The following is a 57,005-nucleotide window of genomic DNA, read 5'->3' on the forward strand; positions in this document are numbered from 1 at the left end:
CCAAGTCCGAAAAGAATTGCGATGCGCCGGTCTGGTGGCTTGAGCGGCGTGCCCAGAACCCGATCCCATCTCGAACTCGGCCGTTAAACACGCCAGCGCCCATGGTACTGTGTCTCAAGGCACGGGAGAGTCGGTCGCCGCCAGACCCGCACATCGCAAATCACACCATTCCCTCACACACGATCACCGCTACGGCCCCGGAGCCCGCCCCATACAGGCGCACGCCAGCCCGGACCAGCCGCACAACCTTGGCGCGGGGTGGAGCAGCCCGGTAGCTCGTCAGGCTCATAACCTGAAGGTCACAGGTTCAAATCCTGTCCCCGCAACCAAACCTTTTCGATTACTCGACCCGTCCAAAACCCCGGTCCGCTCGCGCGGACCGGGTTTTTGCGTTTGAAGCTGCGCCGCTCTGCAGACCGATCGTCAACGCTTCATCGTTCGGGACGAGAGACCCTGATCGCCTCAGCCGATGGCGACCGGCAGCAGCAGGGTCAAGGTGGTTCCCCGCTCCGGCTCGGATTCGAGTTCCAGGTCGCCGGACCAGCCGAGCACGATGCTTCGGACGATGGCGAGCCCGAGGCCGGTGCCCTGGCCGCTCGCTTTGGTGGTGAAATACGGGTCGAGGGCGCGCGCCGCGACGGCAGCGGACATGCCCTGCCCGTTATCGGTCACCCGCAGCCGCATCCGCGGCGGCTGTCCGCCGCCCCGCCAGTCGCCGCCGATCCGATCGACCTCGACCCGGATATGCGTCGCCCCCGCCTGCACGGCGTTCTGCAACAGGTTCAGCAGGATCTGGGTCAGCTCGCCCTGGCGGGCCAGGACCTCGCTGTCCCGGTCCCGGATCGCCACCTCGAACGGCTCGCGCAGCATCGGCCGGATGAAGGTGCAAGCGGTGGCGACGGCAGCCCCGAAGGCCAGGCGCTGGGGCGCGATCGTCTCGCGCCGGACATAGCCGAGGATGCCCTGGATCACCGAGACCGCCTGGATCGCGCAGCCCTCGATGACTTCGAGGTCCGCCCGCTCGGGGGGCCTCTGCTCGGCGAGATCGGCGACCATGATCTCGGTCATGCCGCGCACCGGCTGGAGCAGGTTGTTGAGCTCGTGCGCCACCGAGCCGACGAACTGGCCCAGCGTCTCTAAGCGCTGCCGGTCCCGCTCGGTCCGGTCGCGCTCCTCCTGCCGATGCTGCTCGAGCAGGTCGATCTTGGTCCGATAGGCCACCGCCGCCGAGACCATCAGGGCGCTCAGGCAGGCCGACATGCGCCGGATGATCTCCGGCTCGTTGATCGGCACGCCCTGATCGGTCAGCGCCAGCGCCGCGCCCTCATGCAGCCCGGCGATCTCGTCGAGGGAGATGTCGTCGGTGATCGCCAAGCGGCCGAGTTCCTCGATATCGAGGAGGGGGGCCTCGGCCGCCGTGGCGACGTAGCGCGCCATGCCGGCGGTGTAGCGCTGCAGAAGGCTGTTCATGCGGCGTCACGCGCGAAACGCGACGCAGAGGACGCCGCAATCGTCGCTCTGGCGTCCGTGGCTGGCCATCAGGTTCGCGGCGAGGCGCTCGGGATCGCTGCGCGCCGCCTGCGGGTCCGCCTCCAGATCCACCGGCCGGAGGCCGTCGGTCCAGAGGACCAGGATGTCGGCGGGGGTGAACGGCACGACGAGGGGCTTGAGCGGGCGCAAACCCGCCCCGACGATCCCCGGCATGCCGTCGAAGCGCAAGGTTCGCGTCGAGAACAGCGCCCCCTGGATGTTGCCGACCGCCGCCGTCGTGATCGTCCGCGCGTCGGGATCGATCCGCACGAGCGCCGCCGCGGCACCGCGGGTGTGGCGCATGGCCCTGTCGGCAATGACGAGCCGGTCCGTCGGCTCGAGTCCCGCCTGGCCCTCGACCAGGGCGAGCAGGATGCGGGCGGCGTGGTGGGCGTCCGGCCCGTGGCCGAGGCCGTCGACGATGCAGGCGAAGGTGGCATCCCCCTCCTGCCACCAGGCGACCATGTCGCCGCACACGGTCTCGCCGGGATAGGTCCGGGTCGCCGCCGCGATCCGGGGAATCGGGGTCTCCGAGGCCAAGCTCACGGCCGCCGCACCAGGCAGACGATGCGCGTCCCTTCCCCGACCCGGGAGGTGATCGCGAAGGTGTCGACCAAGCGGCGCGTCCCCGGGAGACCGCAGCCCAGGCCGCCGCGGGTCGAGAAGCCGTCCTCCATGGCCAGCGCGATGTCCGGGATCCCCGGGCCGTCATCCTCGGCCACGAGCTCGATCACCGCCGTCTCGGCCGCATCCTGTGCGGTCAGGCGGATCTGGCCGCCGCGCGCGGTGTGGAGGACGAGGTTCATGGCGAGTTCGGAGACCGCGGTCGCCAGGCCGTAGGCCCGCACGGTGCCGAAGCCGTGGCGCAGGGCGAGCCGGCGCGCCTCCTGGCGCACCTCGGCGACGTCGATCTCGGTCGTCACCGTCACGGCGACCACATCCGGCTGCACCACGTCCGCCTTCGGCCTCATCGACGCCTCGTCATGCCGGTCCGAACCAGGGTGCGGCCGGGACGTGTCTCGATCGTGAGATCGTCCATCAGCTTGCGCACGGCGGTGAGGCCGAGGCCGAGGCTTTGCCGAGTGGAGTATCCGCGGGTCAGCGCCTCGGGGACGTCGGGGATCCCCGGGCCGGAATCCTCGACCTCGATCACGACGCTGCGCTCAAGGGCCGTAAGGCGGGTCAGGACGCGGCACTCGCCGCCGCCGGCATAGGTCAGGGCGTTGCGGGTGAGCTCGGAGACGACCGTGGCCAGGCGGGTCTGATCGACGGTGGTGAACCCGAGCGCCGCGGCGGCGGTGCGGCTCGCCTGCCGAGCCCGGAGGATATCGTCCTGGACCAGGATCTCGACGACGGCGCGCATCCCGGTGCCGGAATTCTCCGGGTCCGGTTCGGGGCGGTCAGGCGGTCGGGACTTCGTCATGGCGACCTCCACGGGACGCCACCATCCGACCGACCTTGGCCACGCCGCCTTCGAGATCGAAGGCGGTCTCCATGTCGATCATGCCCCGGCCCATCTCCACGAGGGTCAGGGCCACGGCGGGCTGCATGCCCGCCAGGACCGCGACCCCGCCCATGATCGTCACCATCTTGGCCGTCTCCGAGAGGATCCGGGCCATGTACGAGTCGACGACATCGGCCGCCGTGATGTCGATCACGAGCCCGTCGGCCTTTCCGGCCTGGATCAGCGCGAGGGCGTCGATCTGGAGATCCATCACTTGCTGGTCCGTGAGGTCGGCCGGCAGGGAGGTCAGGAGGACGCGGCCGAGCCGGAGGATGGGGACACGCATCAGATCATCGTCTCGGTCGTGCCCTTGGACTGCTGACCGAGCAGCCGGAAGGCCTCGGCCAGGCCGGACCGCAGGCTCCCCCGGGTGATCATGTTCGACAGGTCCACGTCGAGCTTCACGAGGGTCTGGGCCGCGTCCGGGCTGATGCCGGTGACGATCACCTGGGAGCCGAGCAGGCGCGCGGCCTCGACGGTCTTGGTCAGGTGCAGGGCGACGCGGCTGTCGATCAGCGGCACGCCGGTCACGTCGAGGATCGCGATCCGCGCCTCCTCCCGGGACAGTGCCTCGAGCAGCCATTCCATCACCTGACGGGCCCGCTGCGTGTCGATGATCCCGACGAGCGGCATCAAGATGATGTGGCGCCAGATCGGCAGGGCCGGGGTCGCGAGATCCAGCAGCGCCCGGCCCTGGCGCTTGATGATCTCCTCGCGGGTCTCGACGAAGGCCGCGAAGGTGACCAGCGCCAGCCTATCCACCACCGCGTCGAGGGCGGTGCGCATCCTGTAGAGGTCGGTCGCCTTGGCGCTGGTCTCGCGATCGAGCAGCTCGCCCGCGATCGCCTTCAGCGACAGGATGAGCGTGGCGGTCTCCATCGGTGTCAGGCCGTCGCGGGCGCAGGCAGCGCTGGTCGTGGCGGCCTGCTCCTCGACGGACTTGAAGGCCGGGCCGGCGCCGTCGTCGTCATCCGTCAGGAAATAGCCCGTGAGCTTCTCGATCAGCGTGCCCAGCTCGAGCTTGAGCAGCTGGAGCGAGGCCGGCTGCACGCCGGGCACGGTCTCGCGCAGGCGTTCGAGCCACGCCTCCAGCACGTCCGCCCGGCTCTGCAGAAGGATTTGTCCGAGACCGTGCATCAGTTCGATCACTCCGTGGCGGCCGATGGGGCGAGGGCGGCGACGGCGCCCAGGAGTTCCTGCATGCCGACCGGCTTCATGAGCACGCGGTCGGCTCCGACGCGCGCCGCCTCCTCCATCGAGAAGAGCTGGGGCGCCCGCGGCGCGCCCCCGGTAATCGCGATGATGGGCAGGCCGGGCTTGTGCGCCTTGACCCAGCCGATCAGCGTCAGGCCGTCCCGTCCGGGCATCCAGAGGTCGGTGACGAGGATGTCGAACGGCCGGGCGCCCAGGAGTGCCTCCGCCTCGGCGGCGGAACCGCATTCCTGGACCGTGTGCTGACCGCGTTCGAGAAACCGCCGGACCGTCATCCTGACGACCGGCACGTCATCCGTCAGTAGGACCGATGCCATGGATCAATCCTTCTGTTTTCGGAACTGAAATGGCGCATCGATCGACCCAATAGAATGGGCGGATGCAATTCTTAAATGGAAGTATCTCAATAAATTCTAAAACAACTCGATTTCATTATTGTGCTTCACGTTATTTCTTGGCGGTGATGGCCCTTCTGAGAGCGCGATTTCTGCAAATGATCTAGCGTCCGGCCAAGATTTCGTCAAGGGATTCGATAGATCCAGGGCCTGGAGATGTGTCCGGGCTGCGGCGAAGATACCTTCCAGATGTTGCAGGCGCTGCCGGGTGACGTCCTGGAATTGGATCGAACCGATGAGGCGGACGATCGGCTGGGCGATGCGGGCGCTCTCTTCCTGGACCTTCACCAGCGTGTCCCGCTGGTGGGCGACCAGGCGCTCCATGTTCTCCGTGAGGCTGGCGATCGCCGCGGCGATCTTCATGAGCTCGCCGCGCTCGCCTTCGACGCGGTCGTTGACCAGGATGGAGAAGTTTTCCCGGATGGACTCGCGCAGGCTGGCGAGATCCTGGGCGATCCGGGTCGCGGTGCCGGCCGAGGCGTTCGAGAGTTCCTTGACCTCCTTCGCCACCACGGCGAAGCCCGCGCCGGCCTTCTCGGCCCGGGCGGCCTCGATCGTCGCGTTCAGGGCGAGCAGGTTGGTCTGGCGGGCGATAGTCTGCACGCCTTCGGTCGCCCGCGTCAGCTGCGCGGTCGCGAGGTCGAGCTCGTCGAGGCGCTGCTGGCATTCCACCACGTCCTGGTCGCGCCGGATCAGGAAGTCGCCGATCAGCTGACGGTTTTCGGTGAGCTGCTGGTCGGTCTGGTCGACGATCTCGATCACCCGCGCGTTGGAGCCGGACAAGTCGAGAAAGGCCAGCAGCTCGGTCATCGCGGCGTCGACCTCCCGCAGGCTGGTCATGATGTCGTAGGCGGCGGCCTCGGTCTCGGTGGTGACCGAGGCCGTGTCGTTGGCGGCACGCTCGAACAGGCGATCGTAGACCGCGAAATGGTCCGCCAGAGCGGCCTGGATCTCCGCGCGTCCCGTAGCGTCCTGCGCCCCGGATTCCTCTGGCCGATCCGCCGGAAGCGGTGCCGCCTCCGCCGGTGCGCGCTCCTGAGGCGCCGGCGCCTCCAGGTCCATCGCGCGGCGGTTCAGCGTCACAGAGGCCCAAGCCGCGCCCCACGTGGCCGCAAAGCCGAGCCCCGCGATGGCGGCGACGCCCGGCTCAGGACCGAACGCGACCGCGCCGACCGCGGCAAGCGCCAGGGCCGTGAGGACCGCGCAGAGCGGGCCGATCCATCGGATCGCGCGTGGCGGGGGCACCCGGGCCATATCAGGCTCCGGGAACCAGCTGGCGGATCACCTTGAGCAGGGCTTCCGGATCCACCGGCTTGACGATCCAGCCCGTGGCGCCTGCCGACTTCGCCTCGTTGCGCTTGTCCTGCTGGGACTCGGTGGTCAGCATCAGGATCGGGATGAATTGCAGGCCCGGAAGCTTGCGCACCCGGCGGATCAGCTCGATGCCGTTCATCGCGCCCATGTTGAGGTCGGTGATCAGCAGGTTGGGCTTGGTGCCCCCCTGCAGCGTCGTGACGGCTTCCTCGCCGCTCGCCGCCTTGACGACGCCGAGTCCGGCCTTGTTCAGGATGCCCTCGATGCTCATCAGCATCGTGGGCGAATCGTCGACAATCATGATCGTCGTGGCCAAGAGTATCTCCTAGGATGATGTGTCGGCGGCGGGCGCCGCATCGGCCTGCCAGAATGCGGTCAGCTCGTCGGCGAGAAGGCCGTAATCGGCGCTTCCCCGGCTCAGGGGTGCGTAGTCCCGGACGGGTTTGCGGGCGGCGAACGCCTCCGCCAGACGGATGTCGGTTCGGATCCCGGTGAGCACGCGCTCGATCCCGAATTCCCGGGCGATGTCCTGCATGGTCTCGCGGTGGTGATTGGTGTGCACGTTCAGCATCACCGGCAGCAATCCGACGACCTTCAGGCCGCTGTTGACCGTCGTGGCGATGCGGAAGAACAGCCGCGCCAGCTGCCGCACGCCCTCGGCCGACAGGGCGTGGGGGATCATCGGGACCAGGACGCCGTCGGACGCCGCCAGGGCGTTGACCAGGATCATGTCGAGGGAGGGGGGCGTGTCGAGGATCACGAGGTCGAACCGCGCCGCGATGTCCGGGCTGCGCAGGCATCGCTGCAGGGCCGAGACGCTGCGATCCAAAGCCGTGGTGCCGTCGAACAGCTGGTCGGCGGGGATGACCGACACGCCCGCGCAGGCGGTCGGCCGGATGGCCGTCTGCAGGTCGAAATCGGGGCTCGTGAAGACGTGGTGGGCGGTCGGCGCGTCGCGCTCCGGCACGACGCCGAAGCCGAGCCCGGCATGCCCCTGGGTGTCCAGGTCGACCAGCAGCGTGCGCCGGCCGCGGGCGCCGCATTCCGCCGCCAGGTTGACGGAGGTCGTCGACTTGCCGCTGCCGCCCTTGCGGTTGGAGATGGCCAGGATCGTGGTCAAGCGGCCGCTCCGGGCGCCTCTGGGGCAACCTGCCGGGACGCTTCGAGGAACGGCATGACCAGGCCGGCCAGCGCCGGGTCGGCGGGCGGCGCGAGCGCGGCCGGCCGCGCGGCGGCCAGCACCTGCAGGATCGCGGCGTGGAGCCCCTGGCACTTGGTCAGCACGACCTTGTGGGCGCCCGGCTTGCGCAGGGCCTCCAGCAGCGGCAGGGCCTCCTCGACGGTGCAATGGCCTTCGAGATGGACGGTCTTGCGGGCGATCCGGATGCCCATCACAGCAACTCCCTGAGGTCGAGGACCAGGAGGACGCGGCCATCCCCCAGGAGGGTCGTGCCGGCATAGCCGCCGATGCCGGTCAGGACGCCCTCCAGAGGCTTCAGGATCACGTCCATCCCCTCCCGGAAGTTGTCGATGATCAGCCCGACGCGCCGGCCGTTGACGTGGCAGACGAGGACGGCCGCGTCGGCCTCGCCCCGCGGCTGATCGGGCAGGTGCAGCAGGCGCGACAGCCGCAGCAGCGGGATGATCGTCTCGCGCAGCACGAAGGTCTCGGCCTTCTTGATCATCCGGATGCGCTCGCGCGGGACCCGCACGGTCTCGACGATCATGTCCATCGGCACGCCGTAGAGGCTGCCGGCGGCCTCCACGATCATGATCCGGGTGACCGCCATGCTGAGCGGCAGGGCGAGGCGGGTGGTGGTCCCCTCGCCGAGGCGGGAGCTCACCGAGACCTGGCCGCCGAGCTTCTCCACGGTGGTCAGGACCACATCCATCCCGACCCCGCGGCCGGACAGGTCGGAGATCTCCGCCGCAGTCGAGAAGCCGGGGCGGTAGATCAGGTTGATCGCCTCCTGATCGGAGAGGCGGTCCGCCTCCTCCTGGCCGATCACGCCCTTGGCGATGGCGGCGGCGCGGATCCGGACCGGGTCGATGCCCCGGCCATTGTCCTGGACCTCAATGACGACGCTGTCGGCCTCCTGGCGGGCCTTGAGCAGGATGCGCGCCGTCGCCGACTTGCCCGCCGCCCGGCGCTCGTCCGGCGATTCGAGCCCGTGATCGAGGGAGTTGCGGACGATGTGCAGCAGCGGGTCGCCCAGGGCCTCGATGATGGTCTTGTCGGCGGCCGTGTCCTCGCCTTCGAGGGCGAGATCGATCCGCTTGCCGAGCTTGCGCGCGAGGTCGCGCACCAGCCGGGGGAACCGGTCGAAGATCTCCGAGACCGGCAGCATGCGGACCTGCATGATCGCGCCCTGCATCTCCTGGGCGAGCCGATCGATGACCGCGTATTGCTCCTTGATCTCGCGGGACATCTCGCGCGAGGCGTAGGTCTCCTCCGCCCGCTTGGCGAGGAACGGCAGCGCGTTCTTGGAGACGACGAGTTCGCCGATCAGGTTCATCAGCAGGTCGATCTTCGCCTGGTCGACCTTCAGGGATTTTGCGGCGATGCGCCCCTCGGGCTCCTTCGCGCCCGCCACCGGCGCGGCCTCCTCGAAGGCCTGGGGCAGCGCGGCCGGCAGCGCGGGCGCCGCCTCCGTGCGGTGGAGCGGGGTGCCGTCGAGCACGGCCGACAGGGCGCTCAGAACCGGCGCGACCGAGCGGGCCTCCCGGGCCGCCTCGAACGCCGCCTGGATCGCGGTGCGGTCGGCGTCGCGGCCGAGGCTGAGGAGCACGTTCCCCACCACGGTCCCGACCGAGGCGAGGCGATCCGCATCGTAGCCTGCCTGCTCCAGGGCCCGGTGCTGGCTCGCCAGGACCGAGCGGGCGAGCTCCTGGCGCGAGTCGGCGGCCTGTGGTGCGGACTGCGGCGCCGGAGCCGGAGCCGGAGCCGGGGCTGCGGGCGCAGGGGCGGCCGGAACCGGATCGAACCGGCCCGAGCCGGCCGCCGCCACGAGGGCCGCCACGAGACCCGGATCGGGCTCGGCCGCCAACAGGGCGACCTCCAGCCAATCCAGCGCCTGCCGGCGCCAGAGCGTCGGCCCGGCGACACTGCGCAGGGCGGAAACGGCCTGACGCAGTTCGTCATGGCGCCCGGCGGCCAGGAAGGCCGAGGCCGCCTCGCGAAAATCCTCCCAGATCGGCCCGTCGCTGGCCTCGCCCGTGATCCGCACGAAGTCCCGGGGCCGGACGGAGGCAATGGTGATCTGGTCCAGCTCGTAGCGCATCGCCTGCTCGATCTCGGGCCGGGGCGCCGCGGTCAGCAGGGAGAAGTGCAGGTTGCACTGATACGGGTCGAGATCCTCCAGCGGTCCCCAGGGCTCAGCCGCCGCAATGTCGAGGGCCAGCGCCTCCGGCACCTGCTGGATCGCCTGCAGGGGATCGGTGCCGTTGAAGAAGCAGCCCGCCTCCGGCGCGTAGCGGACCAGATGCACGGCCTGGCCGCCGCAGGCGCGCCGGAACGCGTCGAGGCAGGCGGCGGCGGGCAGGCGCGCCAGGAGCGCCGGCGGCAGCGTCGCGACGTCCTCGATCGGCGCCGGATCCGCCCCGAGCGGCGCGGCCTCGTGCGGCCCGTCCGCCGGCTCCCCCCCATCGGGCGCGTCGTCCTGCGCACCCAGCCGCTGGCGCAGCTGCGTGGCCATCCGGTGCGCGACCCCGTCGGCATCCGCCGGCAGCGCCGAGCGCCGCTCCAGCTCGTCGATCCACTGGCCGACCTGGTCGAGGCTGTCGAGCAGCATGTCGACCAGGCTCGAGTCGATCTGGAGCGCGTCGGACCGGACCTCTCCGAGGAGGTCCTCGGCCGCGTGGACGAGCCGGGTCAGGGCCAGCGCGTCGAACAGGCCGGACGAGCCCTTGATCGTGTGGACCGCCCGGAACACCTCGTTGATCGCGGTCTCGTCGGTCGGGTTCCGCTCCAGCTTCAGCAACCCGCTGGCCGAGACCTGCAGCAGCTCACGCGCTTCCGGGATGAACCGGGCCAGCAGGGGATTGGTCATGGCTGCGCACCGGTCAGCAGGCGCGCCGTCTCGACGAGGAGCACGGGATCGGCGGGTTTGACGATGTAGAAATTGGCGCCCACCGCGTAGGCCCGGCTCGCATCCGCGTCCTGGGCCTCGGTGCTGATCGTGACCACGGGAATCGCCTGGAGCGACGGCTCCCGGCGGATGCGGGACACCAGCTCGTAGCCGTCCATCTTGGGCATGTTGATGTCTACGATCATCAGGTCGTAGCCGCCGAGCAGGGCCTTCTCCAGGCCCTCGACGCCGTTGGCGGCCTCCTCGACGGTGAACCCGGCGCGGCCGAGCACGTCTTGGTAGAACATCCGCATCGTGATGCCGTCTTCGACGACAAGTATTCGTTTGCCGGACATGCCCGTATCAATCCTGATCGATCGGTCTTTGATAGACGATCGTGTCGCCGAACTTGCGCGGCAGGAACATCGACGACATGCGGCTCATGCTTTCCGAATGGCCCAGGCAGATGAACCCGCCCGGATTCAGGCATTCGTAGAGCGCTTCGACCGCGGCACGTCGGGACGTATCGTCGAAATAGATCAACAGGTTGCGGCAGAAGATCACGTCCATCGCACGGTAGCGGTGCATGTGGATCGGATCGGACAGGTTGGCGATCGAGAACTCGATGGAGCTGCGCAGCTCCTCGTGGATCTCGAACTGGTCGTCGCCGACCCGGCGGAAATACTTCTTGCGCAGCTCCGGCGACAGCCGTTGCAGGGAGCGGTTGCCGTAGACCCCCTTGCGGGCATCGGCCAGCACCCGGGAATCGATGTCCGATCCGGTGATCTCGATGGCGAACTCGTCCGCCTGTGCCCAGTTTTCGAGGATCTGGATCGCGATCGAGTACGGCTCCTCCCCGGTCGAGCAGGGCATCGACCAGATCCGCAGGGTCCCACCGGGCCGGCGCGTCCGGGTGATCTCGGGCAGGATGCCCCGCACCAGGGCGTCGAACTGGTAATCCTCGCGGAAGAAGTAGGTCTCGTTGACCGTCATCAGGTTGACGAGGTGCTGCAGTTCCTCACCCGAGGCCTGGAAGCGCAGCAGGGTGAAATACGCCTTGAAACTGTCGCTCCCGGTCTTGGCGATCCGCTCCAGAAGGCGCTTCTCGACGAAGTACTCCTTCTTGCCGCTGAACGAGATGCCCGTGCGGCGATAGAAATACTCGTAGAACTTCTCGTACTCGTCCTCGGTGATCTGGATCGCCGGGGCGGCCAGCCCGGGGGCACGGTTGGGCTGCATCACGAGCCTCCGATCCGGCGGATCGCCGCGGCCGCCGCGAAGCGGATGAACGGCACCTCGGGGAAGCGCGCGGCCAGGGCCTGGAGCGGCGCGATGGCGCGCTCGTTGCCGATCTCCGCAAGGCCGTCGACCGCCGCCGCGCAAACATTGATGTGGGCCTCGCGCGCAACGACCTCGGCCAGCCAGTCCGGGGCCTTCGGGTGCGGCAGCAGGCTCAGCATGTTGACCGCCATGATGCGGACATCGCTGTCGGGATCGGCCAGCAGGTCGGCGACATGGGGCTCAACCTCGGCGGGCATCTCCTGAAGCGCCTCGATCGCGGCGTTGCGCAGGGCGCTGTCCTCGCTGCGCAGCAGGGGCAGCAGGCCGGCCACCACCGCGGGCGACTTGAGGCGGATCAGCGTCGTCAGGATCACGGCCCGGACGCTGGCGGCCGGCTCCTGCGCGAGATGCGTGCAGAGCAGCGGCCCGGCCTCCGGGAAGGCGCCGAGCTCCCGGGCGGCCCGGCGCCGCTCGGCACCGTCGGGCGAGGCGAGGGCCGCCGTCAGCGTGGCGAGATCCGCGCGCGGCGGTTCCTCGGCACCCTTCGGCGCGTGGTTCGGTTTCTTAAGAGCCACGGCGGCGTTCCCCGGTTCGAGTCCCGGCTTCCGGGGCGCGGAGCCACCCGATGAGCTGCTCCGCGATCGCGTCGCTCGGCAGGACCGCGCTGGCCCCGCCGCGCTTGATCAGTTCCTGCGGCATCCCGAAGACGATGCTCGTCTCCTCGTCCTGCGCGATGGTCAGGCCGCCGCCGGCGCGCAGCCGGGCCATGGCCTCGGCACCGTCATCGCCCATTCCGGTGAGTTGCACGGCGATCAGCCGGTTGGCCGGGAGCAGGGCGAGCGCGCTCTCGACCATGCGGGTGACGCTCGGATGCCAGATATGCGCGTCGCTCTGCGGCAGCGGCGTCGCGGAATAGCCGATGCCCCGGCGGGTGACGACGAGGTCGGCATCCCCCTTGGCGATGTAGACCGTGCCGGGCTCCACCGGCATCTGCCGGGCGACCTCCACCACCGAGACGGCGCAGAGGTCGTTCAGCCGCCGGGCGAAGACACCGGTGAAGCTGCTCGGCATGTGCTGGGCGATCAGGACCGGCCAGGGAAAATCCTTCGGCAGGCGCGGCAGGATCTCCTCCAGCACCCCGGGACCGCCCGTGGACACGCCGACCAGCACCAGCCCGGGGCGGCAGCCCGCGAACGAGACCTGCGGCGGCGGACCCGACGGGGCGGGGCGCCGGCGCTGGGCGGCCAGGCGTCCGCGCAGGCCGGTGCTGCGCCGGACCCGGGTGGTCGCGGCGCTGCGGACCTTCATCAGCAGCTCGCGGTGGATCCGGTCGATCGACAGGGAGATCGTGCCGCCGGGCTTCTGCACGAAGTCGACCGCCCCGAGGCTCAGCGCCTGCAGGGTCGTCTCGGCGCCTTCCTCGGTCAGCGACGAGACCATCACCACCGGCCGCGGATCCTCGCTCATGATCCGCGACAGGCAGGTGATCCCGTCCATCTCCGGCATGTTGACGTCGAGGGTGATCACGTGCGGATCGAAGCTCTGGAGCGCCTCCAGAACCTCGACGCCGTTACGGGCCGTCTGAACCGTGAAGCCGCCCGCGGACTCGAGGAGCTGCGTGAGGTGCCTGCGCATCAGGGCGGAATCGTCGGCCACGAGGGCGCGGATCATGCGGGGTCTTTCCGGGATGACATGTCGGGGCGAGGGGCGGCGACCCCGCGCTCAGTGGGTCGTGAGCTGGACGGCGGCGGCTTCCTGCGTGTCCAGCAGCTGCATCGTGTCGAGCAGGAGGACCATGCGCTTCTGGCTCTCCAGGTTGGCAACCCGACGGATCAGGCGCTGCTGCGCGTCCGACAGGTTCGGCGCGTCGCCGATCGCCTTGGCCGAGATCCGCATCACCTCGGAGACCGAGTCGACGATGAAGCCGGTCCGGACGCCCCGGACGGTGAAGACCATGATCCGCTGGCGGTCGTTGCGCTCCGCCTCGGCGAGGTTGAAGCGGCGGCGCTGGTCCACCACCGGCAGCACGACGCCGCGCAGGTTGATCACGCCTTCCACGAAGGACGGCGCCTTCGGGATCCGGGTCAGCTCGTCCGGCACCCGGACGATCTCCTGCACGGCCTCGATCGGCACGCCGTATTCCTCGCCCATCAGGCGGAACACCACGAACTGCTCCTCGTCGGCGGCGTCCTGGCGTTCGTCCCCGTCCTGTCGTCCGTCGGCGCTCATGCCCTGGTTCCCCGTGGCGGACAGCTTCCGCAGCTCGTTGGTGTCGAACATCTTCTCGACCGACAGGACGGAGACCAGCCGACGCCCCTCCTGCAGCCGGCAGATCGCCTGGATCTCGTCCATGCCGCCATCCTGCGACAGCAGGGCGGGCATCGCCTCGACCAGGCTGCGGCTGACCCGCAGCACCTCCTTGACGCTGTCCATCACGACGCCGACCGAGACGGTCCCACCCTCGCCGAGCGACACCACCACGACCTTGTTGGTCTCGGTGAATTCCTTGGCCTGGAGGCCGAACATCTCGCGCAAGGAGACGAGCGGCAGCAGGCGGTTGCGCAGGGTGATCACCCCGAGCACGTGGGAGGGCGCATTCGGGACGTGGGTGAGGCGTTCGGGCAGCTGGACGATCTCCTGCACCCGCTCGATCGGGAAGGCGTATTCCTGCCCCGCCACCTCGAAGCTCACGAGCTGGTCCTCGTCGGCCTCGGCCTCGGCCCGGGTGGAGGTATTTGCGTCGGCGACCTGCACCTGGCCGGCGGCCCGGCGGATCTTCGTGGAGAACTGGCTGAACTCGCGGCTCACCAGCTGGGCCGCGTCCAGGATCATCACCATCGACCGGCCGTCGTCGCCCTTGATCATCCCGGTCAGGAGCGCGGTGTCGACGCTGCCCTCGATGGCCGAGGTCGGCTCGATCCGGTCGGGATCGACGGTCACCACGTTGGCCATCCGGTCGACCACGAGGCCGATCGGATTGCCCTGGTCGAGCACCACCACCCGGGTGGCGTCGTCGTTCAGCACCGGCGGGAAGGCGAACACGTCCCGCAGGTTCAGGACCGGCAGGACCGTACCGCGGAGGTTGGCGAGCCCAAGAAGCGAGGCGGGGCTGAACGGCACCCGCACCACCTCGGGGATCCGGATGATCTCCTGCACGTCGGCCAGAGAGACGGCGAACATCTCCGTCTCGACGTGGAAGATCACGAACTGACGGGCCTCGCTGCGGCCGTCCTCCTGGCCGGGCCGTGCGGCGGCCTCCGCCGGATCGGGCGTGAACCCGGAATCCAGCGCCTGCACCGCCTGAGCTGCTGCGTTTGCCATGGTCGGTCTTTCGCTCTCCGGGCGGTTCGGCTCAGGCGGCCTGGAGTTCGTCGGCGAGCGAGGCGATCTCCTCGATCGCGGCGGCGAGTTGCTCGGCGCCCTTGCCCTGCTCGGCGGCGGCGGTCCCGGCCTCGGCGGAAGTCCGGGCCGCCTGCTGGGCCGCGGCGGCGACCTGCTCGATCGCGGTCTGGACCTCCCGGACCATCCGGACGATGCCCTCGGTGCCGGTCAGGATCTCCCGGTTGCCCGACAGCACCTCGGCCATGTCCTTGGTGACGGTATCGAGGTTGCGCGAGATCGCGCCGCTCTTCTCGACTTCGACGACGGCACTCTCGGCGATCTCCTGGAGGTCGCCGCGCACGAACACGATCGTGTCCTGGATGGTCTTGACCGTGTCCTTGATCCGCTCGGCATTCTCGGCCGAATCCCGGGCGAGGTTGCGGATATCGGTCGAGACGACGGCGAAGCCCTTGCCGAACTCGCCGGCCCGCGCCGCCTCCACCGAGCCGTTGACCGCCAGCATGTTGGTCTGGATCGAGACCGTGGTGATGGCGTCGACGATCTTGTCGATGCGCCGGCTGACCTGCTCCAGGGACGCGATCTGGTCGCGGCTCACGCGGCCCGCCTCCACGGATTGCTCGAGGCCCTCGATCATCCCGTCGACCAGGCTCTTGTTCTCGACCAGCAGGTCCGCGATCCCCTGCGCCTTCTCGACGGCGGTGCCCGCCAGGGTCTGGGTCACCTGGGCGCGCCGCTCGATCTGCGCGATCGCGGCCGAGGATTGCTGGGTCGCGGCCGATTGCTGCTGCGCGCCCTTGGTGATCTGGTCGAGGGCGATCGTGACCTGCGCGGCGGCGCGGTTGATCTCCTCGACGGCGCTGGAGAGCTCCTCCGCGGCGGAGGCGACCTCCTCGGCGCTCTTGCCGATATTGGTGCTGTTCTTCAGCTCCTCGGCGAGGCCGGACAGCTCCTGGGCGGCGTCCTCACTCTGCGACAGGGCGGTGGTCTGCTGCTCGACCATCTTGCCGGCCTCCTGGCAGGCCGCGCTCTGCTCCTCGGCCGCGGCCGCGATGATCTCCGCGCCCTTCTGCGCCTCCGTGGCGGCGGTGGCCGATTCGTCGGCGGCCCGGGCGAGCTCGCCGCAGCCGTCGATGATCTCGGCCATGTCGGTGCGCACCCGGTCGAGCTGGGCGGTCACCGTCCGGCCCTTCTCGACCTCGGCCCGGGCCGAGACCGCGGACTGGCTGATCCCGTCGGCCGCGACCTTCACGTCGGCCTGGATCTGCGCCACGAGCTCCTGGATGTCGCGGGCGGACTTTTCGCTGGTCTCGGCCAGGGTGCGCACCTCGTCGGCGACCACGGCGAAGCCCTTGCCGTGCTGGCCGGCCCGGGCCGCCTCGATGGCGGCGTTGAGGGCGAGCAGGTTGGTCTGGTCCGCGATCCGGGCGACCGCCTTCACGATTTCGCCGATGGCGCTGGCCTGCCGGTCGAGCTCTTCGACCAGCTTCACCGACGCCTCCTGGCGCTCCGAGGCCTTGGCGATGGCCGCCACCGAGGCGCCGATCTGCGCCGCGGTCTCGAAGATCAGACCGGACAGGGCCTCGGTCTTGCGCAGGGACGCACCGGCATTCTCCTTGGCGGCCTGGATCAGGGTCGCGCCCTGGTTCACCGCCTTCATGGTCTCCTGCGCGGCGCCGGCGGCCTCCTCGGCGCCGACGCCGATCTGCTCGGAGGCCTTGCGCAGCTCCTCGGCCGCGGCCGCCGCCTCGGCGATCCCGCTGGACAGCTCGGCGGTGGCCGAGGCGATCCGCTCGGCGGCCTTCTGCTGCCGCGCGAAGGTCCGGGCCTTGCGCTTCTCCGCCTCGGCGACGAGGTGCGATCGACCCGTGGCGGCGGACGGTGCGCTGTCCCGCGGAGCGACCGGAGCCGGGATGGAGCGGATGGCGGATTTCTTCGCGAGAGCCATGTGTCGACGCCTTATGCCGGGTTCAGAATGTCGGGTTTAGAGCTGTTCCCGCCCCTGAGGAGAGGCTGGAATATTGATATCCAGGTAGAACGTGACTGGTATGTCATTTTAAGATCTATATTCAGTAATTTTGTGCTGATTATCTTCAAATGCCAAGATCCATATTCCTGCCTGAACAGAAGATGGCAGGCATAACCTAATGACAGCATAATCTTTATCGCAAAATTGCCGTGCCACAAGTTTTTTTCTGAATGAAATCTGCTCAGTGAATTAACGATTTTTTTCTGATCCGTTGCGGTTGATCAAAATCGGATCAATTTTGTACAAATGCTTGAGAAGGCGTGGTGATGATCTGAGATCGACGAGAAACTTCAAACGAACTCCACATCGAGGCCGGAAGTTCGGCGCAGACACGATGCAGCCGCGTCGGAGTGGCACCGGCCGGGCCATGGGTCTTATCGGCTTCGCGAGGCGGGCCGACCCCGATGGACCTACCCGGCGCGACAGGGAGGTCCTGCTCGGTTCGATCTAGCCGGGAGGGCCGCGGCTGCGCTACAAGACCAGCGGATGCAATACTATATGGCGGGAATCATCACAGATTAAATATTGATTGTCTCAGATCTCGATCCGGTCGTCATATGTTGAGCTTGAGTTTACGTAGATGAAGCACGATCCTGTTTCTGCGTTTGATAATGATAATATCTTGGAAGACATTCCGTTATCGTCTTATCAGATGCTGAAGCTCGTGGAGGAGCGGGGTGGGATCGGCTTTTGGTCTCTCACGATCGCGACCTGCGGCCTCTGGGGCTCTCCGGGTTTCTACCGGATGACCGGGCTTCCATCCTCGGCGGATCTGCGCGGCCTGTTCCACCGGTTGATCCATCCCGACGACGAGGATGCCCAGTCCGACCTGTGGGACCTGCTCCGGAGCGGCTACGCGGTCGATCGGGAGTTCCGGATCATCCGGCCCGACCAAACGGTCCGATGGGTCGCCCTGAAGACCGAGGTGGTGCTCGGCCCCGACGCGCGGCCGGCGCGGGTGGACGGAATCGTGCTCGACACCACGGCGGCGCACGAGGCGAGGCAGATCGTGGAATGGATGCAGGGCCGCCAAGCCGGGGTCTTGCGCGCGATCGCCGCCGCGACCTGGTCGGCGCATCCCGCCGGGGAGATCGAGATGGCGGCGGGCTGGGGGCACCTGACCGGGCAGAGTGCCGCCGAGATGGCCGGCGCGGGCTGGCTCGACGCGCTGCATCCCGACGATCGCCAAGCCGCGACGGCCGCCTGGCAGGCCGCCCGGACCACCGGAGCGCCCTACCGGGCGGAATATCGAATCCGCGGCGCGGACGGCCAGTACCGCCGATTCAGCGGCCGGGGGGCGCCGCAGGCCGATCCCGACGGCGCCGTGCGCGAATGGTTCGGCCTCGTGCTCGCGATGGTGGACGACCCGCGCGACGCGGTGACGGATGCGGCGATCGGGCCGCTGATCCGCGGCGCCCGGGCGGTGATCGGCTGGTCGATCCAGGACCTCGCTGCGGCTTCGGGCGTCTCGGGTTCCAGCGTCCGGCGCATGGAAGAGTTCGGTGAGAGCCCGCGTCCGCGGATCCGGCAGGCGGTGCGGCAGGCGTTCGAGGGCGCCGGGATCCGGTTCGTCGCGGCTGGCGCCGACCAGGTCGCCATCGAGATCGACCTCGGGCGCTTCCCGCGGGGTTATAACAATCGGTGATAACCATAACCGATCAGTTCATGGGCGCAGACCGAGATCGTAGATGTGGCGGTGAGGCTACGATGACCCAGCCATCCGCCTGTCATGAGGAGTCCCAATCTTTCTCACGGGCGCTGCCGACCACCAGAAAAGCATCCGCCCATGCACCACGCCAGACCCAATAACCGCGCACGCCGAAGTGATCGCGCCCGGTGATGCTTTATCTTTGGCCTTAAGGCGCTCGCTCAGAATCCGGACCCACTCCAACTCTGCAAACCGGTCAGGCAGACCGCATCCTGATCTATCCGACCGATCCGCGCTGCTCCGGAGCAGGGAGGGCGCGCGAGGGCGCATCGCCGGTCTCCCCGTCAGTCGAAGGTGATCACGATCTTGCCGAACGGACCGCGATCCAAATGATTGAGAGCGGCCGGCACCTCCTCCAGGGTGTAATGCCGGTCGATCACCGGCTTCAGCTTCATCACGTCCACGGCACGGACCAGATCCTCCAGCGCGCGGCGGTGGCCGACGCGGATGCCCTGAACCGTGGCGGATTTGAGCAGGAGGTTCATCGCAGCCGCCGAGAGATCGTAGCCCTCGATCACGCCGATCACCGAGACGCGTCCGTCGACGGCCACCGCTTCGAGCGCCTTGGCGAGATGCGCCCCGCCGACGAGTTCGAGGATGTGGTCGATGCCGCGATCCGCGGTGAGCCGGTAGACGGCTTCGACCCAGCCGTCGCGGTCGATCGCATGGTCGGCGCCGAGGGCTCGGGCGCGCTCGCGCTTGTCCTCTGACGCGGAAGTAACGAAAACCTCCGCGCCGTGGGCCTTGGCGATCTGGAGGCCGAACAGGGCGACGCCGCCCGTGCCCTGGACCAGCACGCTCTGGCCCGCCCGCAGCTGACCGCGCTCGACCAGGGCGAACCAGGCCGTCAGGCCGGCGCAGGGGAGGGTGCTGGCCTCCGCGAGGTCGAGGCTTCGCGGTGCGGCGACGAACCACTCCTCGGGCAGCGCGACGTACTCCGCCAGGACACCTTGATGCGCGCCGCCGAGCGTTGTGGCGTCCACCGTCTTCGCGGATCCCGCGGACCGGCCGTCGACCCAACCCGGGAAGAAGGTCGTGATCACCCGGTCCCCCGGTCGGAAGCGGGTTACGCCATCACCGATGGCGGCGACTGTTCCGGCGAGATCGGAGGCGGGAGTGAACGGGAAGTCGAGGGCCAGCCCCATCCCGTGCTCGATCACGAGCGTGTCGCGATAGTTCAACGCCGCCGCCGCGGCCTTCACCAGGACTTGCCCGGGCCCCGGTTCGGGCACCGGCACCTGCTTCAGCTGAAGGGAGCCTCGGCCGAAGCCGCTCAGATCCCAGCGCCTCATCGTCGTCATGGCGAATCTCCCATCTCTTGCCGACCGGGGATGCGTAGCGTTGATCTCAGCGCGCCAGTGGCGATAGTTTGGACCCTGATCGGTGCGCAGGGAGCGACAATGACCCCCGGTGATCTGCTCGCGGACCTGCCGGTGCTCATCGCTGCGGCCGAGGCCGGGAGCTTCTCGGCGGCAGCGTCCAAGCTGAACGTGACGCGCTCGGCGGTCGGGCGGAGTGTCGCCCGCCTCGAACACCGGCTCGGCGTCCGGCTGTTCCACCGCACCACCCGCTCCCTCGCCCTGACGGATGACGGGCAGATCGTCTTCGAGCATGGAAAGCGGGCGCTCGCCGAGGTGCAGAGCGTGACAGCGCTGCTCGATTCCGGGCGGCGCGCGATCGCGGGCCGGCTGCGCGTCTCGATGCCGGTGCTGTTCGGCCGGCTGCGCATAGCGCCGATCCTGATCCGGCTCGCCGACGCACATCCGACGCTGGAACTCGATCTCAACTTCAGCGACCGGCTGGTCGACGTGGTCGAGGATGGTTTCGATCTCGTGGTCCGCGGCGGCCGGCTGCAGAACTGGCCCGGCCTGACCGTGCGGCGGATCGCGTACCAGCCCATGCGCGTCTGCGCGGCCCCGCGCTATCTCGAAGGGGCGGGCATTCCGGACTCGCTCGCCGATCTGTCGGGCCATCACGCAGTGCTCTATGGCCGTCCCGGCTCCGTGCGCTCCTGGCTGTTTCCGCAGGCGGACGGTCCGGCGACGGAGATCGTGCCGCCGAGCCGGATGCGGTTCGACGATGTCGGCGCGATCCGCGACGCCGCAATCGGCGGTCACGGCCTCGCTTGGCTGCCGTGCTGGCTGATCCGGGACGACGTCGCCGCGGGACGGCTCGCGACGGTGCTCGACCATCTGCCCGCCCATGTCTTCGAGAGCCACGCGCTCTGGCCGCAGACCCCGCATCTGCCGCTGCGCGTGCGCCTGGCGATCGACGCGCTGGCGGCGGGGCTGCCGGAGGTATCCGCCCTTCGCACCGAAAGCCCCGCCCGAACCGAACCGGCCTGAGCATCACGCACAGGCGCCGTTGGCTCGCCGCGGAGATGCGGCCATGCCGTCATCGTCCGCCTGTCGCGCCGCGATTGTCGCCACGAGGCGTGCCGGATCTCAGGCTGCCGGTGGCCAACGGGCCGCTTCCGACCTAGTGCGGTCGTCGTTTCGTCCCCGTCCATCCCCAGGCCGCGGCCGCCCGGTGTTGGCGTTCGGCACCCGCACCTTTACAGTATAGCCGGGGACGCGGCTTCAGCCGCGGAAGGGGGACCATGACGCATCACCGTTCGAGCGGCGCAGCCCACCGCAATCGGAGCTGAAGACCGCGTCTTGCGCGTGTCCGCTCGCCTGGGTCGATCGATCGTGTCCGGTGCGCCCCGAGCGCTGCCGCGGCTAATGCTTGCAGCAGTGGCGGCCGTGACGCTCGTCGCGGTACAGCCCGGGCCGGCGCGCGCCTTCGACCTGTTCGGCCTGTTCGGCTCGGAGCCCGAGCCGCCGGCGCCCAGCGCGACAGCCTTGCCGTATGCTTTGCGCATCACCGGCACGGACGATTCCGATGTCCTCCAGGCGCTTCAGGACATCTCGACCCTCTATCGCCTGCGCCAGGACCCGCCGCCGGACGGGGAGGGGCTCCTGCGCCGGGCCGAGACCGATCTGTCGAAGCTCGCCGATGTCCTGTCGGGCTACGGCTATTACCAGGGCACGGCAGCGATCCGGATCGATTCCGTGCCGGTCGCCGGGCAGGCCGGAGCCGCCGCCGCGGTGGGCGCCGCGGAGCGGTGGCGCAATCGCGGCCTGGTACCGGTGCGGATCGCGGTCGATCTCGGGCCGCTCTATACGCTGCGGCGGATCACGGTGCGCGATGTCGCAGGCCGGCCGTTCCCGGAAGAGGTGCTGCCGCCGCGGATCACCCGGGTGGACGACGACGTGCCGGCCCGCTCGGCCACGGTTTTGGCCCGGGAAGCCCGGATCGTCGACGCGTTCCGGGCGCAGGGGCACCCCTTCGCCAAGGTGGTGGCGCGCGATCCGGTGGTGGACGACACCGCCCATGTCATGGACGTCACCTTCACGGTCGATCCCGGCCCGGTGGCGGGGCTGGGGCCGGTGGCGGTCAGCGGCGCGCCGGGGATCGATCCGGCGACGATCCGCTCGTTCATCTATGCCGAGCCGGGGGATCCGTATTCGCCCCAGGCGGTGGCGGCGATCCGCAAGTCGCTCACGCGCATCGAGGCGATCGGCGCTGCGCGGGTCCGCGAAGGGACGGCGCTCGACGCGGATGGAAACCTGCCACTCTTCGCCGAATTGAGCGAGCGCGAGCGCAATCTCGTCGGCGTCTCTGCGCGTTATTCCACCGTCGATGGCCCGGGGGTGCGCGCCTACTACACCAACCGCAATCTCTTCGGCGGCGGCGAGACATTCCGGCTCGATGCCGACATCTACTATCTGGGGTTGGGCAACGATCCGTTCGCGACCCAGCGCAAGATTGCCGGGATCGGCACCAACGGGCTCGGGGGGCGCCTGTCAGCGACTTATGTCCAGCCGGCGCTCGGCGGCACCCGCAACGACTTTTTGGCCAACGCCTTCATCACCCGCGAGGTCCAGCAAAGCTACCTGGTGGATGGCGGCGGGGTCTCGGCTGCGATCCGGCACCGGTTCTCGGATACGTTCTCGGCCCAGATCGGATTGGATGCGCAGGCCGGGCGCTCGAAGGATGCCCTCGGGACGGTCAATTACCGGCTGATCGGCGTGCCGGCCTCGGTAACTTACGATTCCACCGACAGCCTGCTCGACCCGACCAAGGGGTTCCGGGCGATCGCGTCGCTGGCGGCCTATCCCGGGGCGATCTCTTCCCCGGGGATCGTCGTCGCGAAGGCGCAGGGCTCCACCTATTATTCCCTGGACGACGAGTCCCGGTACATCCTGGCCGGGCGGATCGGGTTCGGCTCGGTCTCCGGCGCGCCGCTCGGGGACATCCCGGACAATTTCCGCTTCTTCGCAGGCGGCGGCGGCTCGGTGCGCGGCTATCCGTACCGGACGCTCGGGCCGATCGGGCCGTTCAACCTGCCGATCGGCGGCCGCAGCCTGCTCGAAGCCTCGCTGGAGGCGCGGATCAAGATCACCGACACGATCGGGGTGGTGCCGTTCTTCGACGCCGGCACTGCCTTCGCCTCCTCCCTGCCGGATTTCGATGAGAAGATCCGGAAATCGGTGGGCATCGGCCTGCGCTACTACACCGGCATCGGGCCGATCCGCGCGGATCTCGCCTTCCCGCTCGACCCCTACAAGGGCGGCCATGTCCGCCCGGCCGTCCTGTATCTCAGCCTGGGGCAGGCGTTCTGAATGGCTGACTTTTTTGGAGGTTGGGGCGAGCTCAGGATCTTTCCCTCCCCCCTCTGCGGGGGAGGGTGGCCCCTGCGTCAGCAGGGGTCGGGAGAGGGGAACGCGGGTTCAGGGAAGAGCGCGACCGTCATGAAGGGCTCAACCCTTTCCTGCACCGTCGCTCCCCTCTCCCGACCCCCTTCGGGGGCCACCCTCCCCCGCAGAGGGGGGAGGGCAGCAGCGCTCATCCTGGCCTGCCTCGCGCTTCTCGTCACCCTTCTGATCCCCACCGCCATACCCACCCACGCCGACGACGCGGAAAAATCCGTGCTCGGCGGGCTTTTGTCCCGGGCGCTCTCGACGCCGTCGTCGCGCGTGGCGATCGGCGCGGTGGACGGCGCGCTCTCGTCCGACGCCACCATCCGCGACGTGGCGGTGAGCGACCGCGACGGCGTCTGGCTGAAGCTCGACCGGGCGCGGATCATCTGGCGGCGGCTCGCTTTGCTGTCGGGGCGGCTGGAGGTGGACAGCCTCGAGATCGGGCGGCTCGAAGTTCTGCGCCGGCCGGTTCCCGGCCCGACCCCGCCGGAGGCCAAGCCCGACGGCAAGCTGCTGCCCGACCTGCCCGTGAAGGTCGAGATCAAGGGGTTCAAGCTGGCCGAGCTGGTGCTGGGCGAGCCGGTGGCCGGCCAGCCGGCCCGGCTCTCGGCTGAAGGCAAGGCCCGGCTCGGGGCGGCGAGCGAGGGGCTGGACCTACAGGCGCGGGCCCAGCGCCTCGACGCCGCCGGGCGCTTCCTGCTCTCCCTGGTCTACGTGCCGCAGGGCGACAAGCTGGAGCTGACGGCCAACCTCGTCGAACCGGCGGGGGGCCTGCTATCGAAGGCGGCCAACATCCCGGGCACGCCGCCAATCGATTTCGATCTCGCCGGCACCGGCACGCTGGACGCCTGGAACGCGCATCTCGATTTCGCCGCCGGCCCGGATATCGGCGCCAAGGGCGGCGCCAAGATTTCCCGGATCGGCGCCGAGCGCCGGCTGGCGCTCGACCTCGCGGCGCGGATCGAGGGCCTGGTGCCGGGTCCGGCGGCTTCCGTCTTCGCCGGCACCACCAAGCTCGAGGGCGGCTTCGCCTTCGCGGATAGCGGCGCCTTCCGGATCGACCGCCTGGAGCTGACCTCGCGCACCGCCCGGCTCGCCGCCGGCGGCAGCCTGACCAAGGACCGGATCGCCGACCTGACGCTCCAGGCCCGGGCCCTCCCCACCGAGGGCGCGGTGACCAAGGCCGGCGAGGCCGAGATCGAGAAGCTGGTCTTCGACGGCAGCGTGAAGGGCCCGATCACCGCGCCGACGGTACGGGGCACGCTCGACGCAGCGGGCCTGCGCAGCCGGGACTCCGCCCTGGACCGGGTCGAGGCGCGCCTCGGGGTCGAGCCCCAGGGCGACCCGTCCGCCCAGCGTTTCGCGATCACGGCGGACGGCAAGGTCGAAGGCCTGCGGCTCGCCGATCCGGCCCTGCGCCGGGCGCTCGGCAGCCGGGCTCAGCTGGTCCTGCGGGCTGCCTCCGGCCCGGACGGCGTCATCGACGTCACGACGCTCCGGGTCGAATCCGACACCGCCAAGGCGCGCTATGCCGGCCGCGTCGGCCAGAACACCCTGACCGGCACGCTGGACGCCGCCCTGCCGGATCTGTCCGTGTTCTCCGGCCTCGCCGGGCGGGGGCTCGCCGGCAGCCTGGACGCGAAGGCTCGGCTCAGCGGCGATCCGGCCCGGAAGGCGCTGGCCGCCGACCTCACCGTCAGCAGCGCCGGCCTCGCCACCGGGATCGCAGCGGCCGACCGGGTGCTCGGCCGCGCGCCGACGCTCCAGGGCCGGGTGTCGCAATCCTATGACGGCTACGGCTTCGATCATCTGCGCCTCGAAGGCGCCGGCCTGACCGCGACCCTGCAGGGCGAGGCGACCTCAGCGACGGCCGATGTCACCGGCCGCATCGACCTCAAGAGCTTGGCCGATCTCGACGGCCGCCTGACCGGACGTGCCGGCATCGACGCCCGGATGACCGGCTCGCTGGAGCATCCGCAACTGGCCGCGACAATCACCGCGCCGTCGGCGACCGCGGACGGCAAGCCGATCCGCGACCTGCGGGCCGAGGCTCTGCTCACCGACGCCCTGCTGGCCCCGGACGGGACCCTGAAACTCTCCGGCGAGGTCGCCGGCAAGGCGCTGCGCGGCGGCGCCCATGTGGCGAAGACCGGGGCCGATTGGGTGCTCGACCGGCTCGACCTCGATCTCGGCTCCGTCTCCGTATCGGGCAACGCGATCGTGGCGGCGGAGACCTGGCTATCGGCCGGAACGCTTTCGGTGAAGGCCGGCAACCTCGCCGACATCTCACCGCTCGCCCCGGAGCCCCTGGCCGGGCAGCTCGACGCCACGGTGAACCTCGCCCGCGACGGCGGACGCCAGGACGCGGCGATCCGGGCCACCGGCGCCGCGCTGCGCTACGGTCCCTACGGCCTGAACCGCCTCGACGCCGACCTGAAGGGCCGCGACCTGCGCGCCCATCCGGTCCTCGACGGACGTCTCGATGCCGAAAGGCTGCTCGCCGCCGGCCAGCAGATCGATACGGTCCGGCTCGCCGCCCTGGGCAGCCCCACGGGCAGCGACGTGACGCTCGCCGCTAAGGCCCGCGGCTTCAACCTCGACGGGGCGGTCCGGCTGGTACCGGCTGACGACACCCGGATCGACATCCAGCGCTTCTCCGCCGCCCGGGGCGGCGACCGCTTCGCCCTCACCGGGCCGGCCAGCATCACCCTGCGCGACGGCGGCGCGGTGATCGACGGGCTATCCATCGCGGCCGGCTCAGGGCGGGTCACGCTCGCCGGCCGGGCCGGTCAAAATCTCGACCTGAAGGTGGCGATCCGCGCGCTGCCCCTGTCGCTCGCCCGGATCGCAGCGCCGGACCTCGCCCTCTCGGGCACGCTGGACGGCGACGCCGATCTGCACGGGCCGGCCGCGAGCCCGGAGGGTCATTATGCGCTCACCGTCTCGAAGCTCGTGGCGCCGCAGACCCGCCAGGCCGGCCTGCCGTCGGTGGATGCCAGTGCGAAGGGCACCCTGTCGGACGGGCAGGCCAGCCTCGACGGCCGGGTCACGGCCGGGAAGGGCGTCGCCCTGACGGTGGCAGGCGCGCTGCCCGTGGAGGCCGGCGGCCCGCTGAACCTGCGCGCCCGCGGCACCCTCGACGCGTCGCTGGCCAACACGCTGCTCAGCGTCGGCGGCCAGAGCGTCACCGGGCGGATCGCCATCGACGGCGGCGTCACCGGCACTCTGGCGGCGCCCCGGGCGCAGGGCTCGGCCGTGCTCACCGGCGGCAGCTTCACCGACCCGCTCAACGGCATCCGTCTCACCAACATCGACGGCCGGGTGACCGGCCGGGGCGACAGCCTCGTGGTCGAGCGCCTGACCGCCTCGGCCCGGAACGGCGGCCGCCTCTCGGTCACCGGCCGGGTCGCCCTGGAGCCGGATTTTCCGGGCCAGTTCCACGTCACCGCCGACAAGGCCGAGTTGGTCTCCAGCGCGCTGATGACCGCGGTGTCGAGCGTCGATCTCAATCTCTCCGGGCCGCTCGCCCGGACCCCGCGCATCACGGGCCGGGTCGATATCGTCTCGATCGACGTGTCGGTGCCCGACCGCCTGCCCGCCACGGTCAGGCCGCTGCCGGGGGTGCGCCACGTCAACACCCCGCCGGAGGCGAGGGCGCGGCTGGCGCAGCGTGCGGACCGGAAGGCCGCCGTCACGCCGGGGAAAAGGTCGACGAAACCTGCGGTGCCGTTCGACGCCACCCTGGACGTGCGGATCGACGCGCCGAGCCGGATCTTCGTGCGCGGGCGCGGCATCGATGCGGAACTCGGCGGGTCGTTGCGGGTCACCGGCACGTCGCAGGCGCCGAATGCGGTGGGCGGCTTCGGCCTGCGCCGCGGGGTGTTCCAGCTCGTCGGACAACGCCTCGATTTCAGCCGCGGCAACCTGACCTTCGCGGGCAGTCTCGCCACCCCGGCCCTCGACTTCGCCGCCGAGACCAAGGCCGGCGACGTCACCGCCCGGGTGGCGGTGAGCGGCTTCGCGGACGCGCCGCAATTCACCCTGACCTCCGACCCGGTGCTGCCGCAAGACGAGATCCTGTCGCGCCTGCTGTTCAAGAAGGCGGCCGGGGGGCTGTCGCCGTTCCAGGCCCTGCAGCTCGCCCAGGCCGTGGCGCAGCTCTCCGGCGGATCCGCCGGCCCGGACGTGTTCGAGCAGGCCCGCAAGGGGCTCGGGCTCGACAGCCTCGACGTCTCCACGGGCGCGAGCGGCGGCCCGGCGCTCGGCGCCTCGCGCTACATCTCCGACCGCGTCAGCGTCGGCGTGAAAGCCGGCGCCAAGCCCGCCGACACGGCGGTGGGGGTCGATGTCGACGTCACCCGCCGGATCAAGCTGAAGGGCGAGGCCGGCAGCGACGGCCGAACCAGCATCGGGGTCGGGGCGGAGTATGAGTGGTAGGGATTTTCCGGCTCGCGACCTCGGATTTTGACTGACGAGACCTGACACGCGCGCTCCCTCCCCCCTCTGCGGGCTACGACGTTCACACATCGTGTCTTGTATGACGGAACGCGCTCTCCTCCCCCTTGCGGGGAGGAGTTGGAGGTGGGGGTGGTGCAGGAGGCACCACTAGGCCTCACCCGGTACCACCCCCACCCCTGACCCCTCCCCGCAAGGGGGAGGGGAAACGCGTAGTGTTTCCAGTGCTTACTGCCGATACGCGATGTGTAATTCCGCTCGCCTCTGCGGGGGAGGGTGGGCCGGCCGTCAGGCCGGGTTGGGAGAGGGGAGCGACGGTGTCGCAGTAAGGCGCTGCCCACACACCCGCTCCGCCCTTCTCTGAACCCGCGCTCCCCTCTCCCGACCCCCTTCGGGGGCCACCCTCCCCCGCAGAGGGGGGAGGGGGATGCACACAGATCGTTCGACCCATGATCAGGATGCGCAACCCCACGCTGCCGCGCAAGTGTGCCTTCAAAAACCGCGCCGCTGCGAAGACTTGGCCGAAGATCCGTTGGCCGGCAGGGCCAAGTCTGCTTAGGTGTCGAAGCAAGCGGCGCGATCAGCCGGCATCCGGGCGGGAACCACGAAGGGCGATGGACGACCTTTTCGAGACGGACGACAATGTTCCCGTGCCGGAGGGCGGCCTCCTGCGGATGCTGCCGATCATCAACCGGCGGGGCCTCCACGCCCGCGCCTCGGCGAAGTTCGTGCAGACCGTCGAGCGCTTCGACGCCGCCGTGACCGTGACCCGGGCAGGCGAGACGGTGGGCGGCCGCTCGATCATGGGCCTGCTGACGCTCGGCGCCGCCATGGGCACTCAAATCGCCGTGACAGCGGTGGGCCCGGACGCCGAATCCTGCCTCGACACGATCGAGGCCCTGCTGGCCAATCGCTTCGGCGAGGACGAATAGGGCGGCTTAGATCTCTTTGCCGGCCCAGGTGCAGAGATCCGAGACCGGGCAGCGCGTGCAGGCGGGCTTGCGGGCCGTGCAGGTATCGCGCCCGTGCCGGAACAGCCAGATATGGGCGCCGTCCTTGAAGCGCTCGGGCACGGCCTCGGCGAGACCGTCGGCGACCGCGTCCACCGTGGCGCCGGGGGCCAGCGGGATCCGGTTCGAGACCCGGAACACGTGGGTGTCCACCGCGATCACCGGCTCGTGGAAGGCGAAGTTCGCCGTCACCTCGGCGCTCTTGCGGCCGATGCCGGGCAGGCGGCGCATCTCGGCCGCGCTGCGCGGGACCGCGCCGCCAAAGCTCTCGATCAGAGCCGCCGACAGCTTGACGATGTTGCGCGCCTTCGACGGCCCGAGCCCCACCGGGCGGATGATCTCGGTGATCTGCGCCTCGCCCAGTTTCAGCATCCCGGCCGGATCCGCGACCCGGGCGAACAGCGCGTCGGCGATGCGCGCCACGGTCGGGCCGGTGGATTGTGCCGAGAGCAGTACGGTTACCAGCAGCCGGAACGGATCGGTGTCGTCGAACCCGGCCTTCGGGTCCGGATCGGCCTCGGCCAGCCGCGCCATCACGGCTTCGACCCGGCTTGCGTCACCGGCTTGCGGCGCCGGGCGGGTCCTTGCCCGGCGCGGAACGGGCTTGATGCCGTGGAGTGTGTCGCGAGCCATGGAGCGCAGCTAGGGCCGGGACGGCCGGCTCGACACGCGGCGGATTGACGGCCCGGCTCAGCCCCGCGCCCGGCGCCAAGCGATCGGGCCGATGTTGAGGCTCAGCGTGCCGGCCGCGATCGCTTCGACCCGGGCCAGGAACGCGTGCCGCAGCGCGCCGCTCCAGGCGGACAGGCGACCCCGGGTGATCTCGGACGGCGCGACGGCGACGGGCGCGCGATCGTCGAAGACCGGCACGCGCGTGGCGGGCAGCGCCCAGCCCTCGGGCCGCACGCCGAGGAAACTTTCCATCGGAATAGCGCGCGGTGCCGTGGGACTCCGCGCCGCGCGGACCGGCCTCTGCACCGGCTCGACCGGGCGGTTCAGGGTGGCGAGACGCAGGCGGATCGCCCGGTCGATCGCCTCCAGGGCGGCGCCGTCGGTCAGGCCGGTCGCCTCCGGTCGGATCCGGGGGATCTCCGCGCCTGCATCCCGGCTCCAGGCCAGGGTGAGCCGGCCCCGGGCCGGGGCCTCGATCCCGACAGGCTGCCCCTCGGAACGGCCGCCCTGTATCACGGTGAAGCGCTTTGCCATCGCCTGTCCCGACCTCTCGACCAATCGTCCCAATCCGGGACGGCGGGGCGCCCGGAGGCGCCGTTTGGGTCGATGGCTTCAAGGACGGTGCCGCCCCGCGGCTCAGCCTCCCGGGATCGCCAGCGGGTTGTCGGTGAGCGCCGCGGCGTCCGGCGCGTCCACCCGCGGGCGGCCTAGGAACGCGTCCCAGAGGCGCTGGACGAAGGCCGGGTCGAGGTCGCGCAGGATCAGGACGAGGCGGGAGGTGTGGTCGGGATCGGGCCAGGCCGGCAGGGTGAGGGGGGCGTGGAACACATGCTGGACGCCGTGGACCACGATCGGGTGCTCCGGGTCGTCGGCGAGCGCCACGAGGCCCTTGAGCCGCAGGAGCTTCGGTCCGTGGCCGGAGCGCAGCAGGTCCATGAACATCTCGAAGGCCGGGCGCGGTACCGGCGCCGCGCTGGTCAGGCACACCGCCTGGATCGACGCATCGTGGCGGTTCACGTCGTTGTGGTCGTGGTGATGCGCATCCGAAAAAGCTTCGTCGCCGAGCCAGGCGCGCACGTCGGCGCCCTTGCCGTCAAGGCCGAACAGGCCGCCGAGCAGATCGTCGGCCGGGGCGTCCGGGGAAAAGATCGACGCCGCCGGGTTGAGGGCGGCGAGCCGCGCCCGCATCCCGGCGGTGTCACCGGCGAGGTCGGCCTTGGTCAGGACGATCCGGTCGGCCACCGCGGCCTGGCGCACGGCCTCCGGGTGTGCGTCGAGAGTGTCGGCGCCGGTGACCGCATCCACCACCGTCACCACCGCCTGGAGCCGGTACCGGAGCACCAGATAGGGATGGTAGATCAGCGCGTGCAGGATCGGCGCCGGGTCGGCCAGCCCGGTGGTCTCGATCACCACCCGGCGGAACGGCTTGATCCGGCCGTTGTCGCGCTTGCGCAGCAGGTCTTCGAGGGTGGCGATCAGGTCGCCACGCACCGTGCAGCAGAGGCAGCCGGCGCCGAGCAGGACCATGTCCTCGTCGATGGTCTCGATCAGCAGATGGTCGAGGCCGATCTCGCCGAATTCGTTGACGATCACCACCGTGTCGGCGAGCGCCGGATCGCGCAGCAGCCGGTTCAGCAGCGTGGTCTTGCCGGCGCCGAGAAAGCCGGTGAGCACGGTGAGCGGGATCGGCTCCGGTCGGCGCGGATCCGGGGCGGGCGAGTCAGTCAGGGACATGCCTGCCGAGATGGGGGTTTTGAGCGCCGGGAGCAACGCGCTCGTGCGCAGGCCGCACACGCGCGGAACTCCTGAACGCCCAAGCATTTCCGGTCATTCCGGGGCCGCGAAGCGGAGCCTGGAATCCTGAGCCGCCGATGGTGCAGACCTGGATCAACCTGCGTTTCTGGATTCCGGGCTCGCCTGCGGCGCCCCGGAATGACGGGGTAATCTATCCGGCCGCTATCACGACGTGGCTTGAGCAGAGCCGCCTGCCGCTACTCCTCAGCGGCGGCCTTCTTGCCCTGAGGCTTCTTCACCTCGGCCTTCTTACCCTCGGGCTTGGCCGGCGCCTTGTGGGCAGCGGGCTTGGCAACGGGCTTCGAGAGGCCCTTGCCGGGCTTGGCCTCCGGCATGCCGGGCGTCTCGACCGACGTGTAGGCGCTGGCGCTGCGCGGCAGGCCGTGGGCCGGCTTCGCGGCGACCTTCGCGGCCGGCTTGGCCGCAGCCTTTGCGGCGTTGGCGGCCTTCACCTGCTCCAGCCTTGCCTCGCGAGCCTGCTTGGCGGCCTGCAGCGCGGCCTCGCGCTTGGCCTTGGCGGCTTCGAGCCGGGCGGCCCGGGTGTTGGCGGCAGCCGTCTTCTGTTCGGATTCCTGGGCCGCCAGGATCTGCTGGCCCTCGGCCGGGTTGCGGCCGATCCAGACCGCGATCGGCTGGAGCGGCGCCCGGGGCGGGAGCGTGCGGGCGCGCAGGGCCGGGCTGGAGAAGGCGGCCATCGCGAGCGCCGGGGAGTTCGCCACCGAGCCGCCGATCAGCTGCGCCGCCGAGCCGGGGGCGCTGACCGCACCGGCGCCGTCGTCGATCGGCGGCGGCTTCTTGCCGCCACAGACATAGGGGCGGATGTCCGGCGGCCCACCGAGGGACGAGGCCGGCAGCGCGTCGAGGGTCGGGCTGGTCCAGCCGGCGCTCTGGGTGAAGGCGTAGTCGAACAGGTCGGCGGCCTTCACGTCGCGCTCGCGCGGGCTCGGCTGGCCCATCACGATGGTGATGACCCGGCGACCATTGCGCGAGGCGGTGGCGACCACATTGAAGCCGCCCGAGCAGATGAACCCGGTCTTCATGCCGTCCGCGCCGGGATAGCGCCCGAGCAGACCGTTGTGGTTGGCCATGACGGCGCGGCCGAACTGGATCGCCGAGATCGAGAACAGGTCGTGGGAATCCGGGAAGTCGCGGATCAGCGCCCGGGCGAGCACCGCCATGTCGCGGGCCGAGGTCCACTGGCGCGGGTCCGGCAGGCCGTTGGGGTTGGTCCAGCGACTGTCGCGCATGCCGATCCGCTGCGCGGTCTCGTTCATCTGGTCGGCGAAGCCCTCGATCGAGCCGCCGAGATTCTCGCCTATCGCGTAGGCGATGTCGTTGGCCGACTTGACCATGATGATCTTGAGGGCGTTGTCGAGGGTGAGCTGCGTGCCCGGCTTGAAGCCCATCTTGGAGGGCGGCTCGGAGGCCGCCGCCGCCGAGATCGTGACCATCGAATCGAGCGAGACCTTGCCCTGCCGCACCAGGTCCAGGGCGACGTAGGTGGTCATCAGCTTGGTGATCGAGGCCGGATACCAGGGGTCGGTCGGGGCCTGGGAATAGATCACCTTGCCGGAATCGACATCGACCACGAGGATCGGCGCGGTGACCGCGCTGGCGGCCTGGATCCCGATGAGGCTTGTGCCGAGAAGCCCCGTCAACGCCGCGAATCCGACGGTCACGCGCCGGAGGAGAGAAGAGGACATTCGAGCCCGACTCGTCAGTGGATCGCCAGGGCGGCGCCGGGAGGCGCCGGTCTTCCGGCCGGCCGGCCGGGATTCGTGCAGCCCGGACCGCCGGGGAGCGGTCGTCGTGCTGCATCACGGCATCAACGTCGCTACCGTGGCAAGAGCAAGGCGGGACACAACCGCGGGTCTGCGCGGCACTCTCGTCGGTAGTCCACAAGCCGCACGCCACTTATGTGCGGGCTGGCGGTCAGGCGAAGAGGTTTCAGGAACAACGGTGTCTTACGCGGTCAAGGAGATCTTCCACACCCTTCAGGGGGAGGGCGCCCAGGCGGGACGCGCGGCGGTGTTCTGCCGATTCGCCGGCTGCAACCTCTGGTCCGGCCGCGAGGCGGATCGCGCCGCAGCGGCCTGCCGGTTCTGCGACACGGATTTCGTCGGCCTGGACGGGGAGGGCGGCGGCCGCTTCGCGGATGCCACCGCTTTGGCGGACGCCATTGCCCGGACCTGGGCCGGCGGGCCGGAATGCCGCTACGTGGTGTTCACCGGCGGCGAGCCGCTGCTCCAGCTCGATACGCCCCTGATCGAGGCGGTGCACCGGCACGGCTTCGAGATCGCCATCGAGACCAACGGCACCCTGCCGGCGCCCCCCGGCATCGACTGGATCTGCGTCAGTCCCAAGGGCGCCAATCCCCTGGCGCAGACGAGCGGCCACGAGTTGAAGCTGGTCTATCCCCAGATGGATGCCGACCCGGCGGATTTCGTCGGCCTCGCCTTCCGGCACCGCTTCCTTCAGCCGATGGACGGCCCGGAGCAGAGCGCCAGCACCCAGGCCGCCATCGCTTATTGCCGCCAGGACGCCCGCTGGCGGTTGTCGCTGCAGACGCACAAGATGATCGGGATTCCGTGAGGGGTGACCGGCCGGCGTAAATCCGGCTTGCGGGCGCATTTCCCCTCGCCCCGCTCGCGGGGAGAGGGCTCCGGCGACCTTGTCGTCGCCGGAGCGAGGCGGCAGCCGAGGGTGAGGGGGTGGTTCGGGATGAGCCACTTCCTGAGCCGCCCCCTCACCGCCGCTCCGGCTGCGCCTGCGCTTCCCGCACGCGAGGCGAGGGGAACCCACGCTTCGTTCTGGTCTGAACGGGCCATCCCGTCACCCACACCCTTCCCATCCCGCCAAAAATCGGGAACGATCCCCGCCGCCTTCCCGCCTCTGGACCGGTGCCCTTGAGTCTGGACGATCCATCGCCGCTCGCCCGCGCCGCACCGGAGGGTTTTTGGCCGATCGATCCGGACCCGCGGGTCACGAGCCTGGCCGGGCGCCAGCATTGGCGCTTCCGGGCGGGGCGGCCCGTCGCGGCCGAGGTCGCGGGCCTGGCGATCCTCGCTGAGGATCCGCGCATCGCCCATCTGGGCATCCGCCGGGACCGGCAGGGCCGGCCGTTCCCCGCCGCCTTCGCGTGCTCGCCCGAGACCGGCGCGCCCCTGGGGCCACCGGTCCCGGCACCGGCGCCGGAGATCCTCGATATCGATCTGGAGAGCGCGACGGAGGTGCCGTTGCCGAGCGGCGTGCCGGCGCTGGTCCGGGCCGGGCACCCGGCGGCGCTCTACCTGTTCCAGGAGAACCTCGGCGCGTTCGAGGGCTGGGACGGCCACAGGTTCGTCGGCCTCGGGCGGCTGCCCCCCGATCCGGTGGGCTCCGGCCTGACGCCGGGCCGCCGGGGCATCGCCTACGCCACCACCGAGGCGCTGGTCAGCATGAGCCTGCCCCAGCTCGGGCCCCGCCTCGTCCGTGCCGAGGCCCGGGCACCGGGCCTGCGTTTCCTGTCAGCCCCGTGCTGGCGCCGCGGCGACCTTTTCGTGCTTGGGGAGCGCGGCAGGCGTCTTATCCTCTGCCGGAAGGACGCCGAGTCGAACGCCCTCGACCTGCGCGATCTCGGACGGCCCGCCCCGGGTGCGGATTTCGCCGGCCCCTGGACCAACCGCCTCGGCGATTGCGTCTGGACCGGCCCGGACGGCTTCGTGGCCTGCCGCACCCTCGGCGACGAGACCCGAGTCACCCCCTGGCCCGCCGGCTTCGAGCCGGTCATCGCCCAGGCGCCCTGGGGCGACCGCGCCGACCTGCGCCACCAACTCGGCATGAGGGACGGACGCTATCACCTCGCCGCCCTGGCGTCGGACCCGGCCCTGAACCGCCTCGACGGGCCGCATCTGGCGGCCGGGCCGGGCACCTATTCCGGCGCCGAGCGGTTCGATGTGCCGTGGCAGACCGCCGAGGAGGTGCTCAACCTCGGCGCCCATGCCGGCAACCTACTGGTGCCCCTTCTGGCGCTGGCCCGCGACACGATCCTGCTCGCCCTCGACATCCCCGGCCCGCGCGGCGGCTTTCTGCGGGGCGAGAGCCTACCGGCGCCGGTGACCGGCCACGTCCTCCACCACGCCCACGGGGCGGGCCTGCGCCGGCTGCCGCTGGGTCTCGCGGTGTCGCGGATCGGCGACGCGCGGGCGCTCCTCCACGATCGCGTCCTCTATCTGTGGAGTCGGGCCGAAGGCCGCTGCCACGCTCTGCGGCTGCGCGCGGCATGAGCGTTCTCCTGCGGGCGGTGCTGGCCCTCGTTCTCCTGCTCTGCGGGCGCGCCTGGGCCGAGGCGCCGGTGCGGCAGGTGTTCCTGGTGCAGGATTCCGGGTGGATGGAGCCGTTCCTCACCGCCGAGGGCTCGCAGTTCCGGCCTCTGGTCGAGGCCCTGGTCGCGGCGGCCCGGGTCCCGGGGGGCGAGATCGCCGTGGCGACCTTCGACCAGGACGGGCAGGTCCCGGGCCGGCCCTCGCCGCGTATCCTGTACGAGGGCGCCTACGAGGCCGCTCGGGTCCGGGCGGCGATCGCCTCGATCGACCTGCCGCGCAAGGCCGGCAGCGCCGCCTATGCGGATGCCGACTTCAACGGCGCGCTGCTCGGCGCGATCCGCACCGGCCTGCGCGGCCGGGACGGGGTGATCTGGATGGTCACCAACAACAAGAACAGCCCGGGCAACAGCGCCGAGGTCGAGCGCAACACCGCCGCTTTCTACGTGGCGCTTCGCGAGTCCGACGCGATCAGCCGGATCGTCGCCTACCCGGTGCGGATGCCCCTGAAAGGCCGCAACTTTTCCGAAGGCGGCTTCGTCATCTACGGCATCGGCTACGGCGCGGCCGGCGACCGGGCCCTCGAAGCCGCCGTCACCGCGCCGGGACTGACGGCCCTGTTCAGCCATCCGCCCGTGAGCCTGAAGCCGGTTCTGGCCGGCGGCCTGACCCTGCGCTTCGACCGTATCGACACCGGCGGGTTGCAGGCCGGCCTGGAGAACGGCGTGCTGGTGGTAAGCGGGGCGGACGCCACCGCCGGCACCGCCCTGCGGCTCACCGCCCATCTGCACAACGGCCTCTATCCGCAACGGGTCGCCGCCGCGCGGCTGGCCCTGAGCTGGAGCGAGGTCGGCACCGAGGCCGGGCTGGCGCAGGCGGCGGTCTCGCCCGCGGAGATCACCGACCTGGCACCCCAGGCCGAGAGCGGCCCGCTCGCCGTGGTGCTGACCCTGCCGCCGATCCCGCGCCCCGCCGGCCTGGCCGGCCTGCTCTCCGACGGGCGCACCGTGGATGGGACGCTCACCCTGCGGCTGGCGGACTTGCGCCTAGCGCTGGATCCGGCCTTCCTGGACCGGGTGCGGCCGATCTTCGGCAGCGGATTGTTGTCCGGAGACCAGATGGGTGGGGCGGCTGGGGATGCGCGTGCGGTGGAGGGCCGGCTGCCCGGCCTGTTCCGCGACTATCGCGGCGTCTCGGAAGCCTCGGTGAGCCTGCCGGTGCGGATCGAGGCGGCGTTCTCGCCGTGGCCGCTGATCGCCGCCGCCTCCGGCGCCCTGGCGCTCGCCGGCGCGGCCGGTCTCGGGGCCCTCGCGCTCGCCCGGGCGCGGGTCCAGACCGTGATGCTCGGCACCGTCCCGAAGCGGGTCAGCCTGCGCCCCTACCGCACCCAGACCCTGCGCGCCCCCGACGGCAGCCGCTGGCAGGTGCGGGCGGGCCTGTGGGGGCCGGCCTGCGCCACCCGCCTTCAGGAGCCCGGACCCGGCGCATGATTTTTTTGTATGTTGACCGCGTTGGACCGCCTGGAATCGTCCGCGTCCAGGCCCGGACCGGGCAGGATTTCACCATTCCGGCCCCGCAGAATCCGAGCCCGCAGGCGGAGCCGCTGCCGACGCCGCCCGCCCAATCCACCACCGCCGCGAATCCGTTCAGCACCCTCGAACGGGGGCCGACCACCACGGAACTCGCGCTGGGCGCGGCCGCCCTGGTGGTGCTGGCGGTGCTGTTCCTGTTCGTCCGCCAGGGGGTGCGCGCCCACCTGATCAACCGCCGCGCCACGCTCGACGCCGCCGACGGCGCCAGCTGGATGCTGTTCTCGGCGTTGATGCTCACTGCCGCGATCCTGGTGAGCGCCACGGTCGGCCGGCTCTGGCAGGCCTGGGCCGGGCTGGCGGCCGGCTTCGCCCTCTGCCTCGTGCTGTTCGGCGCCGCCCTGGCGCTGTTCCTGCGCGCACCCGACCGGAGGCGCTGAGATCATGGCTGACGCCCGGCCCGCCGAGACCGAGACACTCCTGAAAATCCGCCCCACCGTGTTCGTGGCGCTCGGCGGCACCGGCATGGAGGTGCTGCTGCGCCTGCGCCGCCGCATCCTCCAGGCCGACTGGAACGGGACACGGATCAGCGCCCTCGACCAGTTTCCGGCCGCGTCCTTCCTGTATTTCGACACCGACACCCTGGAGGCCCGCGAGGCCGGCCGGGCGGCGGCCACCGACGCGCTCTCGGCCAAGGTCGCGTTCCGCGAGGGCGAGACCCTGCAGAAAGCGGTCAACTTCGCCCGCTACCAGGCCGAGCGGCGCAGCTACCCGCATATCGATTCCTGGCTCCCGGCCCGGGACCTGTCGCGCATCGACGCCTCGAAGGGCGCCGGCCAGATCCGGGCCATCGCGCGGCTGCTGTTCTTCGACGAGGTCCGCAACTTCCAGGACCGGCTCACCGCCAAGGCCGGCGCGGTGCTGGCCAACGTCTCGAACGAGGCGCAGCTGCGCGCGCTCGGCCTCGACACCTCCACGGACCTGCGCGTCGTCGTAGTGGCGTCGGTGGCTGGCGGCACCGGCTCCGGGGCGGTGATCGATGCCGGCTACGCGATCTCCTCGCTCGAGACGCCCAAGCGCCCGGACGCCGTCGATCTCTTCCTCGTCCTGCCCTCGGGCTATGTCGGCGCCAACAAGGACCGGGTCTTCGCCAACGGCGTCGCGACCCTGTCCGAGCTCGAATACGCCATGCGCGGCAATCCCGAGCCGCCCTATGTCGAGAGCTGGGGCGATCACGCCCGGGTTGCCCGCGGGGTCGAGCGGCCGTTCAGCGACATCTACCTGTTCGACACCCAGAACCTCGCCGACCAGCGCACCGGCGCGATCGGCGACCTCTACGACATGATGGCCGACGTGCTGTTCGAGGATTTCGGCAATTCCGAATTCTCCGGCCGCAAGCGCTCGACCGGCGTCAACCAGACCCAGCACAAGATGCGCAAATGGGCGCCCCCGAGCCCGGACCAAGCCGGCCGCGCCGCCCTGTTTTCCTTGAACTACTCGGCGCTCGGCCAGGCCGTGCTCGCCACCCGCGGCAGCCTCGAATTCGAGGAACACGCCGCCCGGGCCGGTCTCGGCATGGTCGAAGCGTTCTTCGGCGTCGCCCGGGGGCAGGGCGAGCGGCACATCCCCACGGTGGAGGAGCGCGACCGCTTCGCCGCCGACCGCCTCGCCCTGCGCTTCTCCGCCTTCGAGGCCTTCCCGAAGGTGCTGCGCCCGGCGCCCCCCGGCATTCCCGAATACGACCTCGTCGGCACGCTGCTGCAGCGGGCGGACGGCTCGTCGATCCAGGAATCGGTGGCGCTCGGCGTCGAGGAGGCGGTGGACGCGATCAAGACCGAGATCGCGAGCCCCCGGGACTGGGCCCCGAACCTGCGCAAAGAGGCCGAGCGCCTGCGCGACGACATCCTGGGCCGCACCGGCTCGGGCGCCGCCTACGGTCCCCGCGGCGCCGAGGTGCTGGATGTCCGCGCCAAACTCGAGGTGGCCTGGCTCTCCGACAGGGACGGCGCGCTGCCGGCCGCCCTCTACCGCCTGCTCGACGATCAGGAGCGCGGCGGCCTCGATTATGCCCGGGCGCTGATCGAGGGCGTGAAGGAGCTGATCGAGGCCGATGGCGGCGCGCTCGCCCGTCTCACCGCCGCCGCCGACACCTATGCGCGGCTCGCCGACGAGATGCTCGCCGAGCATTTTTCCGCCTCGCTCAGCCGGCTCGACCAGGTCCGCCCCGGCCTGATTTTCTCCCATCGCCGCGACGCCGAGCGCTACCTGGAGCAGGCAAGGGAGGATCTGCGCGGCTCCTGCGTCCTGCGCATCCGCTCGGTGGCCGCCCGCGAGGCGGCCGAGCTGCTGCGCCGGGTCTCGGCCAGGCTGGGCACCCGGACCGGGCGCGACCCCGAGACCGGCGCCGCCCGCTACGACGGTCTGCTCGGCGCCCTGAACCAAGGCCACGAGGATGTCGGCCGGCTGATGCGTGAGCTGCGCCTCGACATCGCCGAGATCCGCAACGCCATCGAGCGCCCCTCGGGCGGCACCTTCCTGGTCCTGCCCTCGGGCGACCTGCCCGATAAGATCGCGGTCGCTCCGGCCGAGCAGCTCGCTTGGGCGCGCGAGGCGTTCCGGGCCTATGGCGGCTCGCGGGCGATCTTCGCGCTGCTGCGCGAGGAGGAGACCCGGGCCGACCTGCTCAACGCCGTGCGCGACATGGCCCGGCGCCGGCTCGGGCCGCACCGCGCCCGCATCCCCTCGGCGCTCGATGCGCTCCGCGAATTGCCGCCCACCCGGCAGCGCCAGACTCTGGAGCTGATGCTCCTGCGCTGCATGCCGTGGATCTACGCGCGGTTCGATGCCTTCAGCCCGGGCGGCGACCAGTTCAAGACGATCCTGGCGGTGGAGGGCTCGCGCGCCTTCCAGGCCGAGTTCGGCCCGATCCTGCGGGCGAGCCTGCCGCCGGTGCTCGGTGCCGGGGAGATCGGCTTCCTGGAATCGAGCCAGCGCGGCCGCATCGTCTGCTATTGCGAGCTGTCCGGTGTGCCGCTCGACGTGCTCGGCCCCCTGCGGCGCGACTGGCGCAACGCCTACGCCCAGGAGCTCGACCGCCTCGACGCGATCCCGCTCCACAACCACAAGGACTATCTGCGCTTCCCCGACCCGGTCGCCCCCTCGGCCGAGGAATCGGACGCCCTGCGCGAGACCCTGTCGCTGTTCCTGCGGGCGGTCTGCCTCGGCCTGCTCCAGCGCGCCCCCGAGACCGGCCTGTGGCGCTTCGCCTTCGAGCCCGGCGACTGGCGCAGCGTCGGTTCGGAGCGGACCCTGCGGCGCAAGCTGTTCGACCGGGTCCAGCGCGCGGCGATCGCGGCCCAGCTCGCCGAGGCGGAGGCGGCCCTGTCGCCGGTCCAGAACCTCGCGATGGCGGCCCTGTTCGCCTGGACTGCCAAGCGCGCCTACGCCCCCCGGCGCGAGACAGTGAATTTCGACGCTGAGGCCAGGGTCGGCGGCGTCGGCCACGCGGTGGCGGACGCGCTCAGCCGACGCTGGCGCCAGGGTGCCGTCGAGGCCGGCGGCCTGCCGGGCGATCCGGATCGCCTGTTCGATGCGCTGCTGGCCCAGATCGAGGCCTGGACCAAGCCGATCCCCGGCAGCCTCGCCGACGTGCCCGCCGAGGAGGCCAACCGCGACCCGTCCGACCCGCCGGCCCTGCGCGCCGTAGACAAGCGCGTGATCGATCCCGCTTCCTTCACCACCGAGGCCCTGCTCCGCCTCGCCAACCCGGCCGCCCCGGCCCCGCCGCCACCGCCGCCGGCCGCTCTCTTTTACGTCTATCGCGACACGGTCGAAGGCCCGTTTTCGCTCGCCGACCTCGTGGCCCAGGCCCGCGCCGGCACCCTGAGCGCGGCCATCCAGATCCACCCGCAGGGCGGAGCCTGGATCGCCGCCGGCGACCACCCGGCGCTGGCCCCGCTGCTGGCGCCACCGCCTCCGCCGCCGCCGGCTCGCTGAGGCTGCGCTCGGCTGACGATGGTGGCCGACGGCTTTCCGCCAGCCACACCGTCATTGCGAGCGTAGCGAAGCAACCCAGTGTGGCGCCACATCTTGAGATCGCGCGCTGCCCTGGGTTGCTTCGCTACGCTCGCAATGACGGGAGAGGTGCTCAGTCACGCATCGCCAAAACCTGCGCCCGCGCCGCCCGAATCGCCGAGCGGGCGAAGCGGCCGTTCGCCAACGTCGGATCCGGCTCGCCGCCGGCCAGCACCATGCGCCGGAGCGCGGTGAGCGCCGGGTCGCCCCAGGCGTCGAGCAGGCGCCCGAAGGCGGCGTGGCGGGCGGCGTCGAAGCCGGCCCGGCGGCCGGACACGTCCTTGGCCGGGTGGGCCGGATGCAGGGCCGCGCAGGGTACGAGGCCGGGCGGGATCGGGGCGGTCGCGGCATGGGTCCGGCCGAGGCGCAGGAGCTTTGGCAGGATGTGGCTGTGCGGCCCGGGGGCGCCGACACCGCCTTCGGGCGGGATCGGCGTGTACACCTCGATCCGGCCGAAGCGAGCCAGGAACACCCGGTGGGGGCTCGCCGCGACGAGCAGGGGCCCGATCGGATTGCCGGGGGCCAAGATCGGCCGGCCGGCCGCGGCCCGCAGATCATCGATCAAGCCGGGATCGGCCACCCGGACGCAGGCATCGACCGCCCGGAGCCCAAGGCCGAGATCGAACAGGATCGCGCCGCGATCCTGCGTCCGCGCAGCTGCTGCGTCCGGCCCAAGCTCGGTCAGCACGTCGCGCCGGCCCATGGCGCAGGCCGCGTCCGGCAGGCACAGGGCGACCGCTTGGCTCCAGCCGCCCGTGAAGCCGGTCTCGTAGGCAAAAGGCACCAGCTCCGGCGTTGCGGCGAGCATGATCGCGCCGCACGGAGTCGATAGGCCGATCTCGCCATTCTCGCGGAACGCCACCGGCTCGGCCGGGTCCCGGGAGAAGGCGGCCACCGCCCCGTAGGCGCCGAGGCTCCAGGCGCAGGCCGGGTCGGCGAGGTAGTCGCGCAGCAGGGACACCACCGATCCGCCCGTCATCGACGTCCCATAAGCCAAGCCCCATCCTTGCGAAAACCGCGCGGAGGACTATCCCCGCAGGCAGCACGCCTTGACACGGCCGGCGAATGACCGGAAGTCGCGGGTCGATCATCGAGGTTGTTCTCGGCGCGGCGGGCGCGATGCCCGGGACGACCGGGGCGGAGATATCCGCGGGGAGGGACGCGCTGGCATGGATGTGATCGATACCGAGATTCCGGACGTGAAGCGCATCAAGCTGAAGCGCTTCGGCGACAGCCGCGGCTGGTTCTCCGAGACCTTCCGGGCCGATACGATGGCCCGGGCCGGGATCACCACGCCGTTCGTGCAGGACAACCAATCCTTCTCGGCCCCGCAGGGCACGATCCGCGGCCTGCATTTCCAGATCGCCCCGCAAGCCCAGGCCAAGCTGATCCGCGTGCTCCAGGGCGCGATCCTCGACGTGGCGGTGGATATCCGCAGCGGCTCTCCGACCTTCGGCAAGTACGTGGCCGTGACGCTCGACGCCGAGAACGGCGAGCAGCTCTACATCCCGCACGGCTTCGCCCACGGCTTCTGCACCCTGACGCCGGACGTCATGGTCGCCTACAAGGTCGACGCCTATTACAGCCCCGCGCACGACCGGGCCTTGGCCTGGGACGATCCCGAGATCGGGATCCCGTGGCCGGTCTCCGGCGAGGCCGCGATCCTCTCCGACAAGGACCGCCGCGCGCCGAAGCTCGCCGCGCTCGGCCAAATGTTCTGAACAGCGTTCTGAAGCGATGTTTCCGGCCGCCAAGCGGCCGGGCCGTATTTTCGTCACGCCGGACGGTCTTTAGCTGCCGGCAACCCATGTCTTTCAGACCATGTCTTTACGCGAACGATCCGAGGGGGGACACGCCATGCGCATTCTGGTGACCGGAGGCTGCGGCTTCATCGGCTCGGCGCTGGTGCTGCATCTCGTCAACGATCTCGGCCACGAGGTCTGCACCCTCGACGCGATGACCTACGCGGCCAACCCGATTTCCCTGGCGTCCCTGGCCGATAACCCGCGCCACCGCCTCGTCGAGGCCGATATCTGCGACCGCGCCGCCGTGCAGGCCGCCATCGCCGACTTCAAGCCGCAGGCGGTGATGCATCTGGCCGCCGAGAGCCATGTCGACCGCTCGATCACCGATCCGGGCGCGTTCGTGCGCACCAACGTCATCGGTACCCAGACCATGCTGGACGGGGCCCGCGCGCACTACGAGGCCCTGCCGGAGGCGGACAAGAAAACCTTCCGGTTCCTGCACGTCTCGACCGACGAGGTCTACGGCTCGCTGCCCCCCGGGGCGTTCTTCACCGAGGAGAGCCGCTACGATCCGCGCTCGCCGTACTCGGCCTCGAAGGCCGCCTCCGACCACCTGGCGCGAGCCTGGCACGAGACCTACGGGCTGCCGGTGCTGGTAACCAATTGCTCGAACAATTACGGACCGCGGCACTTCCCGGAAAAACTGATCCCGCTGATGATCCTCAATGCCCTCGAGGGCAAGAAGCTGCCGGTCTACGGCGACGGACTGAACGAGCGCGACTGGATCCATGTCGAGGACCACGCCAAGGGCCTGGTCGCCGTGCTGGAGCGCGGGCGGGTCGGGAACACCTACCTGCTCGGCGGCCGGGCGGTACGCAACAACCTCGCGGTGGTGAAGGCCCTGTGCGCGGCCTTCGACCGGCTGCGGCCGGAGAACGGCCCCCACGAGCAGCTGATCAGCTTCGTCACCGACCGGCCCGGCCATGACCGGCGCTACGCCATCGACTGCACCAAGGCCGAGACCGAGCTCGGCTGGCGGCCGCAGAAGACCTTCGAGCAGGCGCTGGAGGAGACCGTGGCCTGGTACCTCGACAACGAGAGCTGGTGGCGCCCGATCCGCGAGGGCCGCTACACGGGCGAGCGCCTGGGGCTGACCCACTGATGGACATCCTGGTCCTCGGCGGTGCCGGACAGGTCGGCACCGAGCTGCAGGCCCTGGCCTGGCCCGCCGGCGTCTCGGTGCACGCGCCGAGCCGGGCGGAGCTCGACATCACCGATACGGGCGCCGTCGCCCGGACCCTGGACGCACGGGACTACCGGGCGGTAATCAACACCGCCGCCTACACCGCCGTGGACAAGGCCGAATCCGACGTGGTCGAGGCCTGGCGCCTCAACGCCCTCGCCCCGGCGATCCTGGCCGCCGCGACGGCCGCGAAAAACATCCCGCTCGTGCACGTCTCGACCGACTACGTCTTCGCCGGCACCAAGCCCGAGGGGGCCTATGCCCCGGACGAGCCGATCGACCCGCAGAGCGTCTACGGCGCCAGCAAGGCCGCGGGCGAGCTCGCCGTGCGCAGTGCCAACCCGCGCCACGCGATCGTGCGCACCGCCTGGGTGGTGAGCCCGCACCGGGGCAACTTCGTCAAGACGATGCTGCGGCTCGCCGGCGAGCGCGACGCCCTGACGGTGGTGAACGACCAGCACGGCTGCCCGACCTCCGCCTCCGACCTTGCTGCCGCGCTCGCGGCGATCGCCCAACGGCTCGCCGAGGACCCGGCCGCGCCCACCGGCACGTTCCATTGCGTCAATGCCGGCGCCACAACCTGGCACGGCTTCGCCGAGGCGATCGTGGCGGGCGCCGCCCGGCGAGGCGGCCGGTCGATCCCCGTCAACGGCATCCCGACCTCCGCCTATCCGACACCGGCCCGGCGGCCGGCCAATTCGCGCCTGTCCACCGACAGCCTGACCGCGGCCTACGGCATCGCGCCCCGGCCCTGGCAGGCGGCGCTCGACGACATCCTGGACCGGCTCGTCGGGCCGGTCTCAGAGGGAGCTTCCAAGCCATGAAGGGCATCGTTCTGGCCGGCGGATCCGGCACGCGCCTGCACCCGGCGACGCTGTCGATCAACAAGCAGCTGCTGCCGGTCTACGACAAGCCGATGATCTACTATCCGATCTCGGTGCTGATGCTCGCCGGCATCCGCGAGATCCTGATCATCTCCTCGCCGGAGCACCTGGACAATTACAAGCGCCTGTTCGGCACCGGCGAGCAGTTCGGCCTGCAGTTCTCCTACGCGGTGCAGCCGCGGCCGGAGGGCCTCGCCCAGGCCTTCGTGATCGGGCGCGACTTCGTCGGCACCGACGACGTGGCGCTGATCCTCGGCGACAACCTGTTCTTCGGCGCCGGCATGAGGGAGCTGCTGGCGGCTGCGCGGGCGCGCAAGGACGGCGCGACGGTCTTCGCCTACCATGTCGACAACCCGCAGGCCTACGGCGTGGTCAATCTCGACAAGACCGGGCGCCCGACCAAGATCGTCGAAAAGCCGCAGAACCCGGAATCCACCTGGGCGGTGACCGGCCTGTACTTCTACGACAACCAAGTGCTGGACATCGCCGCCGCGGTGAAGCCGTCGGCGCGGGGCGAACTGGAGATCACCAGCGTCAACGAGGCCTATCTCCAGCGCGGCCAGCTCTACGTGGAGCGGATGTCGCGCGGCTATGCCTGGCTCGACACCGGGACGCATGACAGCCTGCTGGAAGCCAGCGAGTTCGTCCGCACCCTGCAGAACCGCCAGGGTCTCCAGGTGGCCTGCCTGGAGGAGATCGCCTTCCTCCAGAACTTCATCACCCGCGACCAGCTGATCGCCCGCGGCGAGATGTTCGCCAAGACCAATTACGGCCAGAACCTGCTGCGCCTGGCCCGCGAGAGCGAGGACGAACTCGCGCTGCGGTGACGCGAACGATCCGGGGCCAAACGGCCCCGGAAAACCGTGAGTCGCAAAAATCTACTTCGGGCTGCACCCGATGCAGATGCCTTGAGAAATCTTGTCGTCCTGCATCTGCTCCCGGGTGCGGGTGCGGCGATCATCCGCGGTCGCGGCACCGGCGCCGGAGGCCGGCGGCATCGTTTGGCCGACCGACGAAGTGTGCGGCGCCGTGATGGTGGAGGTCGGTCCTCCGCCGGTTCCGGTCTGAGCCTGCGCCGAGGCGGCCGTCGCGGCCAGCATCGGCAACAGCGCCGAGAGGCAAAGAATCGTGATGGTGCGGGTCATCTGTCCGGATCTCCTTGATCCGACCTAACGCGAGCGTGACCACCCAGTTCGGTCCGCCCCACGAACTCACCCTTTGTTCGCCTTTGCAGACCGGGCGCGGCGCCGTATCAGGGGCGCGCATCCCTGATCCAGTGTCGAAACCCCGGAGCCGCCGCGCCGATGCGGGACCCCAACGCGATCGACTTCTGGCGCGGCTTCGCCCTCGTGACGATTTTCATCAACCACGTCCCGGGCAACACCTTCGAGCGCTACACCTACTCGCAATACGGCATCTCGGACGCCGCCGAGCTGTTCGTGTTCCTGGCGGGCTGGTCGATCGGCATCGCCACACGCGGGCGCGACGGGAAGCCGGAGCCGGCCGGCCGGAGCGTGGTCCGGCTGCTTGCCCGCACCGTCGAGGTCTACCGAGCGCAGCTCACCGTGATGCTGCTGGCGCTGGCGCTCATCGCCGGCTCGGCGCTGCTGCTCGACAACCCGCTGATCCTCGAATGGCACAATGCCGGCGGCTTCTTCGCCGACCCGATCCAGTCGGTCTGCGGCATGGCGCTGATGACCTACCAGCTCGGCTTCTTCAACATCCTGCCGCTCTACGTGGTGCTGATCGGCATCGCGCCGATCTTCGTGCTGGTCGGCCGGTTCAGCCTGATCGCATCGCTGGCCTTATCCGGCGGCCTTTACCTCGCCAGCCTCGTCTTCGAGTGGAACGTGCCGTCCTGGCCGGGAGAGGGGGATTGGTTCTTCGACCCGTTCTGCTGGCAGGTGCTGCTGGTGCTGGGCTTCGTCCTCCAGGGCTGGCACCTGCGCTCCGACACCCTGCGCCGTTGGTCGCGGAGATTGATTCCCGCCGGGCTCGCCATCGTCATCCTCGGGATCGTGCTCGCCGTGACGGGGATCCGCCCGGATCCGCTGATGGTGCCGGAGCCGCGGCTGCTGTTCACGTTCGAGAAGACCTACCTGACACCGGCACGGCTTCTTCATTTCCTGGGGGTATTGCTGGCCTTCGCGCCGCTCTACGCAATCCTGGCTCCCCGAATCGGTCCGGTCGGTGGCTATCTGAACCGGCTGGGTCGGAACTCCCTGGCGGTCTTCTCCATGGGCTCGATCCTGAGCCTGATCGGGCAGCTCGTGCGTTTCCAGACCGGCGGCGGCGTGCTGGTCGATATGCTGGTCGCCGGAAGCGGCCTGGTCGGTCTGGGGTTCACCGCATGGTTCGTCGAATGGCGTACCCGCATCAAGTCGTCCCGGCCCCGCCCGTGAGGTGCGCGCGCGCCTCCGGGCTCCGCTGGGCGCTGACCGCTCTAATTCTGGGCGCCCTGGCACCAGCGGCAGCCGCGGAGCAGCCGGCAGATCCGGGCGCGGGCGAGCCGGGCCTGTCGCAGGAATGCCGGGTCCCGGGCGCGCAGCTCTACACCATGGCCAAGCTGGGCGCGGTCCGGTCGGCGCTCGGCGAGAACCGCCCGCTCAAGATCCTGGCGATCGGCGGCAGCGCCGCGCCGGGGGCCTCGGCCTCCTACCCGGCCAAGCTCGAAGCCGCCCTGGAAAAGGCGCTGCCCAAGACCGACGTGACCATCGACCATCGCGGCCTGCCGGGGGAGATCGCCTCGGGCGCGGCCGAGCGCCTGCGCACCATGGTGGCGGAGGCCGAACCCGACCTCGTGGTCTGGCAGGTCGGTACCCACGACGCCATCGCCCGGGTCGATGCCGACGCCTTCGCCAGCGCGCTCAGCGAGGCCGTGGCCTGGATCCGCTCGCACGGGATCGACGTGGTGCTGGTCGACCCGATCTACACCGCCAGCATGGCCGCCGACGTCGATTACAACCGGATCGTCGATGCGGTCCGCACCGTGGCGGGCCAGCAGCAGGTGCCGCTGGTGCGCCGCTACGAGGCCCTGCACTACCTATCGAGCCGCAGCGACAAGGGCGAGGGGCACATGCTCGGCCGCCAGTTCCGGCTCAACGATCTCGGCCTGCGCTGCATGGCCGAGCACGTGGCGCTGACCATCGCCACCTCGCTGATGCGGACTGAGGCGGAGCCGGAGCCGAAGGTCGCCCCGGCCGGGCCGCCCTTAACCGCACCGCAACGCGCCCCGGGCTAGACCGTAGAACCCGAGACCGTTTCCCTGCGGTCACTGGAGTATCGGCCCGGATAGTTCATTCCGGACGATGTCTCAGCGGGTTTGACGGGTCATCATCTGTTTCCGAGCTGGCGGCCGCCATTCGGGATGATGCTCCGAGCCTGGCGCGGAGCCCGTGGTGTCAGCGACAGCCCTCCCGGCCCTCAGCAAGCTCGCCGCCGCCGGCCAACGCCTCCACGCCCTGCGGGAAGGCCCGGCGCGGGCGGCGCTCACGGTCTTCGTCATCCGGGTCGGCGCGGCCGGCTTCGCCTACGCGGCGCAGGTGCTCGCCGCCCGGCTGATGGGCTGGGACGCCTACGGGATATTCGCCGCCGTCTGGGTCTGGACCGCGATGCTCGGCCACACGCTGACGCTCGGCCTGTCGCAGGGCGCCTGCCGGTTCGTGCCGACCGATCAGGCGCGGGGCGATCTCGACCTCGCCCGGGGCTACCTCAGGGCCGGCGCGCTGGTCACCGGCGGGGCGGCGCTCACCGTCGCCGGCCTCGGCGCGGCGCTGCTGTGGCTGGAGCCCGGCCTGTTCGCCCCGGCCTACCGGGCCCCGATCGCGGTCGCGCTCTGCGTGATGCCGCTGTTCGCGCTTCAGGATTATCTCGAGGGCGTGGCCCGGAGCCAGAACTGGGTCGGGCTCGCCATCGCGCCGCCCTACCTGCTGCGCCAGAGCCTAATGATGGCCTGCATGATCGGCGCCGTGCTGCTCGGGGCGCCGCCCCGGGCCGAGGTCGCGATGGCCTGCATGCTGGTCGCCGCCGCCATCGCCACCGCGCTGCAGGCCGGCCTGCTCCTGGCGCGTCTGCGGGCGGATCTGCCGGCCGGGCCGCAGCGCTACCAGTGGCGGACCTGGCTCGGCACCAGCCTGCCGATCGCCGGGATCGACCTCGCCAATGCCGGCTTCACCTTCGTCGACGTGATCGTGCTCGGCGCTCTGGTGAGCCCCGCCGAGCTCGGTCTGTATTTCGCCGCGACCCGGATCCAGCAATTCGTCGTCTTCGTGCATTTCGCCGCCAGCGCGGCGACGCTCCAGCGCTACAGCGCCGCCCACGCCCGAGCCGATCGCCCCCTGCTCGCAGACCTTGTGCGCCGCCAGGGCCGGCTGACCGCGGGGGCCACCGCCCTGGTCGGCGCCGGGATCGTCGGCTTGAGCCCCCTGCTGCTGGCGATGTTCGGCCCCGGGCTCGGCTCCAGCGTGCCGATCCTGGCCGTGCTGGTCGCCGGCAGCGTCGCGGCGAGCCTGTTCGGGCCGGGCGAGGACCTTTTGACCATGCTGGGCGGCGAGCGCCTCTGCGCCGGCATCACCGCCTTCATGCTGATCGTCGCTGGCGCCCTGTGCCTGATGCTGATCCCGCTCCTCGGCCCCCTGGGGGCCGCCCTGGCGGTGGCGCTGGCGACGATCGTGCGCGCCGGCCTGCTCGCCCGCGCGGCGGGCCGCCTGCACGGGCTGCCGACCCCGATCTGGTCCGCGGGAGCGATCCGATGAATGTTCCGGCTTACGCGCCGCCCGAAGCTCTCGCCGGCCTGTCGGTCTCCGTCGGCTCCGCGCCGGATCCAGCGGCCTGGGATGCGCTATTCGCCTCCGCCGCAGCGCCGCATCCGCACTACACGCACCACGTCATCGCGGCGCACCGGGCGGCCGGGCTGCTGCCCGATGGGCTGCGCTTCGTCACGGTACACCGCGGCGGCGCTTGCGTCGCGCTCCTGCCCTTCACCCTCCGGCGCGACATCACCGGCCTCGGCGGCCGGGTGGCGCGGCCGTTCCTGTCGCCGCTGGTGACCGCCACCGCGCCCCTGGTGATCGATGGCCGGGGGCGCGGAGCGGCGGTGGACGCCCTGGTCGCCGGCCTGGAGGAAGCCGGCCGGGCTTGGCGCTGGCCGCTCCTGCCGACGGAGGACGGCGCCGTCCCGGACATGCTGGCGGCGATGCGGGCGCGCGGCTGGGCGATCGGCGTCGTGACGGCGTTCGAGCGGCCGATGATGGTGCGCCGGGCGGATTACGACGCGTTCCTGGCCGGGCATCCGAACCGGTCCCGGTTCAAGGATCTGCGCCGCCGCGCCCGGCGATTGGCGGAGATCGGGACGGTCGCTCACGTCAGCGCCACGGGCGGCTCGGACTTGGCCGGGCTCGTTGACGACTTCCTCGTCCTGGAGCGGAAGGGCTGGAAGGGGCAGGCCGGCACCGCCATGGCCTGCCGGCCTGACATGGACGCGCTCGCCCGCGCCCTGTTCGCCGAGGCGCCCGGCCCGGTCGGCATCCGGGCGGATGCCCTGACCCTCGACGGACGGCCGGTCGCGATCAGCCTCGCCCTGGTGGGCGGCGGCACCGCGACGCTCCTGAAGACCGCCTACGACGAGGATCTGCGCAGCCACGCCCCCGGCCTGCTGCTGGAAGCCGAGATCGTGCGCGCCTGCCACGAAACCGGTTTTGCGCAAAAACTCGATTCGGCGACCCTCGACGGCTCGGCTCTGGAGAGCCTCTACCGCGACCGGACTCCCGTCGCCGAGATCATCGCTCTGCCGCCGGGGGAGCGCAGCCTCTCCCTGGAGCGGCGTCTGCGGCTGGCGCGTTTCGAGCACGAGGCCCGCGCCGCAGCCAAGAGGGCTTTGCGGCGGCGCTGAAACGCGGCCCTATCGGTTGCGATACGGCCCCTCGCCCTGGATCTGGTCGTAGACGCCGTGCCCGGTCCGGGCCCGGTAGGCGCGGCCGGCGATCTCCCCGGGGGTCGGCGGCGTGCCGGGCTGGGCGAAGCTCGTCTCCGGGCGATAGGCCGGTCCCCAGCCGATCTCCTCGTCGCCCGCCGTGTCCTTGCCGGGAAAGCCAGTGGCGTAGCCGACGCTCTGGGCAAAGGCCGGGGCTGCGGAGAGCCCGAGCACGGCCGCGAGGGTGAGGCGGAGGGTGGTCCTGGAGCGCATGGATCGTCTCGTCGATGGTCGATCCGCAGTGCGGATCCTCTGAACGGGAAACGCCGGTCCGGGACGTGCGTTCTCGGGGGCGCATCCGTGTCGCGGGAAAGCTCCCGAAGCTGCGATCCGGACGACGCCTCACTGCGGAGGCCCGGGTCGCCATGGAGGATTGGAAGGCGGGTTTCCGGGCCGAGTTGCGGGCCATCGAGATCGCCACCGCCGACGCGGCGGCGTCGGTCCTGCCCGACCTGCTGCGGCGGCTGCGGCATCACCAGGCCGAGCTCGACGGCCCCGCGCTCCTGACGCTCTATCGCCGCTGGCGGATCCGGCGCCTCGCCCGGGCGGTGGCGGATGCGCGCTGGCAGGTGGAGCAGGGCCGCCTGGCGCGATCGGGAGGGCTCGATCCGCGGCGGTAAGGCGGTTTCAGGCGGCGACAGGCCGCCGGGCGCCCGGACGGGACGCTGCGGCACGGGCCGGCGCGGGCCGGTCCTTCTGCTCGGGCGTCGGGGCGGGCAGGCGCACCAGCACGACGGTGCCGACCGTTTCCTCCGAGCGGATCCGCAGGGAGCCACCATGCAGCTCGACCATGGAGCGGGTGATCGCGAGGCCGAGCCCCGAGCCCTTGTGGCTGCGGGTCATCTGCGCCTCGACCTGGGTGAACGGCCGGCCGAGCCGGGCGAGGTCGGCCCGGGGGATGCCGATGCCGCTATCCTCGACGAACAGGTGGGTGCTGGCCCCCGCCCGCCGGACGCGGACCGCGACGCGGCCGCCGGCCGGCGTGAACTTCACGGCGTTCTGGACGAGGTTGGCCAGGATCTGCTGCATCGCGCTCGGATCGGCGAGCAGGTCGATCCCAGGCTGCACGTCGAGGCCGAGCACGATCCCCTTGTCCCGGGCGGCCGCCTCGACCAGCCCGAGAGCCGAGGCGACGGCAGCCTCGGCGGAGATCGGCCGCGGGCTCAGCCGCACCCGGCGCGCTTCGAGCCGGGCCATGTTGAGGATGTCGTCGATCATCGAGAGCAGGTGCGAGCCGCTCTCGCGGATGTCGCGGCAATACTCCGTGTAGCGCGGGGTGCCCAGCGGCCCGAGGACCGCGTTCTCCATCACGTCGGCGAAGCCGATGATCGCGTTGAGCGGCGTGCGCAGCTCATGGCTCATATTGGCCAGGAACTCGGACTTGGCCTGGCTCGCGGCCTCGGCGGCGGCCTTCTGTTCGAGGTAGCGCTCGGCCAGGTCGGCGAGCTGCTGGGTCTGAAGTTCGAGGGTGCGGCGGGAGCGCTTGAGATCCCTGACGGTCTCGATCAGCTCGCGCTCGGAGGCCTGCAGCTGCTCCTGGTGGCGCTTCAGGCTGGTGATGTCGGTGCCGACCGAGACGTAGCCGCCATCCTTGGTGCGGCGCTCGCTGATTTGTAGCCATCGTCCGTCAGTAAGCTCGGCCTCGAAGGTCCGGGCGGCCATGCCGGGGAGGGCGAGGCCGGCCTCGGGGGATTCGCGTCGCACCTGGGGCAGCACGCCCCGGCCCATCACGTCGGTGTAGCTCCGGCCGGATTGCGCGTCCTCCGGGCTGAGGGCGTGGAGGTGGCGGAACTTCGAATTGCACAGCACCAGCCGGTTGCCAGTGTCCCAGAGGACGAAGGCCTCCGAGATCGCCTCGACGGCGTCGCGCAGGCGCATGTCGGAGGCCGCGTTGGTCTCCTCCAGGGCGCGCTGCTCGGTGATGTCGGTGGCGATGCCGACGAGGTGGCGCCCGCCATCGGTGACGTCGGGCATGACCTCGGCCCGGGCGCGCAGCCAGACATAGGCGCCGTCGGCTCCGCGCATTCGGAAGGCGTGGTCGACGCAGGTCTGGGCGGCGGCAAGCCCCCGGGCGAGGCTGTAAAGGTCGCCGTCGTCGGGATGGACCAGGGCGTTCACCGCCCCGAAGGAGAGATATTCGTGCTGCCGCTGGTAGCCGAGCAGGGCGTACATCGAATCGGACCAGTAGATCCGGCCCCGGGCGATGTCCCAGTCCCAGAGCCCGCAGGCGCCACGGCGCAGGGCGGTCTCCAGCCGGCCGCGGATCTGCTCGCGGGCGCGGTCGGCCCGGGTCGCCTGCCGGCTCTGCAACCCGTAGGCGAGGCCGACGCCGACGATCACCAGGATCGCGGCCCCGACCAGGACGATCTGGTCCCGGGCCCGGGCGCTCCAGCCGCGCATCAGCGGCTCGATCGGCTGCAGCACCGCGACCTGTCCGGCCCCGCCGGGCAGGCTGTGGATGGCGGCGAGCACGCTCTCGCCGCCCGGGAGTTCAAGGGCCATGGCGCCGGCGCGCTCGCCGAGGCCGGAGAGCGGCTCGCTCTCGCCCAGCACCTGGGCCAGGGTCGTCGCGTCGGCGGGAAGGGGCGGGTGGGCGGCGGCGATGCGGGTATCGGGCCGGACCAGCAGGAGGCGCCGGCCCGGATGGCGCTCGCTCTCCGGCATCAGGCTGCGCAAATCGGAGGCCCGGCCGCCAACCGGCGCGATCGCCCGGGCGGCCAGCCGGGCGAAGCCCTCGACCTCAGCCTTGGCGCCGGCCAGGATCTCGGCCCGCTGGCCCTGAATGTGGAGCGCCGCGAGGCCGACCAGGCAGGCCAGGAACACCGCGAGGATGCCCGGCACGGCGTAGCGCAGCCACCGCTCGACCAGACCGAGCCGCGGATCCCGGACGCGCATCGGCCAGGAAACGGCGAGACTCGATTCCGCACGCGCGGAGAAGGAAGCGGAAGCCGCCTCCGGCATGGCCGAACCTCACCCGTGGGAGTTGCGATCCGTTCGCCGCGTCTCGCGCCCCCCGAATCTGATTGAATACAACCATCTTCGGGGGCCGCTTGTCCACGGATTTTTTACCATTCGGGCTTGACGCAACCCCTGCGTTACGACTCGGCCACAGAATCGTTTTCTACCGCAAGTTCAGTAGCTTAGCCGCCTCCAAGGGTGCGCGCGACGATGTCGGCCGAGTCCCGCGAGAGGCCCGGGATCGCCTTGATCCGATTAAGCATTTCGCCGGCTTTGCCGGCCCGCGATTTTTCCAGCCGGCGCCAGGATCCGAAGGCCGTCAGGAGCCGCGCGGCAACCTGTGGGTTGGTCGAATCGAGGGCCGCGACCGTGTCGGCGACGAGCGAAAAACCGGCTCCGTCGGGCCGCGCGAACTGAGTCGGGTTTCCGAATGCGAAACTTCCGACCAGGGCGCGCACCCGATTCGGGTTGGTCATCGTGAAGGCCGGGTGGATCTTGAGGCGGTTGATTCGCTCCAGGGTGCCGGGTTCGGGGATCTGCGCCTGGATGGCGAACCACTTGTCGAGGACCAGCGGTTCGTCGGCGAAACGCTCCGCGAAGGCCGCAAATGCATCCTCCCGGGCCTGGCCCGGGATCAGCGCCAGGGTGCCCAAAGCCGCCAGCCGGTCGGTCATGTTGGTGGCGTTCGCCAGGCGTTCCGCGGCACGCTTGGCCCCGGCCTCGGGATCGCCGGCGGCGATCAGGTCGAGGGCGGCATTGCGCAGCGACCGGCGCCCGGCCGAGGCCGCGTCCGGGCTGTAAGTCGCGCCATCAGCCGGGGCGAGGGCGGCGTCGAGGTGCTCCAGGCGCGAGCGCAGGGCCCGGCCGAGACGCGCCCGCAGATCGAACCGCGCCCGGTGGATCGCGTCCGGATCGACGTCCGCCGGCAGGGAGTCGGCGGCCTCGCCCTCGCTCGGCAGGGCCAGGACCAGGGCCGCGAAGGCCGGGTCGGCCAGCGCCTCACCGTCGAGGAAGCGCCCCAGCGCCTCCGCGAAGGCATCGGCCCGGGCAGGATCGGGGTCGAGAATCAGCCGCAGGGCGACATCCTGCGCCGCCTGCCAGCGGTTGAACGGATCGCTGTCCTGCGCGAGCAGCCGCATGCGCTGGGCGTCGGTGAGGTCGAAATCGAGCCGCACCGGGGCCGAGAAGTCGCGCAGCAGCGACGGCACCGGCTCCTCGGTGACGGTCTCGAACACGATCTCGGCCTCGGCACGGTCGAGGACGAAGACCCCGTCCCGCACATCCGGGCAGGTGGCGCCCGTGAGCGGCCCCGCGGCGCCCACGAGGCCGAGGGCCACCGGGATCACCAGGGGCGGCGCGTCCTGGCCGGCTTCGCCGGGCAGGCTCTGAGCGAAGCGCAGGGTGCAACGGGCAACCTGGGCATCGTAGGCCATGGTGACGGACAGGCGCGGCGTGCCGGGCCGCTCGTACCAGCGGGCGAAGGCCGAGAGATCGCGCCCGGTCACCGCCGCGAAGGCCGCCAAAAAGTCCTCGACGGTGGCGGCGCGGCCGTCATTGTCCGCGAAGTACCGGTCCATGCCGGCCCGGAACGCCTCCGGGCCGATCAGCGTGCGCAGCATCCGGACGATCTCGGCGCCCTTGTCGTAGACGGTGGCCGTGTAGAAGTTGTTGATCTCGGCATAGGCCCGCGGCCGCACCGGGTGGCGCAGGGGGCCGGCATCCTCGGGGAATTGCCGGGCCCGCAGAGAGCGGACCTCGGCGATCCGGTGGACCGGCCGGGAGCGCATGTCGGAGGAGAATTCCTGGTCGCGGAAGACCGTCAGCCCCTCCTTGAGGCAGAGCTGGAACCAGTCCCGGCAGGTGACCCGGTTGCCCGACCAGTTGTGGAAATACTCGTGGGCGATGATCGCCTCGATCGCCGCGTAGTCGCCGTCGGTGGCGGTCTCGGGGCTTGCCAGGACGTATTTGTCGTTGAAGATGTTGAGGCCCTTGTTCTCCATGGCGCCCATGTTGAAGTCGGACACGGCGACGACGTTGAACACGTCGAGATCGTAGGGCCGGCCGAAGGCGGTCTCGTCCCACTTCATGGAGCGGATCACGGCGTCGAGGGCGTAGTCGGCGCGGGCTTCCTTGCCGGGCTCGACATAGACCGCGCAGGTGACGGCGCGGCCTTCTTGAGTGGTGAAGCGGGTCTCGACCTTGCCGAGCCGGCCGCCGACCAGGGCGAACAGGTAGGCGGGCTTCGGGTGCGGGTCGTGCCAGACCGCGAAATGCCGGTCCGCACCGACGGCGCCGAATTCGACGAGATTGCCGTTGCCGAGCAGCACCGGCGCCTCGGCCCGGTCCGCCTCGATGCGGGTGGTGTAGACCGCCATGACGTCGGGGCGGTCGAGGAAATAGGTGATCCGGCGGAAGCCGTCGGCCTCGCACTGGGTGCAGTAGACCCCGCTCGAGCGGTAAAGGCCCATCAGCTTGGTGTTGGCGGTCGGATCGACCTCGGTGACGAGGCGTAAGGTGAACGGCTGCTGCGGCGGGGCGTGCAGGCTGAGGCCCGATTGCGTCGCGGTGTAGGACTCCGCCGCGAGCGCCGCGCCGTCGAGGGCGACCGAGACCAGCCGGAGATCGTCGCCGTCGAGATGGAGCGGCGCGCCCGGCCGTCCGGCCGGGTTCGGGCGCAGGGCCAGGGTCGCGTCGATCCGGGTGGCGTGCGGGTCGAGGCGGATGTCGAGATCGACCCGGTCGATCAGGTAGTCGCTCGGCCGGTATTCCTCCAGGCGGATCAGCGGCGGCGTCTCGGTGCGCATTCGGCTCTCTCCGGATCGGGTTCGGGCCCGTTCTGGTCCCTCGCGGGGCCGGGCGCAACGCGGTCCGGGAGCCTAGCCAGGCCGCGTCAGGGCGGCAGGCCCGCGGCTATGCCGTGCCGCTCCATCAGCGCGACGGCCTTCCTGTCGAAGGAGACGAAGGTCTCGCCGCCGAGCCAGCGGCCATCGAAGGCGATCACGCCGTCGGCGAAGTCGCCGCCGGCATCGAGCACGGCCAATCCGGCTTCGACCGCGGGCCTGTTGGCGACCACGTTGCGCATGTCGAGGATGCGACGGATCGCGGCGGCGACATCGGCTCTTCGCACCCCGTAATGCCGCTCCAGCACCCAGACGAACTCACAGAGCGCGTGAACGCTGACGGCAACCAGTTCGGCCCGCTCCAGTGTCTCGACCGCCTTGTCCCGCTGCGCCACGTCGTCCCCG

At 70.7% G+C, this 57,005-nt stretch carries 48 protein-coding genes, 1 tRNA gene and 1 rRNA gene (1 of these 50 running past the window's edge); 21 read left to right on the forward strand and 29 right to left on the reverse strand.

Going from position 1 to position 57,005, the window contains the following annotated elements:
• Positions 1 to 30: 30 nt before the first annotated feature.
• Both rrf and BM228_RS14110 read left to right on the forward strand, forming a co-directional pair.
• Positions 31 to 146: ribosomal RNA gene (gene rrf / locus BM228_RS14105) — 5S ribosomal RNA — on the forward strand.
• A 106-nt stretch (positions 147 to 252) separates the two neighbouring features.
• Positions 253 to 329 (forward strand) — tRNA-Met (locus BM228_RS14110).
• A 133-nt stretch (positions 330 to 462) separates the two neighbouring features.
• Here the strand turns inward: BM228_RS14110 and BM228_RS14115 are convergent.
• From BM228_RS14115 to BM228_RS14200, 18 genes are all read right to left on the reverse strand, one after another.
• Complete coding sequence (locus tag BM228_RS14115) at positions 463 to 1,470, reverse strand: sensor histidine kinase (protein ID WP_092041485.1); 1,008 nt, start codon at positions 1,468 to 1,470, stop codon at positions 463 to 465.
• Positions 1,471 to 1,476: 6 nt separating this feature from the next.
• Positions 1,477 to 2,076 (reverse strand): SpoIIE family protein phosphatase, encoded by a 600-nt coding sequence (locus tag BM228_RS14120; RefSeq protein WP_092041488.1) that lies wholly within the window; start codon positions 2,074 to 2,076, stop codon positions 1,477 to 1,479.
• On the reverse strand, positions 2,073 to 2,501 hold the full coding sequence (locus BM228_RS14125; protein WP_092041491.1) for an anti-sigma regulatory factor: 429 nt from the start codon (positions 2,499 to 2,501) through the stop codon (positions 2,073 to 2,075). The genes BM228_RS14120 and BM228_RS14125 overlap by 4 nt, the downstream gene beginning before the upstream one ends.
• The gene (locus BM228_RS14130) at positions 2,498 to 2,953 is read right to left on the reverse strand and encodes an ATP-binding protein (RefSeq protein WP_092041784.1); all 456 of its coding nucleotides are present in this window, start codon (positions 2,951 to 2,953) and stop codon (positions 2,498 to 2,500) included. Before BM228_RS14130 ends, BM228_RS14125 begins: the two co-directional genes overlap by 4 nt.
• Positions 2,931 to 3,320, reverse strand: a complete 390-nt coding sequence (locus BM228_RS14135; protein ID WP_092041494.1) for an STAS domain-containing protein — start codon at positions 3,318 to 3,320, stop codon at positions 2,931 to 2,933. The genes BM228_RS14130 and BM228_RS14135 overlap by 23 nt, the downstream gene beginning before the upstream one ends.
• The gene (locus tag BM228_RS14140) at positions 3,320 to 4,171 is read right to left on the reverse strand and encodes an STAS domain-containing protein (protein ID WP_092041497.1); all 852 of its coding nucleotides are present in this window, start codon (positions 4,169 to 4,171) and stop codon (positions 3,320 to 3,322) included. The genes BM228_RS14135 and BM228_RS14140 overlap by 1 nt, the downstream gene beginning before the upstream one ends.
• An 8-nt stretch (positions 4,172 to 4,179) precedes the next feature.
• A complete protein-coding gene (locus BM228_RS14145; protein ID WP_092041499.1) occupies positions 4,180 to 4,563 on the reverse strand; it encodes a response regulator in 384 nt (127 codons plus the stop codon).
• Between the two features lie 96 nt (positions 4,564 to 4,659).
• Positions 4,660 to 5,895: a methyl-accepting chemotaxis protein gene (locus tag BM228_RS14150; RefSeq protein ID WP_167367733.1), complete on the reverse strand. Its 1,236-nt coding sequence runs from the start codon at positions 5,893 to 5,895 to the stop codon at positions 4,660 to 4,662.
• Between the two features lies 1 nt (position 5,896).
• Positions 5,897 to 6,271, reverse strand: coding sequence for a response regulator (locus BM228_RS14155; RefSeq protein WP_092041502.1), 375 nt, complete (start codon positions 6,269 to 6,271; stop codon positions 5,897 to 5,899).
• 9 nt (positions 6,272 to 6,280) lie between these two features.
• Positions 6,281 to 7,075, reverse strand: a complete 795-nt coding sequence (locus BM228_RS14160; RefSeq protein ID WP_092041505.1) for a ParA family protein — start codon at positions 7,073 to 7,075, stop codon at positions 6,281 to 6,283.
• A complete protein-coding gene (locus BM228_RS14165) occupies positions 7,072 to 7,347 on the reverse strand; it encodes a hypothetical protein (protein ID WP_092041507.1) in 276 nt (91 codons plus the stop codon). The genes BM228_RS14160 and BM228_RS14165 overlap by 4 nt, the downstream gene beginning before the upstream one ends.
• Entirely contained in the window at positions 7,347 to 10,004 is a 2,658-nt protein-coding gene (locus tag BM228_RS14170) for a chemotaxis protein CheA (RefSeq protein WP_092041509.1), read from the reverse strand. Before BM228_RS14170 ends, BM228_RS14165 begins: the two co-directional genes overlap by 1 nt.
• On the reverse strand, positions 10,001 to 10,378 hold the full coding sequence (locus tag BM228_RS14175; protein WP_092041512.1) for a response regulator: 378 nt from the start codon (positions 10,376 to 10,378) through the stop codon (positions 10,001 to 10,003). Before BM228_RS14175 ends, BM228_RS14170 begins: the two co-directional genes overlap by 4 nt.
• A 7-nt stretch (positions 10,379 to 10,385) precedes the next feature.
• A complete protein-coding gene (locus BM228_RS14180; protein ID WP_092041515.1) occupies positions 10,386 to 11,261 on the reverse strand; it encodes a CheR family methyltransferase in 876 nt (291 codons plus the stop codon).
• The gene (locus BM228_RS14185; RefSeq protein WP_092041518.1) at positions 11,261 to 11,878 is read right to left on the reverse strand and encodes a HEAT repeat domain-containing protein; all 618 of its coding nucleotides are present in this window, start codon (positions 11,876 to 11,878) and stop codon (positions 11,261 to 11,263) included. The genes BM228_RS14180 and BM228_RS14185 overlap by 1 nt, the downstream gene beginning before the upstream one ends.
• Positions 11,868 to 12,974 (reverse strand): chemotaxis-specific protein-glutamate methyltransferase CheB, encoded by a 1,107-nt coding sequence (cheB, locus tag BM228_RS14190; RefSeq protein WP_092041521.1) that lies wholly within the window; start codon positions 12,972 to 12,974, stop codon positions 11,868 to 11,870. Before cheB ends, BM228_RS14185 begins: the two co-directional genes overlap by 11 nt.
• A gap of 51 nt (positions 12,975 to 13,025) precedes the next feature.
• Positions 13,026 to 14,624, reverse strand: a complete 1,599-nt coding sequence (locus tag BM228_RS14195; RefSeq protein ID WP_092041523.1) for a chemotaxis protein CheW — start codon at positions 14,622 to 14,624, stop codon at positions 13,026 to 13,028.
• A gap of 31 nt (positions 14,625 to 14,655) precedes the next feature.
• Positions 14,656 to 16,590, reverse strand: a complete 1,935-nt coding sequence (locus tag BM228_RS14200; protein WP_092041526.1) for a methyl-accepting chemotaxis protein — start codon at positions 16,588 to 16,590, stop codon at positions 14,656 to 14,658.
• Between the two features lie 733 nt (positions 16,591 to 17,323).
• Between BM228_RS14200 and BM228_RS14205 the strand changes: the two genes are divergently transcribed.
• Entirely contained in the window at positions 17,324 to 18,316 is a 993-nt protein-coding gene (locus BM228_RS14205; RefSeq protein ID WP_167367734.1) for a PAS domain-containing protein, read from the forward strand.
• A gap of 347 nt (positions 18,317 to 18,663) precedes the next feature.
• Here BM228_RS14205 and BM228_RS14210 read toward each other — a convergent pair whose 3' ends face one another.
• Positions 18,664 to 19,671: a zinc-dependent alcohol dehydrogenase family protein gene (locus tag BM228_RS14210; RefSeq protein ID WP_425284945.1), complete on the reverse strand. Its 1,008-nt coding sequence runs from the start codon at positions 19,669 to 19,671 to the stop codon at positions 18,664 to 18,666.
• A 108-nt stretch (positions 19,672 to 19,779) separates the two neighbouring features.
• On the opposite strand from BM228_RS14210, the gene BM228_RS14215 reads away from it, so the two are divergent.
• The 4 genes from BM228_RS14215 to BM228_RS14235 all read left to right on the forward strand — a co-directional run bounded on the left by BM228_RS14215 (position 19,780) and on the right by BM228_RS14235 (position 28,511).
• Positions 19,780 to 20,724 (forward strand): LysR family transcriptional regulator, encoded by a 945-nt coding sequence (locus tag BM228_RS14215; protein ID WP_092041535.1) that lies wholly within the window; start codon positions 19,780 to 19,782, stop codon positions 20,722 to 20,724.
• Between the two features lie 378 nt (positions 20,725 to 21,102).
• A complete protein-coding gene (locus tag BM228_RS14220; protein WP_244537148.1) occupies positions 21,103 to 23,046 on the forward strand; it encodes an autotransporter assembly complex protein TamA in 1,944 nt (647 codons plus the stop codon).
• A 129-nt stretch (positions 23,047 to 23,175) separates the two neighbouring features.
• On the forward strand, positions 23,176 to 27,561 hold the full coding sequence (locus BM228_RS14225; protein ID WP_092041539.1) for a translocation/assembly module TamB domain-containing protein: 4,386 nt from the start codon (positions 23,176 to 23,178) through the stop codon (positions 27,559 to 27,561).
• Positions 27,562 to 28,193: 632 nt separating this feature from the next.
• Complete coding sequence (locus BM228_RS14235; RefSeq protein ID WP_092041543.1) at positions 28,194 to 28,511, forward strand: HPr family phosphocarrier protein; 318 nt, start codon at positions 28,194 to 28,196, stop codon at positions 28,509 to 28,511.
• Between the two features lie 6 nt (positions 28,512 to 28,517).
• On the opposite strand, the gene BM228_RS14240 is transcribed toward BM228_RS14235, so the two are convergent.
• The 4 genes from BM228_RS14240 to BM228_RS14255 form a co-directional block, all read right to left on the reverse strand.
• Complete coding sequence (locus tag BM228_RS14240; protein ID WP_092041546.1) at positions 28,518 to 29,222, reverse strand: endonuclease III domain-containing protein; 705 nt, start codon at positions 29,220 to 29,222, stop codon at positions 28,518 to 28,520.
• A gap of 57 nt (positions 29,223 to 29,279) precedes the next feature.
• A complete protein-coding gene (locus tag BM228_RS14245; protein WP_092041548.1) occupies positions 29,280 to 29,795 on the reverse strand; it encodes a hypothetical protein in 516 nt (171 codons plus the stop codon).
• A 102-nt stretch (positions 29,796 to 29,897) separates the two neighbouring features.
• On the reverse strand, positions 29,898 to 30,995 hold the full coding sequence (locus BM228_RS14250; RefSeq protein WP_092041790.1) for a CobW family GTP-binding protein: 1,098 nt from the start codon (positions 30,993 to 30,995) through the stop codon (positions 29,898 to 29,900).
• Between the two features lie 257 nt (positions 30,996 to 31,252).
• Positions 31,253 to 32,758 carry a D-alanyl-D-alanine carboxypeptidase family protein gene (locus BM228_RS14255; RefSeq protein WP_092041551.1) on the reverse strand — a complete coding sequence of 502 codons (1,506 nt, stop codon included), beginning with the start codon at positions 32,756 to 32,758 and terminating at the stop codon, positions 31,253 to 31,255.
• Positions 32,759 to 33,014: 256 nt separating this feature from the next.
• On the opposite strand from BM228_RS14255, the gene queE reads away from it, so the two are divergent.
• The 5 genes from queE (at position 33,015) to BM228_RS14280 (ending at position 40,881) form a co-directional block, all read left to right on the forward strand.
• Complete coding sequence (gene queE, locus BM228_RS14260) at positions 33,015 to 33,647, forward strand: 7-carboxy-7-deazaguanine synthase (RefSeq protein ID WP_092041554.1); 633 nt, start codon at positions 33,015 to 33,017, stop codon at positions 33,645 to 33,647.
• Between the two features lie 308 nt (positions 33,648 to 33,955).
• Positions 33,956 to 35,320 carry a hypothetical protein gene (locus BM228_RS14265; protein WP_244537146.1) on the forward strand — a complete coding sequence of 455 codons (1,365 nt, stop codon included), beginning with the start codon at positions 33,956 to 33,958 and terminating at the stop codon, positions 35,318 to 35,320.
• Entirely contained in the window at positions 35,317 to 36,846 is a 1,530-nt protein-coding gene (locus tag BM228_RS14270; RefSeq protein ID WP_092041559.1) for a hypothetical protein, read from the forward strand. Before BM228_RS14265 ends, BM228_RS14270 begins: the two co-directional genes overlap by 4 nt.
• A complete protein-coding gene (locus tag BM228_RS14275; protein ID WP_092041562.1) occupies positions 36,843 to 37,325 on the forward strand; it encodes a hypothetical protein in 483 nt (160 codons plus the stop codon). The genes BM228_RS14270 and BM228_RS14275 overlap by 4 nt, the downstream gene beginning before the upstream one ends.
• A gap of 4 nt (positions 37,326 to 37,329) precedes the next feature.
• A complete protein-coding gene (locus BM228_RS14280; protein WP_092041565.1) occupies positions 37,330 to 40,881 on the forward strand; it encodes a tubulin-like doman-containing protein in 3,552 nt (1,183 codons plus the stop codon).
• Between the two features lie 151 nt (positions 40,882 to 41,032).
• Here the strand turns inward: BM228_RS14280 and BM228_RS14285 are convergent, their stop codons facing one another.
• Entirely contained in the window at positions 41,033 to 41,938 is a 906-nt protein-coding gene (locus BM228_RS14285; protein WP_167367735.1) for a DUF6925 family protein, read from the reverse strand.
• Between the two features lie 190 nt (positions 41,939 to 42,128).
• On the opposite strand from BM228_RS14285, the gene rfbC reads away from it, so the two are divergent.
• From rfbC to rfbA, 4 genes are all read left to right on the forward strand, one after another.
• Complete coding sequence (gene rfbC, locus BM228_RS14290) at positions 42,129 to 42,680, forward strand: dTDP-4-dehydrorhamnose 3,5-epimerase (protein ID WP_092041571.1); 552 nt, start codon at positions 42,129 to 42,131, stop codon at positions 42,678 to 42,680.
• 136 nt (positions 42,681 to 42,816) lie between these two features.
• Positions 42,817 to 43,866, forward strand: coding sequence for a dTDP-glucose 4,6-dehydratase (gene rfbB, locus BM228_RS14295; RefSeq protein ID WP_092041573.1), 1,050 nt, complete (start codon positions 42,817 to 42,819; stop codon positions 43,864 to 43,866).
• Entirely contained in the window at positions 43,866 to 44,771 is a 906-nt protein-coding gene (rfbD, locus tag BM228_RS14300) for a dTDP-4-dehydrorhamnose reductase (protein ID WP_092041576.1), read from the forward strand. The genes rfbB and rfbD overlap by 1 nt, the downstream gene beginning before the upstream one ends.
• Positions 44,768 to 45,658 (forward strand): glucose-1-phosphate thymidylyltransferase RfbA, encoded by an 891-nt coding sequence (rfbA, locus tag BM228_RS14305; protein ID WP_092041578.1) that lies wholly within the window; start codon positions 44,768 to 44,770, stop codon positions 45,656 to 45,658. The genes rfbD and rfbA overlap by 4 nt, the downstream gene beginning before the upstream one ends.
• A 51-nt stretch (positions 45,659 to 45,709) precedes the next feature.
• Here rfbA and BM228_RS14310 read toward each other — a convergent pair whose 3' ends face one another.
• Positions 45,710 to 45,976 carry a hypothetical protein gene (locus tag BM228_RS14310; RefSeq protein ID WP_092041581.1) on the reverse strand — a complete coding sequence of 89 codons (267 nt, stop codon included), beginning with the start codon at positions 45,974 to 45,976 and terminating at the stop codon, positions 45,710 to 45,712.
• 159 nt (positions 45,977 to 46,135) lie between these two features.
• On the opposite strand from BM228_RS14310, the gene BM228_RS14315 reads away from it, so the two are divergent.
• The 4 genes from BM228_RS14315 to BM228_RS14330 all read left to right on the forward strand — a co-directional run bounded on the left by BM228_RS14315 (position 46,136) and on the right by BM228_RS14330 (position 50,721).
• Positions 46,136 to 47,233, forward strand: coding sequence for an OpgC family protein (locus BM228_RS14315; RefSeq protein ID WP_092041584.1), 1,098 nt, complete (start codon positions 46,136 to 46,138; stop codon positions 47,231 to 47,233).
• Complete coding sequence (locus BM228_RS14320) at positions 47,194 to 48,072, forward strand: SGNH/GDSL hydrolase family protein (protein WP_092041586.1); 879 nt, start codon at positions 47,194 to 47,196, stop codon at positions 48,070 to 48,072. Before BM228_RS14315 ends, BM228_RS14320 begins: the two co-directional genes overlap by 40 nt.
• 157 nt (positions 48,073 to 48,229) lie before the next feature.
• Positions 48,230 to 49,585 carry a lipopolysaccharide biosynthesis protein gene (locus BM228_RS14325; protein WP_092041589.1) on the forward strand — a complete coding sequence of 452 codons (1,356 nt, stop codon included), beginning with the start codon at positions 48,230 to 48,232 and terminating at the stop codon, positions 49,583 to 49,585.
• Entirely contained in the window at positions 49,582 to 50,721 is a 1,140-nt protein-coding gene (locus BM228_RS14330; RefSeq protein ID WP_092041591.1) for a GNAT family N-acetyltransferase, read from the forward strand. The genes BM228_RS14325 and BM228_RS14330 overlap by 4 nt, the downstream gene beginning before the upstream one ends.
• A 9-nt stretch (positions 50,722 to 50,730) precedes the next feature.
• On the opposite strand, the gene BM228_RS14335 is transcribed toward BM228_RS14330, so the two are convergent.
• A complete protein-coding gene (locus BM228_RS14335) occupies positions 50,731 to 51,015 on the reverse strand; it encodes a hypothetical protein (RefSeq protein WP_092041594.1) in 285 nt (94 codons plus the stop codon).
• 152 nt (positions 51,016 to 51,167) lie between these two features.
• Here BM228_RS14335 and BM228_RS14340 point away from each other — a divergent pair, with 152 nt between their 5' ends.
• A complete protein-coding gene (locus BM228_RS14340; RefSeq protein WP_092041596.1) occupies positions 51,168 to 51,422 on the forward strand; it encodes a hypothetical protein in 255 nt (84 codons plus the stop codon).
• Positions 51,423 to 51,429: 7 nt separating this feature from the next.
• Here the strand turns inward: BM228_RS14340 and BM228_RS14345 are convergent, their stop codons facing one another.
• The 3 genes from BM228_RS14345 to BM228_RS14355 form a co-directional block, all read right to left on the reverse strand.
• On the reverse strand, positions 51,430 to 53,763 hold the full coding sequence (locus BM228_RS14345; protein WP_092041598.1) for a PAS domain-containing sensor histidine kinase: 2,334 nt from the start codon (positions 53,761 to 53,763) through the stop codon (positions 51,430 to 51,432).
• Positions 53,764 to 53,942: 179 nt separating this feature from the next.
• The gene (gene pepN / locus BM228_RS14350; RefSeq protein ID WP_092041599.1) at positions 53,943 to 56,564 is read right to left on the reverse strand and encodes an aminopeptidase N; all 2,622 of its coding nucleotides are present in this window, start codon (positions 56,562 to 56,564) and stop codon (positions 53,943 to 53,945) included.
• Between the two features lie 86 nt (positions 56,565 to 56,650).
• Positions 56,651 to 57,005, reverse strand: the 3' portion of a protein-coding gene (locus BM228_RS14355; RefSeq protein WP_092041601.1) for a type II toxin-antitoxin system VapC family toxin. It continues 44 nt past the right edge of the window; 355 of the gene's 399 nt are visible here — the last part of the coding sequence; its start codon lies beyond the right edge, outside the window; the stop codon is at positions 56,651 to 56,653.

Source organism: Methylobacterium pseudosasicola (assembly GCF_900114535.1).
Taxonomy (GTDB): domain Bacteria; phylum Pseudomonadota; class Alphaproteobacteria; order Rhizobiales; family Beijerinckiaceae; genus Methylobacterium; species Methylobacterium pseudosasicola.

Bases quoted from the DNA above. Each gene is read 5' to 3' on its own strand.
- cheB (WP_092041521.1), bottom strand. From the start codon at position 12,974: ATGATCCGCGCCCTCGTGGCCGACGATTCCGCCCTGATGCGCAGGCAC.
- BM228_RS14235 (WP_092041543.1), top strand. From the start codon at position 28,194: ATGGACGACCTTTTCGAGACGGACGACAATGTTCCCGTGCCGGAGGGC.
- BM228_RS14170 (WP_092041509.1), bottom strand. From the start codon at position 10,004: ATGACCAATCCCCTGCTGGCCCGGTTCATCCCGGAAGCGCGTGAGCTG.
- BM228_RS14310 (WP_092041581.1), bottom strand. From the start codon at position 45,976: ATGACCCGCACCATCACGATTCTTTGCCTCTCGGCGCTGTTGCCGATG.
- BM228_RS14245 (WP_092041548.1), bottom strand. From the start codon at position 29,795: ATGGCAAAGCGCTTCACCGTGATACAGGGCGGCCGTTCCGAGGGGCAG.
- pepN (WP_092041599.1), bottom strand. From the start codon at position 56,564: ATGCGCACCGAGACGCCGCCGCTGATCCGCCTGGAGGAATACCGGCCG.
- BM228_RS14250 (WP_092041790.1), bottom strand. From the start codon at position 30,995: ATGTCCCTGACTGACTCGCCCGCCCCGGATCCGCGCCGACCGGAGCCG.
- rfbB (WP_092041573.1), top strand. From the start codon at position 42,817: ATGCGCATTCTGGTGACCGGAGGCTGCGGCTTCATCGGCTCGGCGCTG.
- BM228_RS14175 (WP_092041512.1), bottom strand. From the start codon at position 10,378: ATGTCCGGCAAACGAATACTTGTCGTCGAAGACGGCATCACGATGCGG.
- BM228_RS14220 (WP_244537148.1), top strand. From the start codon at position 21,103: ATGCTTGCAGCAGTGGCGGCCGTGACGCTCGTCGCGGTACAGCCCGGG.
- BM228_RS14275 (WP_092041562.1), top strand. From the start codon at position 36,843: ATGATTTTTTTGTATGTTGACCGCGTTGGACCGCCTGGAATCGTCCGC.
- BM228_RS14320 (WP_092041586.1), top strand. From the start codon at position 47,194: ATGGCGTACCCGCATCAAGTCGTCCCGGCCCCGCCCGTGAGGTGCGCG.
- BM228_RS14140 (WP_092041497.1), bottom strand. From the start codon at position 4,171: ATGCACGGTCTCGGACAAATCCTTCTGCAGAGCCGGGCGGACGTGCTG.
- BM228_RS14255 (WP_092041551.1), bottom strand. From the start codon at position 32,758: ATGTCCTCTTCTCTCCTCCGGCGCGTGACCGTCGGATTCGCGGCGTTG.
- BM228_RS14285 (WP_167367735.1), bottom strand. From the start codon at position 41,938: ATGACGGGCGGATCGGTGGTGTCCCTGCTGCGCGACTACCTCGCCGAC.
- BM228_RS14345 (WP_092041598.1), bottom strand. From the start codon at position 53,763: ATGCCGGAGGCGGCTTCCGCTTCCTTCTCCGCGCGTGCGGAATCGAGT.
- rfbD (WP_092041576.1), top strand. From the start codon at position 43,866: ATGGACATCCTGGTCCTCGGCGGTGCCGGACAGGTCGGCACCGAGCTG.
- BM228_RS14210 (WP_425284945.1), bottom strand. From the start codon at position 19,671: ATGAGGCGCTGGGATCTGAGCGGCTTCGGCCGAGGCTCCCTTCAGCTG.
- BM228_RS14200 (WP_092041526.1), bottom strand. From the start codon at position 16,590: ATGGCTCTCGCGAAGAAATCCGCCATCCGCTCCATCCCGGCTCCGGTC.
- BM228_RS14225 (WP_092041539.1), top strand. From the start codon at position 23,176: ATGAAGGGCTCAACCCTTTCCTGCACCGTCGCTCCCCTCTCCCGACCC.
- BM228_RS14205 (WP_167367734.1), top strand. From the start codon at position 17,324: ATGCTGAAGCTCGTGGAGGAGCGGGGTGGGATCGGCTTTTGGTCTCTC.
- rfbA (WP_092041578.1), top strand. From the start codon at position 44,768: ATGAAGGGCATCGTTCTGGCCGGCGGATCCGGCACGCGCCTGCACCCG.
- BM228_RS14280 (WP_092041565.1), top strand. From the start codon at position 37,330: ATGGCTGACGCCCGGCCCGCCGAGACCGAGACACTCCTGAAAATCCGC.
- BM228_RS14195 (WP_092041523.1), bottom strand. From the start codon at position 14,624: ATGGCAAACGCAGCAGCTCAGGCGGTGCAGGCGCTGGATTCCGGGTTC.
- BM228_RS14330 (WP_092041591.1), top strand. From the start codon at position 49,582: ATGAATGTTCCGGCTTACGCGCCGCCCGAAGCTCTCGCCGGCCTGTCG.
- BM228_RS14165 (WP_092041507.1), bottom strand. From the start codon at position 7,347: ATGGGCATCCGGATCGCCCGCAAGACCGTCCATCTCGAAGGCCATTGC.
- BM228_RS14240 (WP_092041546.1), bottom strand. From the start codon at position 29,222: ATGGCTCGCGACACACTCCACGGCATCAAGCCCGTTCCGCGCCGGGCA.
- BM228_RS14180 (WP_092041515.1), bottom strand. From the start codon at position 11,261: ATGCAGCCCAACCGTGCCCCCGGGCTGGCCGCCCCGGCGATCCAGATC.
- BM228_RS14135 (WP_092041494.1), bottom strand. From the start codon at position 3,320: ATGCGTGTCCCCATCCTCCGGCTCGGCCGCGTCCTCCTGACCTCCCTG.
- BM228_RS14270 (WP_092041559.1), top strand. From the start codon at position 35,317: ATGAGCGTTCTCCTGCGGGCGGTGCTGGCCCTCGTTCTCCTGCTCTGC.
- BM228_RS14115 (WP_092041485.1), bottom strand. From the start codon at position 1,470: ATGAACAGCCTTCTGCAGCGCTACACCGCCGGCATGGCGCGCTACGTC.
- BM228_RS14335 (WP_092041594.1), bottom strand. From the start codon at position 51,015: ATGCGCTCCAGGACCACCCTCCGCCTCACCCTCGCGGCCGTGCTCGGG.
- BM228_RS14215 (WP_092041535.1), top strand. From the start codon at position 19,780: ATGACCCCCGGTGATCTGCTCGCGGACCTGCCGGTGCTCATCGCTGCG.
- BM228_RS14340 (WP_092041596.1), top strand. From the start codon at position 51,168: ATGGAGGATTGGAAGGCGGGTTTCCGGGCCGAGTTGCGGGCCATCGAG.
- BM228_RS14150 (WP_167367733.1), bottom strand. From the start codon at position 5,895: ATGGCCCGGGTGCCCCCGCCACGCGCGATCCGATGGATCGGCCCGCTC.
- BM228_RS14145 (WP_092041499.1), bottom strand. From the start codon at position 4,563: ATGGCATCGGTCCTACTGACGGATGACGTGCCGGTCGTCAGGATGACG.
- BM228_RS14125 (WP_092041491.1), bottom strand. From the start codon at position 2,501: ATGAGGCCGAAGGCGGACGTGGTGCAGCCGGATGTGGTCGCCGTGACG.
- BM228_RS14315 (WP_092041584.1), top strand. From the start codon at position 46,136: ATGCGGGACCCCAACGCGATCGACTTCTGGCGCGGCTTCGCCCTCGTG.
- BM228_RS14130 (WP_092041784.1), bottom strand. From the start codon at position 2,953: ATGACGAAGTCCCGACCGCCTGACCGCCCCGAACCGGACCCGGAGAAT.
- rfbC (WP_092041571.1), top strand. From the start codon at position 42,129: ATGGATGTGATCGATACCGAGATTCCGGACGTGAAGCGCATCAAGCTG.